This window comes from Ferrimonas pelagia, assembly GCF_039543565.1.
GTDB lineage: Bacteria > Pseudomonadota > Gammaproteobacteria > Enterobacterales > Shewanellaceae > Ferrimonas > Ferrimonas pelagia.
The window spans coordinates 1-56,991 of the sequence record NZ_BAABJZ010000092.1 but is presented as its reverse complement, the minus strand read 5'-3'; the positions used below and the strand labels follow the sequence as shown (position 1 = coordinate 56,991).

51 protein-coding genes (1 of these 51 only partly in view) are annotated in these 56,991 nt (G+C 59.6%); 23 read left to right on the top strand and 28 right to left on the bottom strand.

The window, feature by feature from the left end; all coding sequences use genetic code 11:
* From prlC to ABEA08_RS15015, 11 genes are all read left to right on the top strand, one after another.
* On the top strand, positions 1–747 hold the end of the coding sequence (gene prlC, locus ABEA08_RS15065; RefSeq protein WP_345336180.1) for an oligopeptidase A. The gene continues 1,290 nt to the left of window position 1, outside the view; only the last 747 of its 2,037 coding nucleotides appear in the window; its start codon lies beyond the left edge, outside the window; the stop codon is at positions 745–747.
* Between the two features lie 142 nt (positions 748–889).
* Positions 890–1,093 (top strand): hypothetical protein, encoded by a 204-nt coding sequence (locus ABEA08_RS15060; protein WP_345336179.1) that lies wholly within the window; start codon positions 890–892, stop codon positions 1,091–1,093.
* A gap of 626 nt (positions 1,094–1,719) precedes the next feature.
* Entirely contained in the window at positions 1,720–2,436 is a 717-nt protein-coding gene (locus ABEA08_RS15055; protein ID WP_345336178.1) for a TetR/AcrR family transcriptional regulator, read from the top strand.
* A 111-nt stretch (positions 2,437–2,547) separates the two neighbouring features.
* Positions 2,548–3,303 carry a class I SAM-dependent methyltransferase gene (locus ABEA08_RS15050; protein WP_345336177.1) on the top strand — a complete coding sequence of 252 codons (756 nt, stop codon included), beginning with the start codon at positions 2,548–2,550 and terminating at the stop codon, positions 3,301–3,303.
* A gap of 3 nt (positions 3,304–3,306) precedes the next feature.
* On the top strand, positions 3,307–3,735 hold the full coding sequence (locus ABEA08_RS15045) for a GNAT family N-acetyltransferase (RefSeq protein ID WP_345336176.1): 429 nt from the start codon (positions 3,307–3,309) through the stop codon (positions 3,733–3,735).
* A 73-nt stretch (positions 3,736–3,808) separates the two neighbouring features.
* Complete coding sequence (gene ftnA / locus ABEA08_RS15040) at positions 3,809–4,333, top strand: non-heme ferritin (RefSeq protein ID WP_345336175.1); 525 nt, start codon at positions 3,809–3,811, stop codon at positions 4,331–4,333.
* A gap of 91 nt (positions 4,334–4,424) precedes the next feature.
* Positions 4,425–5,858, top strand: a complete 1,434-nt coding sequence (locus ABEA08_RS15035) for a DUF4145 domain-containing protein (RefSeq protein ID WP_345336174.1) — start codon at positions 4,425–4,427, stop codon at positions 5,856–5,858.
* Positions 5,859–5,952: 94 nt separating this feature from the next.
* On the top strand, positions 5,953–7,275 hold the full coding sequence (locus ABEA08_RS15030; protein ID WP_345336173.1) for a M16 family metallopeptidase: 1,323 nt from the start codon (positions 5,953–5,955) through the stop codon (positions 7,273–7,275).
* Positions 7,275–8,729 carry a M16 family metallopeptidase gene (locus ABEA08_RS15025; protein ID WP_345336172.1) on the top strand — a complete coding sequence of 485 codons (1,455 nt, stop codon included), beginning with the start codon at positions 7,275–7,277 and terminating at the stop codon, positions 8,727–8,729. The genes ABEA08_RS15030 and ABEA08_RS15025 overlap by 1 nt, the downstream gene beginning before the upstream one ends.
* A 20-nt stretch (positions 8,730–8,749) precedes the next feature.
* Positions 8,750–9,310: an NnrU family protein gene (locus ABEA08_RS15020; RefSeq protein WP_345336171.1), complete on the top strand. Its 561-nt coding sequence runs from the start codon at positions 8,750–8,752 to the stop codon at positions 9,308–9,310.
* 77 nt (positions 9,311–9,387) lie between these two features.
* A complete protein-coding gene (locus tag ABEA08_RS15015; protein WP_345336170.1) occupies positions 9,388–9,729 on the top strand; it encodes a YajD family HNH nuclease in 342 nt (113 codons plus the stop codon).
* A 66-nt stretch (positions 9,730–9,795) separates the two neighbouring features.
* Here ABEA08_RS15015 and ABEA08_RS15010 read toward each other — a convergent pair whose 3' ends face one another.
* The 3 genes from ABEA08_RS15010 to fusA form a co-directional block, all read right to left on the bottom strand.
* The gene (locus tag ABEA08_RS15010) at positions 9,796–10,791 is read right to left on the bottom strand and encodes a D-alanine--D-alanine ligase (protein ID WP_345336169.1); all 996 of its coding nucleotides are present in this window, start codon (positions 10,789–10,791) and stop codon (positions 9,796–9,798) included.
* A gap of 74 nt (positions 10,792–10,865) precedes the next feature.
* Positions 10,866–11,897, bottom strand: coding sequence for a P1 family peptidase (locus tag ABEA08_RS15005; protein WP_345336168.1), 1,032 nt, complete (start codon positions 11,895–11,897; stop codon positions 10,866–10,868).
* Positions 11,898–11,992: 95 nt separating this feature from the next.
* Complete coding sequence (gene fusA, locus ABEA08_RS15000; RefSeq protein WP_345336167.1) at positions 11,993–14,023, bottom strand: elongation factor G; 2,031 nt, start codon at positions 14,021–14,023, stop codon at positions 11,993–11,995.
* 163 nt (positions 14,024–14,186) lie between these two features.
* On the opposite strand from fusA, the gene ABEA08_RS14995 reads away from it, so the two are divergent.
* Positions 14,187–14,879, top strand: a complete 693-nt coding sequence (locus ABEA08_RS14995) for a DUF2461 domain-containing protein (protein WP_345336166.1) — start codon at positions 14,187–14,189, stop codon at positions 14,877–14,879.
* A gap of 58 nt (positions 14,880–14,937) precedes the next feature.
* On the opposite strand, the gene ABEA08_RS14990 is transcribed toward ABEA08_RS14995, so the two are convergent.
* A complete protein-coding gene (locus tag ABEA08_RS14990) occupies positions 14,938–17,883 on the bottom strand; it encodes a hypothetical protein (RefSeq protein ID WP_345336164.1) in 2,946 nt (981 codons plus the stop codon).
* 244 nt (positions 17,884–18,127) lie between these two features.
* Between ABEA08_RS14990 and ABEA08_RS14985 the strand changes: the two genes are divergently transcribed.
* Positions 18,128–18,523 carry a YbaY family lipoprotein gene (locus tag ABEA08_RS14985; protein ID WP_345336163.1) on the top strand — a complete coding sequence of 132 codons (396 nt, stop codon included), beginning with the start codon at positions 18,128–18,130 and terminating at the stop codon, positions 18,521–18,523.
* A 94-nt stretch (positions 18,524–18,617) separates the two neighbouring features.
* On the opposite strand, the gene ABEA08_RS14980 is transcribed toward ABEA08_RS14985, so the two are convergent.
* Both ABEA08_RS14980 and ABEA08_RS14975 read right to left on the bottom strand, forming a co-directional pair.
* Positions 18,618–19,145 carry a DUF2058 domain-containing protein gene (locus ABEA08_RS14980; RefSeq protein WP_345336162.1) on the bottom strand — a complete coding sequence of 176 codons (528 nt, stop codon included), beginning with the start codon at positions 19,143–19,145 and terminating at the stop codon, positions 18,618–18,620.
* A 69-nt stretch (positions 19,146–19,214) separates the two neighbouring features.
* Positions 19,215–19,679: a tRNA (cytidine(34)-2'-O)-methyltransferase gene (locus tag ABEA08_RS14975; protein ID WP_345336160.1), complete on the bottom strand. Its 465-nt coding sequence runs from the start codon at positions 19,677–19,679 to the stop codon at positions 19,215–19,217.
* A gap of 284 nt (positions 19,680–19,963) precedes the next feature.
* On the opposite strand from ABEA08_RS14975, the gene ABEA08_RS14970 reads away from it, so the two are divergent.
* Entirely contained in the window at positions 19,964–20,662 is a 699-nt protein-coding gene (locus tag ABEA08_RS14970) for a sulfurtransferase (protein WP_345336159.1), read from the top strand.
* Between the two features lie 17 nt (positions 20,663–20,679).
* Here the strand turns inward: ABEA08_RS14970 and ABEA08_RS14965 are convergent, their stop codons facing one another.
* Positions 20,680–22,062, bottom strand: a complete 1,383-nt coding sequence (locus tag ABEA08_RS14965; protein WP_345336158.1) for an ATP-binding protein — start codon at positions 22,060–22,062, stop codon at positions 20,680–20,682.
* Positions 22,062–22,763 carry a response regulator gene (locus ABEA08_RS14960; RefSeq protein ID WP_345336157.1) on the bottom strand — a complete coding sequence of 234 codons (702 nt, stop codon included), beginning with the start codon at positions 22,761–22,763 and terminating at the stop codon, positions 22,062–22,064. The genes ABEA08_RS14965 and ABEA08_RS14960 overlap by 1 nt, the downstream gene beginning before the upstream one ends.
* Positions 22,764–22,954: 191 nt before the next feature.
* Between ABEA08_RS14960 and fieF the strand changes: the two genes are divergently transcribed.
* Positions 22,955–23,845, top strand: coding sequence for a cation efflux pump FieF (gene fieF / locus ABEA08_RS14955; RefSeq protein WP_345336156.1), 891 nt, complete (start codon positions 22,955–22,957; stop codon positions 23,843–23,845).
* Between the two features lie 72 nt (positions 23,846–23,917).
* On the opposite strand, the gene glnG is transcribed toward fieF, so the two are convergent.
* From glnG to glnA, 4 genes are all read right to left on the bottom strand, one after another.
* Positions 23,918–25,318 (bottom strand): nitrogen regulation protein NR(I), encoded by a 1,401-nt coding sequence (glnG, locus tag ABEA08_RS14950; protein WP_345336155.1) that lies wholly within the window; start codon positions 25,316–25,318, stop codon positions 23,918–23,920.
* Complete coding sequence (gene glnL, locus ABEA08_RS14945) at positions 25,315–26,370, bottom strand: nitrogen regulation protein NR(II) (RefSeq protein WP_345336154.1); 1,056 nt, start codon at positions 26,368–26,370, stop codon at positions 25,315–25,317. The genes glnG and glnL overlap by 4 nt, the downstream gene beginning before the upstream one ends.
* 77 nt (positions 26,371–26,447) lie before the next feature.
* On the bottom strand, positions 26,448–26,999 hold the full coding sequence (locus tag ABEA08_RS14940; RefSeq protein WP_345336152.1) for a DUF4124 domain-containing protein: 552 nt from the start codon (positions 26,997–26,999) through the stop codon (positions 26,448–26,450).
* 159 nt (positions 27,000–27,158) lie between these two features.
* A complete protein-coding gene (glnA, locus tag ABEA08_RS14935) occupies positions 27,159–28,568 on the bottom strand; it encodes a glutamate--ammonia ligase (RefSeq protein WP_345336151.1) in 1,410 nt (469 codons plus the stop codon).
* A 451-nt stretch (positions 28,569–29,019) separates the two neighbouring features.
* Here glnA and typA point away from each other — a divergent pair, with 451 nt between their 5' ends.
* Both typA and ABEA08_RS14925 read left to right on the top strand, forming a co-directional pair.
* Positions 29,020–30,840 (top strand): translational GTPase TypA, encoded by a 1,821-nt coding sequence (gene typA / locus ABEA08_RS14930; protein ID WP_345336149.1) that lies wholly within the window; start codon positions 29,020–29,022, stop codon positions 30,838–30,840.
* A gap of 158 nt (positions 30,841–30,998) precedes the next feature.
* Positions 30,999–31,631: a YidC/Oxa1 family membrane protein insertase gene (locus tag ABEA08_RS14925; protein ID WP_345336148.1), complete on the top strand. Its 633-nt coding sequence runs from the start codon at positions 30,999–31,001 to the stop codon at positions 31,629–31,631.
* A 63-nt stretch (positions 31,632–31,694) separates the two neighbouring features.
* Here ABEA08_RS14925 and rluF read toward each other — a convergent pair whose 3' ends face one another.
* The 3 genes from rluF to ABEA08_RS14910 form a co-directional block, all read right to left on the bottom strand.
* Positions 31,695–32,723: a 23S rRNA pseudouridine(2604) synthase RluF gene (gene rluF / locus ABEA08_RS14920; RefSeq protein ID WP_345336147.1), complete on the bottom strand. Its 1,029-nt coding sequence runs from the start codon at positions 32,721–32,723 to the stop codon at positions 31,695–31,697.
* Between the two features lie 159 nt (positions 32,724–32,882).
* Positions 32,883–33,518 (bottom strand): DUF2959 family protein, encoded by a 636-nt coding sequence (locus ABEA08_RS14915; RefSeq protein ID WP_345336146.1) that lies wholly within the window; start codon positions 33,516–33,518, stop codon positions 32,883–32,885.
* Positions 33,519–33,570: 52 nt separating this feature from the next.
* A complete protein-coding gene (locus ABEA08_RS14910; protein ID WP_345336145.1) occupies positions 33,571–33,789 on the bottom strand; it encodes a hypothetical protein in 219 nt (72 codons plus the stop codon).
* Positions 33,790–33,883: 94 nt separating this feature from the next.
* Between ABEA08_RS14910 and ABEA08_RS14905 the strand changes: the two genes are divergently transcribed.
* Genes ABEA08_RS14905 through ABEA08_RS14895 form a run of 3 tightly spaced genes read left to right on the top strand, consistent with a single transcriptional unit; the run spans position 33,884 to position 35,692 of the window.
* Positions 33,884–34,771, top strand: coding sequence for a virulence factor BrkB family protein (locus tag ABEA08_RS14905; protein WP_345336144.1), 888 nt, complete (start codon positions 33,884–33,886; stop codon positions 34,769–34,771).
* Between the two features lie 28 nt (positions 34,772–34,799).
* On the top strand, positions 34,800–35,237 hold the full coding sequence (dtd, locus tag ABEA08_RS14900) for a D-aminoacyl-tRNA deacylase (RefSeq protein ID WP_345336143.1): 438 nt from the start codon (positions 34,800–34,802) through the stop codon (positions 35,235–35,237).
* A 26-nt stretch (positions 35,238–35,263) separates the two neighbouring features.
* Positions 35,264–35,692 carry a YiiD C-terminal domain-containing protein gene (locus tag ABEA08_RS14895; protein ID WP_345336142.1) on the top strand — a complete coding sequence of 143 codons (429 nt, stop codon included), beginning with the start codon at positions 35,264–35,266 and terminating at the stop codon, positions 35,690–35,692.
* 72 nt (positions 35,693–35,764) lie between these two features.
* Here ABEA08_RS14895 and ABEA08_RS14890 read toward each other — a convergent pair whose 3' ends face one another.
* The 8 genes from ABEA08_RS14890 to gmk form a co-directional block, all read right to left on the bottom strand.
* Positions 35,765–36,640, bottom strand: a complete 876-nt coding sequence (locus ABEA08_RS14890; protein WP_345336141.1) for a DUF3014 domain-containing protein — start codon at positions 36,638–36,640, stop codon at positions 35,765–35,767.
* Positions 36,641–36,741: 101 nt separating this feature from the next.
* Positions 36,742–38,832, bottom strand: coding sequence for an ATP-dependent DNA helicase RecG (recG, locus tag ABEA08_RS14885; RefSeq protein ID WP_345336140.1), 2,091 nt, complete (start codon positions 38,830–38,832; stop codon positions 36,742–36,744).
* A gap of 81 nt (positions 38,833–38,913) precedes the next feature.
* Positions 38,914–40,566, bottom strand: coding sequence for an AMP-binding protein (locus ABEA08_RS14880; protein WP_345336139.1), 1,653 nt, complete (start codon positions 40,564–40,566; stop codon positions 38,914–38,916).
* 220 nt (positions 40,567–40,786) lie between these two features.
* Positions 40,787–41,500 (bottom strand): tRNA (guanosine(18)-2'-O)-methyltransferase TrmH, encoded by a 714-nt coding sequence (trmH, locus tag ABEA08_RS14875; protein WP_345336138.1) that lies wholly within the window; start codon positions 41,498–41,500, stop codon positions 40,787–40,789.
* A gap of 69 nt (positions 41,501–41,569) precedes the next feature.
* Complete coding sequence (locus ABEA08_RS14870) at positions 41,570–41,953, bottom strand: RidA family protein (protein ID WP_345336137.1); 384 nt, start codon at positions 41,951–41,953, stop codon at positions 41,570–41,572.
* Positions 41,954–41,962: 9 nt separating this feature from the next.
* Positions 41,963–44,065 (bottom strand): bifunctional GTP diphosphokinase/guanosine-3',5'-bis pyrophosphate 3'-pyrophosphohydrolase, encoded by a 2,103-nt coding sequence (gene spoT / locus ABEA08_RS14865; RefSeq protein WP_345336136.1) that lies wholly within the window; start codon positions 44,063–44,065, stop codon positions 41,963–41,965.
* Between the two features lie 15 nt (positions 44,066–44,080).
* Complete coding sequence (rpoZ, locus tag ABEA08_RS14860) at positions 44,081–44,359, bottom strand: DNA-directed RNA polymerase subunit omega (protein ID WP_345336135.1); 279 nt, start codon at positions 44,357–44,359, stop codon at positions 44,081–44,083.
* Between the two features lie 61 nt (positions 44,360–44,420).
* Positions 44,421–45,044, bottom strand: coding sequence for a guanylate kinase (gene gmk, locus ABEA08_RS14855; RefSeq protein WP_345336133.1), 624 nt, complete (start codon positions 45,042–45,044; stop codon positions 44,421–44,423).
* Between the two features lie 145 nt (positions 45,045–45,189).
* Here gmk and ABEA08_RS14850 point away from each other — a divergent pair, with 145 nt between their 5' ends.
* Positions 45,190–46,047, top strand: a complete 858-nt coding sequence (locus tag ABEA08_RS14850) for a hypothetical protein (protein ID WP_345336132.1) — start codon at positions 45,190–45,192, stop codon at positions 46,045–46,047.
* Between the two features lie 21 nt (positions 46,048–46,068).
* Here ABEA08_RS14850 and ABEA08_RS14845 read toward each other — a convergent pair whose 3' ends face one another.
* From ABEA08_RS14845 to cobA, 5 genes are all read right to left on the bottom strand, one after another.
* Positions 46,069–47,802: a bifunctional protein-serine/threonine kinase/phosphatase gene (locus ABEA08_RS14845; RefSeq protein ID WP_345336131.1), complete on the bottom strand. Its 1,734-nt coding sequence runs from the start codon at positions 47,800–47,802 to the stop codon at positions 46,069–46,071.
* Positions 47,792–49,255 (bottom strand): NarK family nitrate/nitrite MFS transporter, encoded by a 1,464-nt coding sequence (locus tag ABEA08_RS14840; protein WP_345336130.1) that lies wholly within the window; start codon positions 49,253–49,255, stop codon positions 47,792–47,794. The genes ABEA08_RS14845 and ABEA08_RS14840 overlap by 11 nt, the downstream gene beginning before the upstream one ends.
* A 125-nt stretch (positions 49,256–49,380) precedes the next feature.
* Complete coding sequence (gene nirD / locus ABEA08_RS14835) at positions 49,381–49,704, bottom strand: nitrite reductase small subunit NirD (protein WP_345336129.1); 324 nt, start codon at positions 49,702–49,704, stop codon at positions 49,381–49,383.
* Complete coding sequence (gene nirB / locus ABEA08_RS14830) at positions 49,701–52,274, bottom strand: nitrite reductase large subunit NirB (protein ID WP_345336128.1); 2,574 nt, start codon at positions 52,272–52,274, stop codon at positions 49,701–49,703. The genes nirD and nirB overlap by 4 nt, the downstream gene beginning before the upstream one ends.
* A 35-nt stretch (positions 52,275–52,309) precedes the next feature.
* Positions 52,310–53,143, bottom strand: coding sequence for a uroporphyrinogen-III C-methyltransferase (gene cobA / locus ABEA08_RS14825; protein WP_345336127.1), 834 nt, complete (start codon positions 53,141–53,143; stop codon positions 52,310–52,312).
* Positions 53,144–53,562: 419 nt separating this feature from the next.
* Here cobA and ABEA08_RS14820 point away from each other — a divergent pair, with 419 nt between their 5' ends.
* Positions 53,563–56,229: a nitrate reductase gene (locus tag ABEA08_RS14820; protein WP_345336126.1), complete on the top strand. Its 2,667-nt coding sequence runs from the start codon at positions 53,563–53,565 to the stop codon at positions 56,227–56,229.
* A 139-nt stretch (positions 56,230–56,368) separates the two neighbouring features.
* Complete coding sequence (locus ABEA08_RS14815) at positions 56,369–56,851, top strand: Dps family protein (protein ID WP_345336186.1); 483 nt, start codon at positions 56,369–56,371, stop codon at positions 56,849–56,851.
* Positions 56,852–56,991 lie beyond the last annotated feature (140 nt).

Below are 56,991 nucleotides of genomic sequence, written 5' to 3'. Positions count from 1 at the left end.
TTGCGCCTAGATGGCAGCCTGCAGAAGCCGGTGGCCTACTTGACCTGTAACTTCACCTCGCCGGTGGGCGATCAGCCTGCGCTGTTTACCCACGACGAAGTGGTGACTCTGTTCCACGAGTTTGGTCATGGCATTCACCATATGCTGACCCGCATTGACGCGTCCGGCGTGGCCGGGATCAACGGCGTGCCGTGGGACGCGGTGGAGTTGCCGAGCCAGTTCCTGGAAAACTGGTGTTGGGAGGAGGAGGCGCTGGCCAAGATCTCCGGCCACTTTGAAACCGGCGAGCCGCTGCCGAAGGCGATGCTGGATAAGATGTTGGCGGCGAAGAACTACCAGAGCGCCATGGTGATGCTGCGCCAACTGGAGTTCGGCCTGTTCGATTTCCGCATGCATCTGGAATACGCCGGTGACGATAACATTCAGTCGATGCTGGATGAGGTTCGTGGCCAGGTGGCGGTAGTGAAGGCGCCGGAGTTCAACCGCTTCCAGCATGGCTTTAGCCATATCTTTGCTGGCGGCTATGCTGCGGGCTACTACAGCTATAAGTGGGCCGAGGTGCTGTCGGCCGACGCGTTCTCCCGGTTCGAGGAGGAGGGCATTTTTAACCCGGAGACGGGCCAATCCTTCCTGGAGAGTGTGTTGGAGCGGGGCGGCAGCGATGAGCCGATGGCGCTGTTCACCCAGTTCCGCGGTCGGGAGCCGAGCACCGAGGCGCTGTTGCGTCATAGCGGCATTCGAGGCTAATTCCCAATACGGGTAAGAGATCGACCTAGGTAAGGGCCAGAGATTTGATCTCTGGCCCTTTTCTGTGTGGTACCGCGTTGCAGTCCGGACCTTTTCGACCCACCCTGTCTCTAAGACGATACGGACGTTGTCGGAGGGAGATATGGAGTTGGTATGGCGGCGCTGTCTGGGGCTGATCCTTGGACTGTTTGTATTGGGCGCACTGATATTGTTGCTGGGGTTCTTGAGCATCATGGGATGGGCGCCAAGCCTGATGATCGGTGTGCTCTCGATCGAGCCTGGTGTCATCATGTTGCTCGGCTCGATGATGATGTTGCCCTATCCCTGGATCAAACTGCTCAGTTGACCTCCCCCGCCAAGTAGCGTTGGCGACGGCAAGCCATCTTTGTGAAACCGTGGGGGTCAAGCCCCTCTGCCCCCTCCCTCTGCGTTTCGCTGCTCCCTCGCTTAAGGCGCGCTTCAACGGACACGCTGGAAGTCGCCTTTTTTCAACAGCGCAAGCGGCCAGCCGCTTTCGAGAATGACTCCGTCCAGCTCCCGGTCTGCCTTCACGCACCAACGTTCAGCGCTGCACTAGGCGGCCTAAAAACGACGTAGGGCTCCACAGTTACTTAAGACACAGCCTTTATTTTTGCTTGGATTGTCATTAAATGGGTTGCCTGTTTTGTGTACAGATCACAAAGGTTGATTGCCATTCGACTGATTGTTGGGCCAGTGTTTTGTCATGGCGTTGTTACCTAGCAGAGCATGAGCTATGCCCAGAAATTAACTTGGCGGACAATTCCACTAACCGGCGATCCAAAATGCGTCCGTGATCAATCGCAACTAATTGTACACAAAGGTTTTATTACTCTGTTTGTGTGATCTGTAACGCAGTTGCCTGAAGATGATTTTGGTTTGATGTCGTTGAGGATCTCTGGCCCAGTCGGCAGTGGCAGTCCGGAGTCGATAAAATCACTAAGGGATAAAAACATGAACAAGTCGGAACTGTTCAAATCACGCGAGCAGCGGATCTTGGCGGCAGCCTTGACCACTGCTCGCAGTAAAGGCGCATTGGATTTTCGCATGGCGGATGTCGCTCGGGTTGCTGAGTGCTCGGTCGGTACCTTGTATGGCCATTTTTTAAGTAAGGAAGATATGATGGCGGCCCTGGTTCAGGTCGCCCTTGAGCGCCGCCAGTTGTGGTTCCAGCAGGTTAAGGAGATGCCTTTGTCTGCGGTGGAGCGCGTGGTGGTGTTATTGCTGTCTGAGCGGACTCGATTGGTTCAGGATGAGGTCTTGGCCCAGTTAGAGATGCTGGTGAACTTCTCTGAGCTGTGGCGTCGGGCGGCGGATCAACGTCAGATCGCGCTGCGCAACGCGGTCAATGAGCTGAGCGGCGTGCTGCACGAAGTGCTGACGGCGGCGGTTGACGCGGGTGAAGTGGTTCTGGACGCTGAGCAGATCGACAGCTTGGCTGAGCGCTGTCGTGCTCTGATGCTGGGCTTCCAGATGCAGGCATCGCGTCAAACCCTGGCGCCGGCTAAAGTCCTGCGTGATGACGCGGTGATGATGGACGCCTTGGTGGAGACTCTGATGAGTGCGGGCCTGGCGCAGCCGGGTGAGCAGTGGCAGCACCGTTGTGTTGAGGCGCTGGCTCACAGCGATCTGCAGTTGGATAGCCCGCTGCTCGCCGACGACGCGGCTTAACCGTCACGCCGGGTTGATAAGGGCTGGCGCACGCCAGCCCTTGCTGATCCTGGCTCGATCCACTACTCTCCCGCTGCTCCCCCCCTGGAGTGAAACCATCCCCGGAGAGTCATGTATTCCATCTTCCTTGATACCACCGGCGAACGCCCGGAAGCCCTGCTATCCCTGACCCAGCGTTGGCCACTCCAGCACGATGAACAGGCCCAGTTTCGTCTGGTGTTTGAGCAGGATCGACTGCGTTTGTACGATCGGCATCAACCCAAGCTCGGCGCCATTGAGGTGGATCTGATCGGCGGTGCGGTGGCGCATCGGCGCAAGTTCGGTGGTGGGCGTGGCCAGTCCATCGCTAAGGCGGTGGGGCTGAAAAGCGGTGCGATGCCCACGGTGGTGGATGGCACCGCCGGTTTAGGCCGGGATGCGTTTGTGTTGGCCAGTCTGGGCTGTCAGGTGATCTTATTGGAGCGTCACCCAGTGGTGGCGGCGCTGCTGGAGGATGGTCTGCGCCGTGCCGGTGAGGATGCGGAGATCGGCCCTTGGGTGCGTGAGCGGATGCGCCTGTTTCCGGGCAACAGTATTGAGGCGTTGGCGCAGCTGGAGCAGCAGCCGGACGTGGTGTATCTCGATCCTATGTATCCGCACCGGGCCAAATCGGCTCAGGTGAAGAAGGAGATGCGGGTGTTTCAGGATCTGGTCGGCGCGGATCTGGATGCCGATGGCCTGCTGGCACCGGCCCTGCAGCTGGCACGCAAGCGGGTGGTGGTGAAGCGGCCCGATTACGCCGAGGATCTGGCCGGGCAGAAGCCAACCATGGTGATCGCCACCAAGAAGAACCGCTTCGATGTCTATGTTCAGGCGGCCAGATCGTAATCAATGACGCCGGTGTACCAGTGGCTGAGTCCACAGCAAGCCCCCTTGGCGGGGCGCTTTTATGCCAGCGAGGGCGATAAAAGCTCGGTGCGCCGGGATGAGCGCATCGCTGTGGCGCGTCTCGAAGGGCGCATTGTGGCGGCGTTGCGGTTGAGTCCCAGAGAGGGTCACACCTTGCTGCGGGCGCTGCGGGTGGCCCAGTCACATCGAGGCCAAGGCCTGGCCCGTGGCCTGCTCCGCTTTGCGCTGACAGACAGCAATGCGCCGATCTGGTGCTTTGCGTTGGCGGATCTTACCCCCTTTTACCTCACTTTGGGCTTTATTGAGCGCTCGACGGCCCCGGCGGCGATCCTCGGCCCGTTTCAGGCTTACGCTCAGCGCCAGCCGCTGCGATTGATGTGTTTTGCCGCGACCGAAGGATCCGCCAACTGATTTTGGATCTGACCGGAAAGCTGCGAGAATGTGGCGAGTTCGATAACAATATTGGTGTAACAAGGAGTTCACTATGTTAGCGCAAGCCATGGTCAATAAGCTGAACGAGCAGATCAATCTCGAGTTCTACTCTTCCAACCTGTATCTGCAGATGAGCGCCTGGTGCGAAGATAAGGGGTTCGAGGGGGCGGCTCGGTTTATGCTAGCCCATGCCGATGAGGAGATGGGTCATATGCGGCGGCTGTTTACCTATGTCGGAGAAGCGGGCGGCTTGCCGATGATCGGCGCGATCGAGGCACCGACCCACGAGTTTGACGGGCTAAAAGATCTGTTCGCCAAAACCTATGAACATGAGCAGTTGGTGACGCGTAAGATCAACGAACTGGCCCACGCAGCCTTCACCAATCAGGATTATTCGACCTTTAACTTCCTGCAGTGGTATGTGGCTGAGCAGCACGAAGAGGAGAAGCTGTTTAAGGGGATCTTGGACAAGATCGAGCTGGTCGGCGCTGAGGGGCAGGGCCTGTACCTGATCGATAAGGAGCTGGCGCAGATGGCCACCCAAGAGGGTCAGAGCGTGATGTCACCCCAGGGCTGATCACGGGCTCATGGCGGGCGCCAGTGGCAATGCTGGCGCCTCAGCAACAAGCTGATACTATCGCTGCATCACCTCCTATTTTTCTATGCTTATGAACGATCTGGAACTGGTTCGTCAGCTCGACCGTCGCTTGCTGGATGATTATCAGCTAGCCCGCAACTACTGTCTCGATGTGCCGACCTATGCCTTGGTGCATCTGCGCTCGGTGGCCCACCATCTGACCAGTTGGTTGGGCGAGCAGTTCCAGATCGAGTTTCGCAGTAAAAATCTGTACGACCGGATCGAGCAGTTGGCCAAGAGTCGGCATATCGATATGCGTCTGGCGCGCAAGCTGCACAAGCTGCGCAATGATGGCAATAAGGGCGCGCATCCGGAAAAGTATCGATTGGCACCGGAGCAGCTGGTGCAGTTGGCGGCCAAATGCGTCAAAGACGCCGCTCGGCTGTGCGCCGAGGTGTTTCCGCTGTTGCGGGGGCAGCCGGCGCCGGACTGGCAGTTTGAGCCGGTGGATGCCGAGGCGGGACGAGAGCTGTGCTATCAAGCGGTGATGCAGGATGACGCCGAGGCGCAATACCTGGTGGGACTCTCATTGAAATCCCGCGGCCTGCTGCAGCGCCAGCGCGAGCATTCGTTCGCGCTGGCTAACGACAGCGAAGCGCCGGATCTGCAGGCGTCGACGGCGGATCTGGCTCAGGCGGCCTATTGGTTTGCCAAAGCCGCGGAGCGCCACGATGGTGCCCGCTTCGAGCACGGCGTGTCCTTGCTGCATGGCTATTCCGGCACACCGGATCCGGATCAAGCCCTGCTGTTGATCGAAGCCGCAGCGGCAGCCAAAAATGCCGATGCCTTGGCGCTGTTGGGCTACTTCTATCTGACCGGCAGCCATGGCTATCCGCCGACGCCGATCCAAGCCGAGCTCTATCTGAGCGCGGCGGCCGAGCAGGAGCAGCCAGAGGCGATGGCCAATCTGGCGGTACTCTATTATCAACGCGAGTTGGGCCACTGTGATTGGGCGCAGGCGCGTCATTGGGCTGAGCAGGGCGCGCGCGCAGGTTACCCCCATGCACAATATCAGCTGGCGGTGATGCTGTTTGCGGGCGAAGGTGGTGAAGCCGATCCCACCGCGGCGTTGGACTGGCTGCAAAGTGCCGCCGAGCAGCATTATCCGGAGGCCTTGGCCGATCTGGCTCAGCGGGTGCTGGACGGCGATGGGATCGACGCCAACCCCGCCAACGCGGATGCGCTCTATCGCGAGGCGATCCGCCATGGTCGGTTACCGCGCGCCCTGTTTGAGCTGGCGCTGGCCCACTTTGATGGGGAGATCCCGCAGCGGGATCTCGTCGCTGCCGGCCACTGGCTGCATGAGGCCTATCTGCGCGCCCCCAGCGGCAGCGAGCTGGCACTGGCGATCTGGCAGCTGGCGCCGGAGCTGGTGAGCCAGCTGGATGGCGATCCGCAGTTTGCGCCGGTGCGAGCGCTGTTTGATCCGCAGGGGTATCCGCGGCTTGGACCAGCCCCAGAATAAGACTTGTATGAATTTGTTTCTGGTCGCTATTTTTATCGAGCCTGTCTGTTAGGCTTTTGAATTACTGACACAATTGAACCAAGTGGAGATCGATATGGGGATCCGAACGGCGCTGCTGACGGGGCTGCTGATGCTGTCCTGTGGCGCGCAGGCGACCACCGCCGAGCAGGTACAGAGTTTTACCCTGGATAACGGCATGAAGGTGATGGTGGTGGAAGACGACACCATACCCAATGCCAATATGTATCTGTTTTGGCAGGTGGGCTCACGCAACGAAGTGCCTGGGATCACCGGCCTGTCGCACTTCTTCGAGCACATGATGTTCAATGGCTCGAAGCACTATGGCCCTAAGATGTTTGACCGCACCATGGAGGCAGCGGGGGGACGCAACAACGCCTATACCACGGAGAACCTGACGGTCTACACCAACTGGTTTCCGGCCACGGCACTGGAGGTGATCTTCAGCTTGGAGGCGGATCGGATCGCCCATCTGAACATTGATGCGGAGATGGTCGAAAGTGAGCGCGGCGTGGTGGATTCCGAGCGCCGCACCGGTTTGGAAAACTCCAATTGGCGTGTGCTGCAGGAGGAGGTGAAAGGCAGTGCCTTCCGTGCGCACCCGTATGGCTGGTCGGTGATCGGCCATGAGTCGGATATCCACGCCTGGACTCTGGATGATCTGACCGAATACCACCGCACCTATTACGCCCCCAATAACGCCGTGGTGGTGATCGCCGGGGCGGTCAAGTTTGATCAGGTCAAAGCCTATGCTGAGCAGTATTTCGGTCCGATCCCCGCCCAGCCTGCGCCCGCAGAGGTGCGCACGGTAGAGCCGGTGCAAACCGGAGAGCGTCGGGTGTATGTGCAAAAGGCGTCGGTCTCCAGCCCCAATCTGATGCTGGCCTATAAGGTGCCTGCGGCGAAAGCGGGGGACTACTACGCGTTGGATCTGACCCTATCCTTGCTGACCGACGGCAACAGCGCCCGGCTCACCCGCGCCCTGGTGGATGAGCAGCGTTTGGCCACCGACGTCTTTGGTTATCTGCCGTTGAGTTTTGATCCCAATCTGTTTTATCTGTACGGGATCGCTGCGCCTGGGGTGGACGTGGGCAACCTGGAGGCGGCGATGATCTATGAGATCAACCGTCTGGCCGCAGAGCCGGTGAGCGATGCGGAGCTGGAGAAGGTGAAGAATCGCAAGTTGATGTCGCTGTATGAAGAGCTGGAAACCCAGAATGGCCTGGCCGATAGCCTGGGCACCTACGAGCTGTTCTTTGGCGATCACGCCCAGCTATTTGCTGCGCCACAGGCCTATCAGGCGGTGACGGCGGCGGATATCCAGCGGGTGGCGCAGACCTATTTGATTAAATCCCAGCGCACCGTCGGCGTGTTGGCTGCAGAAGAGGATCAGGACTGATGAAGCATTGGATGATGGCCCTGACGGTGGCAACGCTGGCAGGGTGTGCCAGCACTCAGGCGCCCAAGGGCGCGTCGGACGTGAATGTCGACGCCGAGTTTGTGGTGCCACAGCTCGCCGCTGCCGGCCCGGCGTTTCGCCTGCCGGAGTACGAAACCCTAGTCTTGGATAACGGCCTGACCGTCTATCTGATGGCCAACAGCAAGGTGCCCTTGCTGACCGCCACCGCCGTGGTGCGTGCCGGCGCCGTCAATGACTCCGAGCCGGGTACCGCCGCCCTGACGGCCGAGGGGTTGCTGCTGGGCACCAGCGAAACCGATAAGCGTGCGCTTGAGCAGACCATTGAGGGGCTGGGCGCCAGTATCCAAGCCCACAGCGGCAAAGAGGGCACGCAGATCTCGGCCAAGTTTATGAGTAAGGATCTGGAGACCATGCTGCCGTTGCTGGCGGAGGTGCTGATCCAGCCTGACTTCCCACGGGATGAGGTCGAGAAGGCGCGGCAGCGTTACTTGGCGATGCTCGATCAGCAAAAAGAGAGCCCACGTCAGGTGGTGAATTACTACTTCGATAGCCTGCTCTATGGCCAGCACCCTTACGCCAATGCCAGCGTGGGCGACGCCGATGCGATCGCCGCGCTGGATGCGTTCGATCTTAAGCTGTTTCACGGCAGTTGGTACCAGCCGCGTAACACCGCCTTGATCCTCAGTGGCGATTTTGAGCGTGACGAGGTGCTGGCTCTGGTGCAGCGCAGCTTTGGCCGCTGGCGCGATGGCGATACGCCGACACCGCCGGATCTGACGCGGGCTGTGACCCACGCCGACGGAGCGCGGGTGCTGTTGGTGGATAAGCCGGATGCGCGTGAGACCACCTTCCTGATCGGCGGCGCTGGCATTGCCCGCACCGATCCGGACTATGTCAGCCTGCAGGTGATCAACACCATCTTGGGCGGCCGCTTTACCTCTTGGCTCAATGATGCGCTGCGGGTCAATGCCGGCCTGACCTACGGCGCGCGCTCCGGCTTCCGTCCACTGGGTCAGCATGGCAGCTTTGCGATCAGCACCTTTACCGCGACGGAAACTACGCAGGCGGCGCTGGATCTGGCGTTAGAGACCTATCAGAAACTGTGGTCGCAGGGGCTGGATCAGGCCACGTTGGACTCGGCCAAGGCCTACGTCAAAGGTCAGTATCCGCCGAAGTTCGAAACCGCCGATCAACTCGGGGCCCAGTTGGCTAGCATGCACCTGTATGGCATGGGGCCGGAGCAGATCAATCGCTTTCAGGCCGAGGTGGATGCACTAACCTTGGACAAGGCACAGGCGCTGATCGAGCGACACTTCCCGAAAGACAACCTGCAGTTTGTTCTGATCGGGCAGGCAGAGGCGATCCGCAAGTTGGCTCAAGGTTATGGTGAGGTCACGGAGGTGGCGATCACCGAGCCCGGCTTTCGCTTTTAACCCTCACTGAGGAGGCGGTAATGACGGTGTTGGTGCTCGGGCTCTTGCTGTTTTTATTGCCTCACCTGGCGGTGGGGACGCGGCTGGCGCAGCGCGCCAAGGTGCGCTTGGGCGCGTCGGCTTATCGTCTCGGCTTTAGCCTGATCGCGCTGCTGGCGCTGGGGCTAATGATCTACGGCATGTCCAGTGCGCCCTTCGTTGCCCTTTGGCAGCCGATGGTGTGGGCGCAACATCTGGCGCCGCTGCTGATGCTGCTGGCGTGCTATCTGTTGTTGCTGTCGCAGCTGGGGGGCGCGCTGTGTCGCTACAGCGCCCACCCCATGTCACTGGCAGTCGCGCTGTGGGCCGTGGCTCATCTGCTGGCCAATGGCGATCTGGCCTCTGTCTTGCTGTTTGCCAGCTTCGCTGGCTTTGCCTTGCTGGCGATCGCCAAGCAGTATCGGCGAGGCGTGCGGCCGCAGCCGAGAGTGGGTCGATTGGGGCGGCGGCATGAGGTGTGGCTGGCCCTGCTGACCCTGGTGCTGTTTGGCTCCCTGGTGTGGCTCCATCCCTGGCTGATGGGCGGCCCGGTCGGGCTGTAGTCGCGCAGTGGCCTGGGTGTGATAGCGCAAAACAGCTCTGGTATAGTGATGGGCAGGATCGTTATTGGAGAGCCGAGATGGCCGTTATCCCTAAGAATTACGCCTCACTGGAGCAGGGCTATCGCGACAAAGCGCTGAAGCTGTTCCCTTGGGTCTGTGGCCGCTGTGCCCGCGAGTTTCAGTATTCCAACCTGCGTGAGCTGACCGTCCACCACGTCGACCATGATCATACCAACAACCCCAGCGATGGCTCCAACTGGGAGCTGCTGTGTTTGTTCTGCCATGACAATGAGCATGAGAAATACACCCAGGCGGCCCAATACGGCAGCACGTTGCAAGCGGGGGAGGATCTCAAGCGTGAGAGCGCGACCCACAACCCGTTTGCCGATCTGGCGGCGATGATGAACAAAAAGAAGTGATCGCGCTTCAGACAACCAAGGCGTCGCAACTGCGACGCCTTTTTTCTTGCTGAATGCTTGGCGCTGTTACAGCAGGCTCTTCACCGTGCGGTAGAAGAAGGCGGCATTGTCGTGGCCGTGGGCGGCCTGCATTTTGGGGAACATGGAGATCGGCGTCATGCCAGGGAAGGTGTTGATCTCGTTTAGGTAGATCTCGCCATCCCGGGTCAGGAAGAAGTCGATGCGGGACAGGTGGCGCAGGTTCAGACCGGTGAAAGCGCGACGGGCGTAGTCCTGCATCTGGGCGATCTGCTCATCGCTCAGATCGCCAGCCTTCACCGCCGTTTCGGTGTGGCTGCTGCTGTCGTACTTCTCCTCGTAGCTGTAGAAGGCGTCGTCCGGGGTGAGGATCTCGCCCGGCGCGGTGATCACCAGTTCGCCGTCGATCTCATAAGCTGCCAGCTCCAACTCTCTGGCCACCAGCGTCTGTTCGACCAGCACGTAGGGGCCGAACGCCAGCGCGTCCTTTAACGCCTGATCCAGCGCTTCTGGGGTTGCCACCTGGTAGCAGCCGACGGAGGAGCCTTGGCTGGCGGCCTTCACAAACAGGTTGCCGTGCTGTGCCAGCATGGCGTGGGCCCGTGTGGTATCGGCCAGATCGGTGACAAAGCAGTATGGGGTGTTGGGGATCCCCAGTGCGGAGAACCACAGCTTGCTGCTGATCTTGTTGATGCACAGCTTGCTGGCTTCGCTGCCGCAGCCCAGGTAAGGCAGGCCGATCAGATCGAAGCTGGCTTGCAGATCTCCGGTTTCGCCGGGAAAGCCATGGATGCAGGGGATCACCGCATCGAGCGGCCACACGTCGGCACTGTCGTCCATCGACTGCAGGCTGCGCTCGGCGGTCAGGCGGTAACGTTTGCCGTCCCGGTCGTGGTAGATCCCGTCGGCATCCAGCTCGAACCGGCGCAGTGCCAGATCGTCGAAGCGGGTCAATAGATCTTCAATAAAGTCGGCGGAGCGCAACGACACTTCATGCTCGGTGTCGCCGCCACCGCACAGCAGGGCGATATGGGAAGGGATCACGGTAAACTCGGTTCCTGGCGGTTAAAACAAGACCCTGCGCCGGTCGATGGCGCAGGGACAAGATCTCGATGGGCCTATTTTATGTCGCGAGCGGCCGGTAAACCACCGGAAGCTTCGGCTTGGTGGACGGCATTGTGGATGGCGGTTTCCATTACCTCCGCGGCGAGAACACCCAAGGTATTGACGTTAACGGCGCCGATCTCGCCGGTTCCTGCGGCGAAGATCACGTCACCATCATTGAGGGTATGCACCGGGCGGATGGCGCGGCCAAAGCCATCGTGGGCCACCTGGGCCACCTTGAGCGCTTCGGATTTGGTCAGGGTGGCGTTAGTGACGATGGCACCGATAGTGGTATTGCGGCCGACAAACCCCGTTGCCGCCGCGCCTTGTTTGATCAGCTCAGTGCCGGAGACAAAGCCGTCGCCTTCGTCGTTGCGGGTGCCGGCGATCTGATCGCCTTGGCGGTTATAGACGTCGCCCCAGGCATTGACGGCGACGATGGCGGCGATCACCAGGCCGTTGTCCAGTGACAGGGTTTCGATCCCCAGGCCGGTCTTGGTGGCGTGGGCCATGCCGCGGATCTTACCGGCGCTAGCGCCGGTTCCTGCGCCGACATTGCCCTGTTTGGCATCAGTCCGGTTAGCGGCGCGGGTGGCGGCGGCGCCCATGGCAAAGTCGGGGCGGGATCTGGGGTTGCCCAGGGCAAGATCAAACAGCACGGCACCGGTGACGATCGGCACCTGGGCCACGCCGGTATCAAAGCCGATCCCATCCCGCTCCAACTGGTGGGCAACGCCGCTCATGGCATCGAGACCAAATGCGCTGCCGCCGGACAGGACGATGGCATGGACCTTATCCACCAGATTTTCCGGCTTGAGCAGATCGGTCTCGCGGGTGCCCGGGGCCGCGCCACGCACATCCACCGAGGCGGTGGCGCCTTGATCGAAGCGCAAGACGGTGATCCCGGTGAGGCCTTCTGGATCGCTGATCTGGCCCAGCTTAAGGCCTTGGATCTGAAACAGCTCGGGGGTGGTTTGGTCGGTAGCGTAGGCGTGACTCAGGCTTAAAAGAAGCGCCATCGCGGCGCCGAGGTAGGCTTTTATCATCTTAATTTGCTGTGTGTTTTGCGGTGATGAAAGCCTAGTGGGGCTCAGCAAAGATGACAAGAGGCGGCGCCGTGAAATACGGCGCCGCGTTAGGCTCAGTGTTGCAGTAGCTGGTTTTGAACGGTTTCCGGCATGATGTCGTAGCGATTGAAGGCCATGCTCATCTGGCCTTCACCGCCGGTTATCGCCTTGAGTCGGGTGGCGTAATCGTCCAGTGCGGCCAGGGGCGCCTCGGCATTGATGGTGACCTGATGGTTGTCACCCGCCTCGGTGCCACACACCATGGCGCGGTGGGCACTGAGATCGCCGGTGATGTCACCCACCTTGTCCTGATTGACCTGAACGTTCATGTCGACGATGGGCTCGAGGATCACAGGTTGCGCCTGCTGCACCGCCTCGAGGAAGGCCTTCTTGCCCGCCATATGGAAGGCGATCTCCTTGGAGTCGACCGGATGGTGCTTGCCATCCAATACCACTACCCGGATATCCTGCATCGGGAAACCGGCGAGGACGCCTTCGTTCATCGCTTCACGCACCCCCTTCTCCACCGCAGGGATAAACTGGCCTGGGATCGCCCCGCCGACCACCTTGCTGGTGAACTCGAAGCCTTGGCCACGGGGCAGAGATTCGACCCGCAGGGCGACTTCGCCAAACTGGCCTGCGCCACCACTTTGCTTTTTGTGGCGGTAGCGGGCTTCGCCATTGCCACTGATGGTTTCCCGGTAGGCAACGGCCGGGCGCTCGGTTTCCATATCGAGCTTAAAGACCTGTTGGGCTTTTTCCAGGGCGATCTGTACGTGCAGATCCCCCAAGCCCTGCAGCACGGTCTGGTTCTCTTCGCTGGCATGATGGATGTGCAGGCTGGGATCTTCGGCGACGAGTTTGTGCAGCACTTCCGCCAGTTTCTGCTCGTCACCACGCTTTTTCGGCCGAACCGCCAAGCCGAACAGCGGCTGGGGCAGGGTGGGCTCGAGCATGTGGAAGTGATCTTCTTCGTGATTGTCGTGCAGGATCGCGCCGACCTCCAGGCCGTCGATCTTGGCCAGTGCGCAGATATCGCCGGGTAATGCCGCCGGGATCTCCAACTGACGTTTGCCCTGCAGTTTGAGCAGATGGCTGATCTTGACCGGCTTGCGCTCGGCGCCGATAAACAGCTTTTGACCGGTGCGCATGCTGCCTTGGTGGATCCGGAACACACCGAGGCGGCCGATAAAGGGATCGATGGCGATACGGAAGACGTGGGCCAGCAGGTGCGCTTCTGGCTCGGCGCTGATGGTGACGGTTTTGGCGTCGTCGCCAAAACCGTTGACGAATTGGGGTGGGTTGGCTTCCATCGGGTTGGGCATCACCTGAGCTAACACATCCAGCAGGTGACCCAGGCCGATATCTTGCTCGGCGCTGGTAAAGCAGACCGGCACCAGTTGCCCCTGACGCAGGGCCTTCTCCAGTGGCGCGTGCAGCTGCTGCGGTGAGATCGACTCATCCTGCTCCAGATAGAGCTCCATCAGGGCTTCGTCTTGCTCCACCACGGTGTCGATCAACTCATCGTGGCAGCTCTTGATGTCGCCAAACAGGGTCGGTGTCGCTTCGTCGGGGTCAAAATAGCAATCGACCACCGACTTGCCGTCGGCGGCGGGCAGATTCAGCGGCAGGCAGCCGTGGCCAAACTGGACCTGGATCTGATCCAGCACCGCGGCCAACTGGGCTTCGTTGCCGTCGATGTGGTTGATCACGATCAGCACTGAGCGGCCCTGGCGGCGGGCGTCCTCGAAGGCGCGCTGGGCGATCTGCTCGATGCCGCGTCCGGCGTTGATCACCAGTAAGACGCTCTCGACGGCGGGCAGTGCCATCTGGGCACGGCCATAGAAATCGGGCAGTCCCGGGGTGTCGATGAGATTGATGTGGTGGTCGTGATGGTCGAGCGAGAGGAATGAGGTTTCGAGGCTGTGATGGTGTTGGATCTCTTGCGGAGTGAAGTCGGCATGGTTAGTGCCGCTGTCGACCCTGCCACGGTGATGGATCGCGTCGGCCCGATAGAGTAGGGCTTCGATTAGACTGGATTTGCCACTGCCGGTATGACCGAGCAGGGCGATATTCCGGATCTGTTCTGTGTGTCGCGCGGGCATACATGCCTCCTTAGGTCCTTGAGTCCCGTCCTTCTTGACTATAGGGGGGCCAATCACGCCGAGACTTGACCGGGATCACTATTGGGCGCGATCCTGATCGAAACGAATAAGCCTTTGGTGAGGATCCAGAATAGTCCTCAAATCGGATGTTAGGAGCGAACAAATGGGACAAGCGAGCGGCTATTTTTCTCAGCAAACATTGGCGTTTTTGACCGAGTTGTACGCCAACAATCAACGCCAGTGGTTTAACGACCGAAAGCCCCGCTACGAAGCCGAGGTGCGCGGCCCGGCGCTGGATCTGATCGCCAGTTTCGCGCCGAGACTGGCCGAGTTTGCGCCCCGCTTTCAGGCGCTGCCGAAAAAGGTTGGGGGCTCCTTGATGCGGCCTTATCGAGATACGCGCTTTGCCAAGGACAAGTCGCCGATCAAAACCAATGTGGGGATCCAGTTTCGTCACGATCTGGGCAAAGACGTGCATGCGCCTGGCTACTACCTTCACGTCGAGCCGGGGCAGTGCTTCCTCGGCGTGGGTTTATGGCGGCCCGATCCCAAGGCGCTGGCGGCCATTCGAGACGCCATTGACCGGTCTCATATCCGCTGGTTAGCGGCGCGGGATGACGGCGAGTTTTGCACCCGCTTTACGTTGCAGGGGAACAGCTTGGTTCGTCCACCCAAAGGGTATGACAAGGACAACCCTATGCTGGCGGATCTTAAGCGCAAGGACTATATCGGGGTGATGCCTTTGCGTGATGAGCAGGTGTTGGGCGAAGGGTTGCTGGACTTGATGGAGGAGGCCTTTGAGGGCGCCGATCCCTTTATGCGCTTCCTGTGTCGAGCGGTGGGGGTGCCGTTTTGAGGCTGTGAAGGGATCATAAAAACGCCGGCGACAGCGCCGGCGTTGGTTGTTTTATCGCTTACTGGCTCGGATCGGACAGACCAAATTCGCCGTCGACCGATCCCTCTGAACGACAAATATCCAGTGCTTGTCGGGCGGAGATCACCTCGCTATCGTCGATCCAGCAGTATTGCTGACCCCCATCGTTATCAGTGAGCTCGCCTGCCACGATGTATTGATCATTGTCTGCCCCAGACACCTCTGGGTTAAACACCATAACCTGGCGACCGATGACCATCTGCCAATCAAAGCTGAAGCTCTCATTGCCACACAGCACCGTGATGGTACCGATTCCCTCTTCGGTGAATTCAAACTTCAGCTGCTCTTCACCGCAGTCGGTTTGACCTTGGGCATCAACGGCATAGACAGTTTGGCCGACGGCAAAGGTGCTTTCGTCAAAGCGGTTGTAGGGTAACTCGGGCTGCTCAAAATAGAAGTCAGTGGGAAAACCGGACTGCTCTGGATCGCAGCCCGCTTCGGCCACTGCAATTGCGGCTTCGGCGGTGCTGATGTCTTCGCTGTCGACCCAGCAAGCTGTTCGGGCATCGACGTCGGTCATCATCTCACCGGCGACCACGAATTGCAGATGAGTGCCGCTAAAGTCGAGCATCAGTACTCGGTTGTCCTGCTCCAGTGCCCAATCAAAGTCATACAACTTGCCATCACATGCCTCTATGGAGGAGCCGGTGCCGTCGGCATTGAACTGCATGGCGTTAGCTAATGTCATGTTCTCACATTGCTCAACGTGGCCTTGGTCGATGGAGGGCTCTTCGAAGTAGACGTCATAGACCGTTTTGTTGTTGAAGCGGTCCGGATCGAACTTGTTTACCGGGGCGGGGCCAACAAGCGTCCCCATGTCCAGTGAGCGTTGGTAGGCTTCGGTAAATTGAGATAAATCCACCGGAGACAAAACATTAATGCGGGGGAAAACGAAGTAGCCGCTTTGGTCTGATATGGCATCGTTAATAAAGTCGTAAGTCAAAATGCTGCGCTCTAGCACCAGATGCCGACCGTCTTCCATGGTGGCAATGACTGTCCAGTTACGCTTGCGAGAAAGGACCATATCCCCATAGTCGAGGCTGCCTTGATAGGAGAATTCATCCTCGGCTTCTTGTTGCCACGTCCACCCATAATCGTTTTCAGCGCCGAAATGCGAGTCATAGTAGGCGTCTGTGCTTTCATCATACTCCTCATATGCACTGACTCGAGCCATGCTGCCATCAGCGCTCAGGGAGTAGCCCCAAATAGAGTTAAATGTTGGCTTATCCGGATTACCAGAGCTCGCCATCCAGCCGTTAATCCACGTGCCCAATATGTAGGGGATCTCTTGGATAAGATCCTGCTCTAAGGTGTTTCTCTCAGGATCAAATTGAGCGATCCAATTAATGCTGCTTTGCTTCAGGGTGCCTTTTTGGGTGGTAAGCACCGCACTGTACAGCCCTTCGCTTTGCGCTATTGCCTGATAGTTCACTGTCCAACCATCATTGGTCGAGAGCACCAGAGATCCATCGGTAAAGTCCCATGCCCCAAGAGGAACACCCTCTGGGTCGGTGATGTTGCCATTTTCTTCGAGGGTGATTTGTACGTGAGCGAAGTATTGCTGCGCTTCAGTGTCGTCCAACCCTTCGAGCATCACGGGCATCGGAAGCGCCCACTGGCCTACGGGGGCTTCCTGCCATAGGGAGTTGATATTGACTGCTGGGTGCCAAAGCTGAGCATAGGTATCTGTTTGCTCATAAGTGGGTAGATCACCGACCCACTCGATGCCAGAAACCTCGCTGAGATCCAGCGTGTAGGAGGAAACGGTTTTGAGTGATACCTTCGCGCTGTCGCTGCCGCTGCCGACAATTTTGGCCACTCTGGTGGAGAGCAATTGACGAATGACCGGGATCGGTTGGAACTGATAATCCTGATCAAGCAGTTGCTGAGCGACGTCTTCACCCCATTGGTCGGCTATGACGCCAATACTCATAAGCTGATAATACACAGCACCGTTTGCTTCATAGAGTAATTGCAGTGTGCCGGCCTCATCGAGTTGCCACTGGGCGCCAATGTCATTGGTGATGCTGTTGTATGAGCCGTGCGCGCCAACGGAGGCGGTGCCGTCTTCATTAAGGTGAAGAACGTCGCCATTAAGCGCAACCCAGCCGGTGGTGATATTGACGGTGTTGACGTTGGTTCCGATCAGCTCTTCGGCGCTAAAGCCTTGGGTTACTGCGGGATCGGTTACCGTGTCTTCGATGGCCTGCGCTAACGCTTCTTCAAAGGCTTCGGTGGGGGCGCCATTCTCGTCGACCAGATCATTCTCTTCCAAATAGCTTTGAATGTTGTCGCTGACGCTGCCGCTGTCCTTGTTCAGGGTCGATAGGATGGTCTCACCCACGGGGACGCTAAAGTCGGGGTCGTCGGCAATGAGTTTGATCAAGCCACTGAGTTCGAGCAATTGGTCGCCATCAAGGGCAGCTTCTGCTTCTGCCAGCGCTTCATCAGTGGCGACCTCGGATCCGGCGGTCAGCAGATAGCTGGCCGTTGATACTTGGGTGATCTTGGTGCGGTGGCTGGCTTCGGCATCAAGGGTAGCGTTGTCGCCAGCCAACTCATTAACCAGGCCAAAGGTTCCGATATTGCTTGCCAACTCAATGTGGGCCTGTGAACCTTCGCCCTTGGCGTTGAGCATCACCCAATCATTCGGGTTCAAATCGCCATCTTGGTACTCGATATCCAGACTGTAGGTACCGTCGGCGGCTGCGGTGGTGGTATAGCTTTGCTCTCCCACGATTGCCGTGATCGCGGCATTGGCAATGGGAGCATCGGTGGCGATCCCGGCGATAGTCAGCGTGTAGGTTGTCGGTGGGGGCGGCTCGACCACAGGTGGCTCTGTGGGATTGCTGTCGCTGCCACCGCCACAGGCGGTGAGCAAAGCGGATAGAGACAGTGCAACTATCCCCGTTTTTAAAAAGTGCATTCCTTGCTCCTTTACGATGGGTACTTGTACGGTCAGAGGGGAACCTCGAGCGTATCACTTAGCGATGATATCTATGTCATGCTGCCTTCTTCTTGGTTGTGGATCAAATTGCCTGGTAAGTTTTAGGGGGGGGAATGGTTGAGTGGCGGCGTTTTTTTCACTAGTGCAAACCCGGTGTATGCATCGCCCAGACCGATCATTTATGCTCCTAGCTGTTTGAGTGAGAGTGATAGGAGATAAACCAATGAAGCTATGGGGCGGTATGGCGCTGGTGGCGCTGTTGGGGCTGGGCGGATGCGGGCCGGCGCCGGAGCCGAAGGCGATGGTTCAGATCTCGGGCGAGGCGTTTTACCGCGAGCGGGTGATCGCGGCGCTAGGCAGCGTGATGACCATCAGCCTGCAAGATGTGTCCCGACAGGATGTGGCGGCGACGGTGATCGCCAAGCAAACTCAGCAGGTTCAGGGGCCGCCGCCGTTTGCCTTTGTGATCGATTACGATCCGGACTTGATCGATCCTCGCATGACCTACTCTTTGTCGGTTCGGATCGAGGAGCGGGGCGAGTTGCGCTTTATCAGTCCGTCCCACGAAAACCCGTTTGAGGGGGACAATCGCATCCTGCTGCAGGCGGTCGGGCAGTAGCCCCGTGCTCAACGGACAAGATCAATCGACAAAAAAGGCCCGCGCTGTCGACAGCGCGGGCCTTTTTGCGGTGGCGCACACGGCGCGGACCGGCTTACCACATCAGATCGTCGGGGATCTGGTAATCAGCGTACGGGTCGTCCTCGTCCACCTCAGCCTCGGCATTGCGGTCGTTGAGCAGCACGATAAAGCTGTCATCCCGTTGCGCGACCTTGTCGGCGACGCCGGTGGGGATCAGGTGGTAGCTGTCATCGAGCTTGGCGATGGCCAATTGACCGTTGATCAGCCCTTGCTGCAATTTCTCGGTGACGAAGATCTTGGTGATCTTGCCGCTGTCGGAGAAGTTGTAGGCGATCTCGCCGCGGTCGCGGTTCTGCGCATTAACGGTGATAAGCTGGCGGATCTGGGCCTGCAGCGCTTTCTTGTCCGCTTCGGCTTTGCGCTCAGCGTTCAACTGGCGATCGCGCTCGGCTTGGTCAACCCGTTTCTGTGCCGCATCTTGTTTGGCTTCGTTGACAAATTTCTTACCGGATTTCAGGGCCCGGTGTTTGGCTTTGTTGGCTTTCTTGGCGTCATGCTTGGAGACGAGGCCAGCCTTCATCAGTTGGTCTTGCAGTGACATGGTACGTTTCTCGTAACTCGATTCAGAGGCCGCAATGGCGGTCGGCGTTCTTGCTCAGTGTATCAGAGCTTATAGCGCGCCGGCGAAGTCGTGCTGACGCCAGGCTTCGTAGCTGACGATGGACACCGCATTGGCCAGGTTCAGGCTGCGGGCATCGGCCACCATGGGAATGCGGATCCGTTGCTCGCCCGGGATGGCGTCGCGCACGTCGGCGGGCAGTCCGCGGCTTTCCGGGCCAAACATCAGCACATCGCCCGGCTGGTAGCTGGGCTCGGTGTGGGGCCGGCTGCCTTTGGTGGTCAGGGCGAAGATCCGCCGGCCCGCCATGGCCGCTTGAAAGGCGGCGTAGTCGGGGTAACGGATCACCGAGGTGAGCTCGGCATAGTCCAGTCCGGCGCGGCGCAGTTTCTTCTCTTCCATATCAAACCCCATGGGTTCGATCAGATGCAGGCGGCAACCGTTGTTGGCGCACAGGCGGATGATGGCGCCGGTATTGGGGGCGATCTCCGGCTCGTAAAGGGCGATCTCAAACATGCCGAGGCTCCTGTATGGGTTTGCTGCTTCTTGTACTTGGCTTCGGCGCGCGACGCAAGGGGACAGGCAGAAATTGATGTGGGCCGCAAGTGGAAAGCGATCTCTCTTTGCCGGCGAAGGCAGCAAGGGGGCAGATCTTCGTGGCCATTGTTTGTAGGCTGAGGGCAGGCACTCTGGATAAGGCGAGGCGATGACACAAATTTCTGATCTGATCGAGGTGGACACTCTGGCACAAAGCATGGCGCAGGGGGCGATCCAGTTGCTCGATGCCAGCGGCGGGGTTTATGGATCTGGATCAGGCCTGTGCCGATCCGAGCCACCCGGCGCCGCACATGGTGCCCTCGGCGTCGCGGTTTGCGGCGGCGATGTCGGCACAGGGTGTGGTGCGGGAGCGACCCGTGGTGGTGTACGACAGCCTCGGGTTGTTTTCGGCGGCTCGGGCCTGGTGGTTGCTGCAGGCGATGGGCCACGAGCAGGTGGCGGTTTTGAATGGCGGTTTGCCCGCTTGGCAGCGAGCCGGATTACCAGTGAATACCTCGGCACCGAGGGACATTGAGCCGTCGCGTTATTCGGCGCGATGGCGTGCGCAGCGCTGCTGTGATGCGGAGACGGTGCTGGCCAGCCTGGCGCAGCCGCGGGTGCGGGTGATCGACGCGCGCGGCGCTGCGCGTTTTGCCGGTCGTGTGGCGGAGCCGCGGCCCGGGGTACGGGCTGGCCATATCCCCGGCTCGGTGAATCTGCCTTTCGACCGTTTGTTGGTGCAAGGGCGGTTGCGGCCACAAGCGGAGTTGCGGGCGGCGTTTGAGGCCGTGGGTGCCACGGCCCAGCATCGGCTGATCTTCAGCTGCGGCAGTGGGGTCACGGCTTGCGTGTTGGCGTTGGCGGCGCAGCAGGCGGGCTACACCGATTGGTCGGTCTACGACGGTTCGTGGAGTGAGTGGGGCGCCGAGCCGTCACTGCCGCTCGCTGTTGGCGAGGAGTAGCGGGCTCGGGCGTCGGCTCAGTGGCTGCGGGGATCCAGCGGCAGGGTGATGGTGACCATCAAGCCCTGTGGCACGCGATTGCTGGCTTCGATCTGGCCTAGGTGGGCCTCGATCGCGCCGAGGGTGATCGCCAGCCCAAGACCCCAGCCGCCGCTGTCTCTGTCGCGCGCTTCATCCACCCGATAGAAGGGCTTAAAGATGGTTTCCAGCTCGGGCTCAGGCACACCGGGGCCGTCATCACGGATCTGGATCTGCAGGGTGCGTGATTGGGCGGTGACACGCACGTCGACCTGATGCTGGGCATAACGCAGGGCGTTGCGGAGTGGGTTTTCAACCGCGCGCAGCAGCAGGGTTTCGATCCCATGGAAGGGCAGCGAGTCGGGCAGCTCGAAGCGCAGGCTTTTACCCAGTTGCTCGGCCTCAAAGCGGGCGTCTTCCAGCATGGGGCGCAGCGCGTCGCTGAGATCCATCGGGTGTTTGCGCTCGGTGATCTGCATGTTCATCCGCGACAGGGCCAGCAGCTCGCTGATCATCTGCTCGAGGTGATCGGCTTCTCGGCCGATCCGCTGTAGCTCCGGATTGTCACCGTGCTTTTTGCGCGCCAAGGCCAGGCCCAGCTTCTGCCGGGTCAGCGGCGTGCGCAGCTCATGGGAGATGTCCGACAGCAGGCGTTGTTGGCCCTTCAGCATGGTGGTGACTGAATCGGCCATCTGGTTAAAGCTGCGGCCCAGTTGGCCGATCTCATCCCGTCGGTTGAGCGTACTGCCGTTGATCCGAGCGTCCAGATCGCCGCTGGCCAGGGCGCCGGCGGCTTCGCGCAGATGGCGCAGAGGTTTGCCCAAGTGCCAGGCCAGCATGCCAAACACCAGCCCGGAGAAGGTGATGGACAGCAACAGCAATGCCCAGGGCTCGTCGGTCAGAGAGAACAGGAAGTGGCGCTGGCGACCCGTCTTGAGTCGGCCGATCAGATAATACTGATCGTCCTGCAGGTAGACCGGCAGGGGGCCGGAGACCAAGCTGCTGCTGAAGCGAAAGGTTTTCGGCTGTTGATAGTTTTTCTGTTCCAGCAGGAAATCTCGAACGTCCTGTGGCAGGAAGCGGGGCGCGGTGCTGATCGGCTGACCAATGTTATTCACCACATAGAACTGCATCCGTTTGTTGCGGCTCTGGCGCGACTGCTCCTGACGCAGGAGTTCGCCAATGCTGACCAGGGCGCGCCCATCGGCCCGCTCCAGTCGCTCCGCCACGCTCTCGAGGGTCTTCTCGTGGCGTGGATCAATGTCGTCCCGATCCAGCTGTTTCTGCAGGTAGGGCAGGCCGATCACCAACACCAGGATCAGTGAGGTGGTGATCCAAAATGCCAGCAGCAGTTTGAAAAACAGATGGTTGGGTTGGCGCATTAGTCGAGCCAAATGTAGCCTTTGCCGCGGACGGTTTTGACCCGTGGGCGACCGTCGAGTCGCTCCGGCAGCTTGCGACGCAGGTTCGACAGGTGCATATCCAGGCTGCGGTCAAACGGCATCAGTTTCTTGCCGAGCACATCCTGCGACAGGGTCTCTTTGCTGATCACCTCGCCGCTGTGGCGCACCAGTTCGAGTAGCAGGGTGAATTCGGTGGCGGTCAGTATCAGCTGTTCGTCGCGGGCCCAGGCTTCCTGGCGGCGCGGGTAGAGCAGCAGATCGCTGTGGGCCACTTGCTCGCTGTCGTTACTGGTTTCCTTGTCACGCTCGTGGGTGTTGTCTTTGGTGCGACGCAGGATGGCGCGGATCCGCGCGATCAGCTCACGATCGTTGAAGGGTTTGGGCAGATAGTCATCGGCGCCGATCTCAAGCCCGACGACCCGATCGATGTCGTCGCCTTTGGCGGTCAGCATCAGTACCGGTACATCGCTGCTCTGGCGCAGTTGACGTAGGATATCGAAGCCATTCATGCCCGGCAGCATGACATCGAGCAGGACGATGTCGTGGTTGCCGCTTTGCGCCGCCGCTAAACCGGAGGGGCCATCCTGACAGATCGTGGGATCGAAGCCTTCTAATTCCAGCAGTTGGCCCAGCAGTTCGGACAGGCCCTTGTCGTCTTCCACCAGCAGGATGCGGTTCATGATTTGCCCTCATAAGTCGTATTCGTTAAAGCCTAACCTATGGGTCTGGTCGGCCCAAGCGGCATTTACACTGTTTTACCCCTCAATCACCCGCTTTTCGAACAGAGTGTGATATCGGCAGCGAAGCGAACTCGGCCAGCGTGATCCTTCTGGTAAACTTAGGGCAGTCTTTCTCTTTGGTGAGTGGAGTTATGCCAGCTGTTCGCGGTTCCGTTGCGTCACCAGCTCAGTACGCATTTTGGATCAAATGGGCCACTCGTGCCTCGGTGGCGACGGCGTTGATCCTGATCGTGGCGAAGCTGGCGGCCTGGTTCTATTCCGGCTCGGCCAGCCTGTTGGCTTCGTTGACGGACTCGATGATGGATGCGATGGCGTCGATGGTGAACTTCTACGCGCTGCGCGTGGCTCTGGTTCCGGCGGACAGTGATCATCGTTTTGGCCATGGCAAGGCGGAGCCGCTGGCGACCCTGGTGCAGTCCGGCTTTATCCTTGGCTCGGCACTGCTGCTGTTGTTTCATGGGGTTGAGCGGGTGCTATCGCCCCAGTTGCTGGAGCGTTCCGCGCTGGGGATCGGGGTGACGTTGTTTGCCATTGTGATGACGCTGGCGTTGCTGGCGCTGCAGCGCCGGGCGGTGGCGATCACCGGCTCGAGCGCCATCGCCGCCGATGCGTTGCACTATCGCTCGGATCTGCTGCTCAATGCGGCGGTGCTGTTGGCTTTGGTGTTGGCGGGGATGGGCGTGTTGTGGGCCGATGGGGTGTTTGCTGTGCTGATCGCGCTGTACATCGGTTATGGGGCCTGGGGGCTGGGTCATGAGGCGGTGCAGTTACTGCTCGATCGTGAGGCCGATCCCGAGGTGCGTCAGCGCGTGGTGGCGCTGGTGCAGCATGATCCTCAGGTGCGGGGCTATCACGATCTGCGGACCCGGCTGTCGGGCAATCGGCTTTGTGTCCAGTTGCACCTGGAGTTGGATGGGGCGCTGACCTTGTTGCAAGCCCATGGCGTCGCCGATGCGGTTGAGCAGCGGATCCGCACGGAATTTCCCGGTGCGGACGTGATCGTGCATGAAGATCCGGTTTGAGCATGCCGCGCGTCGGGTGGCGTACTCACGGCGGGGATGATGTGACCTGGCCCTTTCCCTCGCCGCTCGAATTTACCCTTCCATCTTCAGTTCTTTCAGTTTGCGGGTCAGGGTATTGCGGCCCCAGCCCAGCAGCCGGGCGGCGTCTTGCTTGTGGCCATGGCTGTGGCGCAGGGCGACCTTGAGCAGGGTGCGCTCAAACGCAGGCTGGGCCTGGCTGAGCAGATCGGCTTCGCCATTGGCCAAGGCCTGATCGACCCAGTGGGCCAGCAGCTCGGTCCAGTCGTCGCCCTGAGTGGGGGCGGTGCCGGAGGGCGTGCGACTCAGCTCGGGGGGGAGATCGGCCTCCAGGATCTCCTGACCGGAGGCCATCACGGTCATCCAGCGGCAGGCATTTTCCAGTTGACGCACGTTGCCGGGCCAGCTGAATTGGCACAGGCGTTTCTCTGCCGCTTCGCTTAGGCGTTTGGGATCGCCGCCTAACTCTTTGGCCGCACTGGTGAGGAAGTGTCGGGTCAGCGCCGGGATATCCTCGCAGCGATCCTTCAGGGCGGGCAGCTGAATGCGGATCACATTGAGGCGATGGAACAGATCCTCGCGGAATTGCCCATCGCCGACGCGCTGCTCCAGATCTTGGTGGGTGGCGGCGACGATCCGCACGTCCACTTTGACCGGGTGGTGGCCACCGACCCGGTAGAACTGGCCGTCGGACAGGACCCGCAGCAGGCGGGTTTGCACGTCCAGTGGCATATCGCCGATCTCATCGAGAAACAGGGTGCCGCCATTGGCTTGCTCGAATCGGCCCTGGCGCTGGCCGCCGGCACCGGTGAAGGCGCCTTTTTCATGGCCGAACAGCTCAGACTCGATCAGATCCTTGGGGATAGCGGCCATATTCAGCGCGACAAAGGGGTGCTCGGCGCGTGGGCTGTGTTTGTGCAATGCGCTGGCCACCAGCTCTTTACCTGTGCCCGATTGGCCGTTGATTAGCACGCTGATGGAGGAGCGGGCGAGTCGGCCAATGGCGCGGAACACTTCCTGCATCGCCGGGGCTTCGCCGATGATCTCCGGCATCGCTTCGATCTTGGCTTTGCTCTTCTTCACCTTGCTGGCGCTGTGCTCCAGTGCCCGGCGTACTAAGGCGATGGCCTCGTCGATGTCGAACGGCTTGGGTAGGTATTCGAACGCGCCGGACTGATAGGCGCCGACGGCGCTGTCCAGATCGGAATGGGCGGTCATGATCAGCACCGGCAGATCGGGGAATTCGCCCTTGATCCGAGTCAGTAGGGTGAGGCCGTCGGTGCCAGGCATGCGGATATCCGACAGGATCACGCTCGGCTGGCTGACGCCCAGTGCCTGCCAAAGCGATTCGGCATTGGCGAAGCTGGCGCAGCTGATCTGGGCGCGTTTGAGGGCACGCTCCAGTACCCAGCGGATGGAACTGTCGTCATCGAGGATCCAAACTTGTTCGCTCACAACGCCTCCTTGGTAAAGATCAGTGGCAATAGCAGGGTGAATTCGGTGTGGCCAGGCCAGCTTTCCAGATCGATCCGACCTTGGTGTTGGCTGACGATGTTCTGGGCAATGGACAGACCGAGGCCGCTGCCATCGGCTTTGCTGGTAACCATGGGGTAAAACAGGGTGTCACGTACCTCTGAGGGGATCCCCGGGCCGTTATCGATGATGCTGATCGCCACTACTTGCCGATGGCGTACCCCTGCTATGGTGATCCCGCCTTTGCTGCGGGTTTTCAGGGTGAGTTGGCCGCGTCCGCCCATGGCCTGCACCGCATTGCGGATGATGTTGAGCAGGGCTTGCTGCAACTGCTCACTGTCCATCATGAAATCAGGAATGGAGGGATCGTAGTCGCGCTCGATAAGCAGCAGTTCGGCGGTTTCTATCTGGCACAGGCGGCTGGTTTGCTCCAGCAAACGGTGGATGTTGCTGCGCGCCCAGTTGCCCGGATGCTGAGGCCCCAGTAGGCGGTCGACCAGATTACGCAAGCGGTCGGCCTGCTCAATGATGATCCCGGTGAACTCCTTGAGCTCATCGCTTTCCAGCTCCATGTTGAGTAGCTGCGCCGCACCGCGCAGCCCGCCGAGCGGATTCTTGATCTCATGCGCCAGGCCGCGAACCAAGAGTTGGGCGGCGTGATGCTGGGCGTACTGTTGCAGCTCTTGGCTGATCCTGTGTTGCTGATCCACGGTGCGGGCTTCGATCAGCATCCGCTGATCCTCCAGCGGAGTAAAAGCGAGATCGACCGTGTGATGTTGGTTGTCCAGGGTCAGCAGCGATAGGGCGTACAGGGCTTGGCCTTGCTCGCCACTGAGCGCTTGTGCCAGTGCGGCTTGCTCGGCCGAGATCTGGCTGTAGAGCTCGGCAAACAGGCAGCCTCGCATACGCCGGCAGCTGAGGCCAAGCAGTTGCTCGGCGGCCATGTTGGCGTATTGCACCCGCTGCTCTTGATCCAGCACCAGAATAGCGGTCGATAGGTGGTTCAATAGTTGTGGATCTGGGGGGCTACCCATAGTGGTGCATCCTTTTCGCCTGCGCTGCGATGATGCACCACCTTAACATTGCACCAGTTTGGTGCAATGTCTGCCGGTCAGTTTTGGCCGGTTGCGGGCAAAACCTTGGGCTGAGCGCCTGCTGCGGGGAACAAGCGTGAGTGGCGGTGCATAAATACGGTCCGTGTAGGACTTAATGCAAGGACTTTGCCGCTTTTATCAATCACCTTGGCTTGCAGTTGATGTTCCCCGCGATCAAGGTCATCCAAGGCAAAGGAACCGCCACTGCCCAAGGTACGGCTTAAGCGGCCATCAAGCCAAAGCTGGACGCGGTGATCAGCGGCGAGTGCGGGCTCCAGCGCGATCTGCAGATCCAGCTGTCCCTGATTGTTGCGGACCGTGGCCTCGTCTTCGGGGGCGATCAGATCAATGCGATAGGCGATCTGCTCGTCGGCCTGTGACTCGGTGGAGAGGGAGCGCGTCGACGTGGGTAGGTGGACGGTGCTGCCCGGCTTGAGGCTGACCGCCGTTGCACCCGATCGGGGCTTGTCGGAGTAATGTACCTTGCCGTCGTCGTCGACCCATTTGTAGATCTGGGCGTTGCTACCAAAGGCGATCAGCAAGCACAGCAGTAACGGTTTGGCGGACATGGAGGACTCCGTTCAGGATGAAGTTACCTCCGAGTGTAGTGGCTTGGCGGGCGAAAAAAAACCCACCCTGGGTGACAGGGTGGGTTTGGAGCTTGCCTCTTCGATCTTATTGTTTTTTAGGGTGCAGAGGCGGTTCTACTTCCCGTAGCTGGCTCGCGCTTACACGCTGTAGTACATCTCGAATTCGACCGGGTGCGTGGTCATGTTCAGACGCTCTACTTCCGCTTCTTTCAAGGCGATGTAAGAGTCGATGAAATCGTTGGAGAAGACGCCACCGGCAGTCAGGAACTCACGGTCTGCGTCGAGGGCTTCCAGAGCCTGAGTCAGGCTGGAGGCAACGGTTGGGATCTCGGCCGCTTCTTCCGCTGGCAGATCGTACAGATCCTTGTCCATCGCTTCGCCTGGGTGGATCTTGTTGATGATCCCGTCCAGGCCCGCCATCAGCATGGCAGAGAAGGCCAGGTATGGGTTGGCGGTTGGATCTGGGAAGCGCACTTCGATACGACGGCCTTTCGGGCTTGGTACCACTGGAATACGGATGGAAGCGGAGCGGTTACGGGCGGAGTAGGCCAGCATCACCGGGGCTTCGAAGCCAGGAACCAGACGCTTGTACGAGTTGGTGGACGCGTTAGCAAAGGCGTTGATGGCACGGGCGTGCTTGATGATACCGCCGATGTAGTGCAGCGCCATCTCGGACAGACCGCCGTACTTGTCGCCGGCAAACAGGTTTTCACCGTTCTTGCTCAGGGACTGGTGGCAGTGCATGCCAGAGCCGTTATCGCCAACCACGGGCTTAGGCATAAAGGTGGCAGACTTGTTGTAGGCGTGGGCCACGTTGTGGATCACGTACTTCATCACCTGGATCTCATCGGCCTTCTCAACAATGCTGTTGAACTTACAGGCAATTTCGTTCTGGCCCGCGGTGGCTACTTCGTGGTGGTGTGCTTCAACGGTTTGACCCATCTCTTCCAGTACCAGACACATGGCGGAGCGGATATCTTGCGCCGAATCCACTGGCGATACGGGGAAATAGCCACCTTTCACGCCAGGACGGTGACCTTTGTTGCCGCCTTCGTAGTGTTTGTCAGAGTTCCAGGAGGCCTCTTCTGCGTCGATCTTGTACATGGAGCCGGACATGTCGGTCTTGTACTTGACGTCATCAAACAGGAAGAACTCAGGCTCTGGGCCGAAGAACACATCATCGGCGATGCCGGTGGATTGCATGAAGGACTTGGCACGCTTGGCGATGGAACGCGGATCGCGATCGTAGCCTTCCATGGTGGCAGGCTCGATGATGTCACAGCGCACGTTCAGGGTTTCTACGTCGGTAAACGGGCACAGAACGGCGGTGGCCGGATCCGGCATCAGGATCATGTCGGATTCGTTGATCCCTTTCCAACCCTGAATGGAGGAGCCATCGAACATCTTGCCTTCTTCGAAGAAGTCAGCGTCGATCTGGTTTACAGGAATAGAAACGTGCTGTTCCTTCCCCTTGGTGTCGGTAAAGCGCAGGTCGACGAATTTTACGTCGTGTTCTTCAATCAGGTTCAATACGTTTTCGATGGACATCCTAAGAGCCTCCAATGGCAGAATATAGAGCGGCAAACTAAGCTGGCACGGTTAAAGCTAAGGTTGTGCCAACTTTTTAAGTGACTGATATAAAAGGAGTGTTGTTGTTTGTTCTTGTGGTGTACGGCCGCGTTGCACCAATATGGTTCGCAAAATTTGACCAGATGCACCATTTTGGTGCTTTGCACTCAAATGAGGAATGCAGCCGCGCTCCGAGCCGTTTTTTGGCCGCGATCCAGCCCGCTGGGCGCGGACCATTTCTTGTTTTCATCTTGTTGTAGCATGGTTCGTGGAGAATTTATCTGATTTAGACCATGCTTTGTTGTCGCGGTTTTGACCGGTTTCCAGTACAATCGCCGCCCAGAATTTACCCCGCGAAGGGGTCGTCATGAACCTGGACCTAATTAAAGGCCGGGTTTTTCCTAGTACCCCTTTGCCCGGAGAGACCACTTTGAGCATCAAGAACCTACGTAACGTGGCGATCATCGCGCACGTTGACCACGGTAAAACGACCCTGGTTGATAAACTGTTGGGCCAGTCCGGCACCTTAGACGCGCGCGTTGATCTCGACGAGCGCGTGATGGATTCCAACGATATTGAAAAAGAGCGTGGCATTACCATTTTGGCGAAGAACACCGCCATTAAGTGGAACGACTACCGCATCAACATCGTGGACACCCCAGGACACGCCGACTTCGGTGGTGAAGTAGAGCGTGTCATGTCCATGGTGGATTCCGTGCTGCTGCTGGTTGACGCTCAAGAAGGCCCGATGCCACAGACCCGCTTCGTGACCCAGAAAGCCTTTGCTTTGGGCCTGAAGCCAATCGTGGTGATCAACAAGATCGACAAGCCAGGCGCTCGTCCTGACTGGGTGATGGATCAGGTATTTGACCTGTTCGACAACCTGGGTGCGACCGACGAACAGTTGGATTTCAAGGTGGTTTACGCTTCCGCACTGAACGGCTGGGCTTCTAGCGAAGAAGGCGTTCAAAAAGAAGACATGACCGATCTGTTCCAAACCATCGTGGACGAAGTTTCCGAGCCTGCGGGTGACGCGGAAGGTTCTTTCCAGATGCAGATCTCTCAGCTGGACTACAACTCTTACCTGGGCGTTATCGGCGTTGGTCGTGTTTCCCGTGGTAAAGTGAAGGTTAACCAGCAGGTGACCATCGAATGTGCCGGCGGTAAGGTTCGCAACGGTAAAGTGGGTAAAGTGATGGGCTACATGGGCCTGGAACGCCACGAAATTGAAGAAGCGGAAGCGGGTGACATCATCGCCATCACCGGTCTGGGTGAGCTGAAGATCTCCGATACCGTTTGCTGTCCTCACGAAGTGGAAGCACTGCCACCACTGTCTGTTGATGAGCCAACCGTAACCATGACCTTCCAGGTCAACACTTCTCCTTTCTGTGGTCAGGAAGGTAAGTACGTGACTTCACGTAACATCCTGGAGCGTCTGCAAAAAGAACTGGTACACAACGTTGCACTGCGCGTTGAAGAAACCGCTAACCCGGATCAGTTCAAGGTATCCGGTCGTGGTGAGCTGCACCTGGGTATCCTGATCGAAAACATGCGTCGTGAAGGTTACGAGCTGGCGGTATCCCGTCCAGAAGTGATCATGCGCGAAGTTGACGGTCAGACTGAAGAACCGTATGAAACCGTCACCATCGATGTGGAAGAAGCGCATCAGGGCACCATCATGGAGAAAATGGGTCTGCGTAAAGCAGAGCTGACCGACATGGCGCCTGACGGTAAAGGTCGTATCCGTATGGACTTCATCATGCCATCCCGTGGCCTGATCGGTTTCCAGACCGAGTTCATGACCATCACCTCGGGTTCCGGTCTGCTGTACCACACGTTCATGCAGTACGGTCCTTTCAAAGGTGGCATGGCCAGCGCCCGTTCTAACGGCGTTATGATCGCCAACGCGACCGGCAAGGCTCTGACCAACGCCCTGTTTAACCTGCAGGCCCGTGGTCGCATGATGGTTGGCCACGGTACCGAAGTGTACGAAGGCATGGTTATCGGCATTCACAGCCGTGACAACGACCTGACCGTGAACGCGCTGAAAGGCAAGCAGCTGACCAACGTACGTGCCTCCGGTACGGACGAAGCGCAGACCCTGACCCCGGCGTTGAACATGTCTTTGGAACAAGCCCTGGAATTCATCGACGTTGATGAGTTGGTGGAAGTGACTCCAGAAAACATCCGTATCCGTAAGAAGCTGCTGACTGAAAACGAGCGTAAGCGCGACAGCCGTCAAGCCAAGTAATTGGCATTCGCTTGATACGATAAAAGCCCCGCTCGCAAGAGCGGGGCTTTTTTGATCCGGACAAACGGTTGGCGACGAGGCAGAGTTGTTGATGGATTGTGCCGCGAATGGCCGGATGCTATCTTGGATATTCAATCACCTGCGTAAGGAAATGCAGTATGTGGCACATCCTGTTGGATGGCTTGATCCAGACAATGTACACCCTCTCAATGGCCTTAGATCTGAACGCCGTCGGTGGCATGCTGATGCTGACGGCGCTGGTGCGCCTCGTGTTATTGCCGCTATCGCTGCGTGCAGCCTTGGATCAACAAGCCAATCAACAACGGCTCAAGGCGCTGAGGCCTCATTTGGCGCAGCTGAAGCGCGAATATGCCGATGATCCTGCCGGCCTGAGCAAGGCAACGATGGGGTTGTATCGCCAGCATGGGGTGCAGCTGTTGAGCCGGGCAGGCATGACGAATATGGCGGGTCAGTCGCTGTTTGGCCTAGGGATGATCCAGGCCCTCGGTCGTTGGCAACTGAGCGGCGGGTGGGGCTGGATCGCCGATCTCGCTCGCCCAGATGCCGTGCTGGCCGTGTTGGTCACGTTGTTGACCGGGCTCAGCCTGTGGTTGATGCCGGGCAGTGATATGCCACTCCTGCTGCAATGCGCGGTGCCGCTGTTGGTCGGGGCGTTGGCTTGGTTTAGCTTTCCAGCCTGCGTGGCGCTGTACTGGAGTGTATCCAGCGCCTTTGGCCTGCTGCAAACCCTGTATCTGCGTCAGCAGCGTGAGTCAGCCCAAGCCAGATGATGGTTACCGTCTGACATAACAAAAACCGGCGCCATTGGGCGCCGGTTTGCTTTGTCTACTGGGTTAGCCTTTACGCTTGAGCGTCAGGGTACTACCACCGCTTTTCTTTGGCTTGGCGGGCTTATTGTCCATTGGCTTGTTCGGATTGTTGTAGTGCTGTTTCGGTTTGGATGGCGCATCGCCGCCCCGATCGTCGTTCATCTCATAGCGGCGCTGACCGCTTGCTCGGGTTGGCAGCGGCTTACCCAAGACGCCACGGCCTTCGCCCTGGCCGGAGGGGCGACGTGGCTCGCCGCTGCGCGGGCGCGGCTCTGCTTGACGCTGGCCGGGCTTGATCCGCTTGGCCGGGCTGATGTGGCCCTCGACCGCGGTTTTGCTTGAGCCAGCGACGGCGGCGTTGAGCTCGGCCATCTCAACCGCGGTGAGATCGCGCCACTGGCCCGGACGCAAGCCCTCGACCGAGACGTTCATGATGCGGGTGCGCTTCAACGCCAGCACTTCGTAGTCGAGGAACTCACACATGCGGCGGATCTGGCGGTTGAGGCCCTGGGTCAGCACGATCTTAAACACGAACTTGCTCACCACGCTGACCTTGCACGGCTTGGTCACGGTGCCAAGAATGGGCACGCCACGGGCCATGCGCTCGAGGAAACGTTCGCTGATCGGCTTATCGACGGTCACCACGTACTCTTTGTCGTGGGCGTTCTCGGCGCGCAGGATCTTATTGACGATGTCGCCGTCGCTGGTCAGGAAGATCAGCCCTTCGGAGGGTTTATCTAGGCGACCAATGGGGAAGATCCGCTTTTTATGGCCGATGGCGTCGATGATGTTGCCTTCGACGTCGCCCTCGGTGGTGCAGGTGATCCCGATCGGCTTGTTGTAGGCGATGTAGACCCGATCCGCCTTGTCGCTGGCGCTGGCTTTGATCCGCTTGCCGTCGACCTCGACGCTGTCACCGGGCTGCACCTTGGTGCCAAGCTCAGGATGACGACCATTGATGGTGACACGATTCTGCTCGATCAGTCTGTCCGCCTCGCGGCGGGAGCAGAAGCCGGATTCGCTGATGAATTTATTGAGGCGTTTTTCGGTCATGGTGATCACATCGTCCAGTTTGGGTTTGCCCTAGCGCGGGCGGCACTTTAAAGCATAACCGGCTGGATGGGAAACGGGGCGTGATGCAATTTTGAACTGACGGCAGGCCTGAGTGGTGAATGGCCACCCTCAGGCGTTGGGGGCGGCCAGCCTTGAGGCTCACTGCAGGGTCGCGATGAACTTATCGGACTCGGCGATCGCCTTGTTCATCTCGGCAATGACCCGTTCGACTTCGCCTTCCAGCGCACCAAACTCTTTGCCGATCGCCCCGACGGCGCGGGCATTGAGGTTGTGTTTCAGGTACAGCTCATTGTCCTTGAGGCGCTTAAGCACCGGATCCATCTTGGCTTCGGCCTGACGCATTGCTTTGAGCATGCTGTCGTAGCGGCGGCGGGTGTCACGCAGCTGGGTTTCGCTTTCCCGGCGCAGGTTGGCGGACTGGTATTGCTCCAGCTCAGTTTGCCATTCGTCGAACATGGCGTCGGCGACGTCGTTGACGCCATTGATGCGGCTGGTGACTGCATCGGCCGCATCCTGGGCGTCGTCGTATTCGGCTTTGACCTTGTCGTAGACGTCTTCAAGCTCGCCACCGTCAAAATCCACCAGGGTTTTGAGTTGCTCCAGCGCCGAGCTGAACTGCTCCTGCGCCTCTTGCTGGCTCTCCTGGGCGTCTTCCACCCGGTCGACCAGGATCTCACGCTTGTGATAACCCACCTGCTCGGCGGCGGCATAATAAGCGCTCTGGCAGCCGGTGAGGGTGAGGCTGAGGGAGAGGATCAGTAACAGGGCTTTCATGGTCGCTCCTTATTGTAGGGCTTGGGCTTGGGCTTGGGCTTGGGCCAGCGGCTTAGGCTTTGTAGCGGGCGGCGTCGATGATGGCCCAGAGGTGGGCGATCCCGGCGATGATGGCGGGGATGATCAGCACCCAGGCGGCATAGCCGACCAAGGTGACGATAAAGAAGATCAGCGCGGCGAGGATCCGGCCCTGGACCAGTTGACCCAGCCCGGGAATAAAGAAACTGCAGACGGCGGCGATCACGTTGCCAGCGGAGCCTTGCGAGGACATAAACACTCCTTGTGAAAGTCTTTGTATTTTAGTCTCGTTTCTGGAAATGTTGCCTTATTGTTTACAATGACGCCAGCGGTAAAGAGGATGGAGTATGGATCTGAAGATAGGGCAGCGTACGCTGAGCCAGCTGGAGTGGCGTAAGGCATGGGGCTTTTTCCCGTTTTGCTGGCAGCGCAGTCAGCAGATCGGGCTGCAGATCACCGCCGGTCATTTGGCCTATGTGACCCTGCTGTCGCTGGTGCCGATGATGGCGGTGGTGTTGTCGGTGTTCTCGGCGTTTCCCGGTTTTGCTGGGGCGCGGGAGCAGTTGGAAAGCTTTGTGTATACCAATTTTGTCCCCGCGGCCGGGGATACGGTGCAGCAATATCTGGGCGAATTTGTCGATAACGCTTCCAAGATGACGGCGGTGGGGGTGTTGGCGCTGGCGGTGGTGGCACTGTTGCTGATCTCCAATATCGATAAGGCGCTCAACCGCATTTTTGCCATTCGCAGCCATCGCCGCTGGGTGTTCTCTTTCTCCTTGTATTGGATGATCCTGACGCTGGGGCCGATCCTGATGGGCGCCAGTATTGCGGTGACCTCCTACATCGTCTCGCTCAAGGTGTTTTCTGACGCGGGTTTCTCCGGTGTCTTTGCGTTCTTTATCGGTCGTTTGCCACTGCTGTTATCGGTGATCACCTTTACCTTGCTCTACACCTTGGTGCCCAACACTCGGGTGCGACTCTGGCATGCACTGATCGGCGCCTTCAGCGCGGCGTTTCTGTTTGAAGCCAGTAAGAAGGCGTTTGCCTGGTACGTCACTACGTTTCCTTCGTATGAGGCGATCTACGGCGCGCTGGCGGTGATCCCCATCCTGTTTGTCTGGGTCTATCTGTCTTGGTTGATCGTCTTACTGGGGGCGGCGATCACGGCGGCCATTCCAGAGTATTTTCAGCCGGCGCAGCCACCTTGCATCGATGACGAGGGCGCGGGATCATAACCGCCATTTTGTCGTATGAGGTAGGAAGATGATTGCGTTGATCCAGCGGGTGTCCCACGCCAGTGTCGTGGTGGAAGGGGAGACCGTCGGTGCCATTGATAAGGGGTTATTGGTGTTGCTGGGCGTCGAGAAAGACGACGATGGCGACAAGCTGAAGCGTTTGGCGGACAAGGTGATGAAGTATCGTGTCTTTGCCGATGCCGACGATAAGATGAACCTGAATGTGGCCCAGGCCGGTGGCAGCCTGCTGGTGGTGAGTCAGTTTACCTTGGCGGCGGACACCAAAAAGGGGCTGCGGCCGAGTTTCTCCAGCGCGGCGCACCCGACCGATGCGGAAAAGCAATATGAGGCGTTTGTTGCCTATTGCCGCAGTCAGGGGATGACGGTGGCGACCGGTCAGTTTGGCGCCGATATGAAGGTCTCGCTGCTCAACGACGGGCCGGTCACCTTTTCGTTGCAGGTTTAATGAGATGTGCGCTTATGGATGAGCCGATGAACAGCCGGTTACAGCGTTTGACCCGGCTCTGGCACGACACCATTCCTTTGTCGAAGTTTATGGCGATCGAGGCGGTGTCGTTTGAGCAAGGCGTGTTGATCACGCGAGCCGATCGGGCCGCCAACCAGAATCTGCACGGCACCATGTTTGCTGGCAGTATCTACAGCCACGCCACCTTGACCGGTTGGGGCCGGGTTTGGCTGGCGCTGGAAGCGGCGGGGCTTAAAGGGGACATCGTGCTGGCTGACGGCCACATCCGCTATCATAAGCCGGTCAACGGCGTGCCGGAGTGTCGTAGCGAGCCGGTTGAGATCGATCTCTCGCCACTGACGCGCGGGCGTAACGCCAGGGTGAGCATCAAGGTATCACTGGATGGCAACGCGGAGTTTGAAGGGCAGTTTGTGGTGCTCGCCCCGCGGGCGTAGCGCCTGTCCGCTGCCCGCATGGCAAAAAGGCCAGCACTGAGGTGCTGGCCTTTTGTGTCCGCGCTTGGCGCTTTACTCGTTCAGTGCGGCCTTGAAGCGGCGCAGCAGTGATTTGATCTTGCGAGTGTTGTCCGGGCCCATGCGGATCATCACCTTCTGCGCATCGGAGCGATCCTCTATCGCTTCGTCGGCGAATTGATAGTTGACCGTATGGCTTTCCAGCAGCAGCGGCTGTTCATATTCCGGGGCTCGCAGCAATTCGTCCATGGCTTGATTTAGCGTGCCGCGGAAGCGTCCGGGTGGGTACCCCAGCTCTTGGTAGGCTTGCTCGAGCAGGGGCTCGATCCGCAGGAAGGTGTCGCGCAGCGCGCCTTCATCCAAGCGATAGAGGAAATCCGCGTACTTGTCGTAGCGGCGATACCCTTCGGGATCCAGATAAAGGCTGTTATTGACCTCCAGCGCGGCAAAGTCTTGCTGCAGGGGCTGGAATGGCCCTTGTTGGCGCATCACCTCGCCGCCGGCCAGATTGTCGACGAACACCACCAGGCGGCGCAGCAGATTGTCAGCGCGGATCGCACTGTCGATCTTCATGCCGTCGGCGATCGCTTGCAGTTGCTCATTGGCATAGGCGTCGCTGTCGTCCAGGCCGGGTAGCGGATCGGCCGCAGGCTCGGGGGCAGGCTCAGGCTCAGGTTCGGGCTCAGGCTCTGGCTCTGGCTCAGGTTCGGGCTCCGGTACTGGTTCAACCGGCAGCGGCTCAGCCGGCAGGGTAGGCTCGTTCACCGCGATCTGAGGAATGGGCTCAGGCTCAGGCTGGGGGGCCTGGCGCAGAAAGTAGTACCAGCCGGCACCACAGGCAATCATCACCAGCAACACCAAGATCAGGGCGATCTGGTTGAGGCTGGAACGGCTTTGATCGTCATCGTCTTGATACATCGGGGGTCTCATCTTCCTGATCCGGAGATCTATTGTGACCAGTTTGGGGCCGGAGTCCAGCTCCCAGATCACGCTTGTCGTGTAACGTATTGTGTTGCTGTCGATCCGGCGTGTCAGGCCTGACCGTAGATCTCCCGTCCCGCGAGCCAGCGATCAATAATGGCTGGCACGCAGTGGGGATGGTGTTGCATGAGATGGTGTGCCAAGCGCTGAACCTGAGGGATCAGGTGGGCATCCCGTACCAGATCGGCGATCTTGAGCTCGGCCAGTCCGGTTTGGCGGGTGCCGAGCACTTCGCCCGGACCGCGGATCTCCAGATCCCGCTGGGCGATGAGGAAGCCGTCGTTGCTCTCCCTGAGTACGCCGAGGCGGGCCAGAGCCGTTTTGCTCAGGGGCGGGTGATAGAGCAGGACACAGTGGCTGGCCACTTCTCCTCGTCCGACACGGCCTCTTAACTGATGCAACTGGGCCAGGCCCAGCCGTTCGGGATTCTCAATGATCATCAGACTGGCGTTGGGCACGTCGACGCCCACTTCGATCACCGTGGTGGCGACCAGCAGGTGCAGCTCGCCAGACTTAAAGGCCTCCATGATCTGCTGTTTTTCGTCCGCCTTCATGCGGCCGTGCACCAGGCCGACGTTCAGCTCCGGCAAGGCTTGGGTTAACTCCGCCGCCGTATCTTCCGCCGCCTGGCATTGCAGGACTTCAGACTCGTCGATCAGGGTACAGACCCAATAGGCTTGCCGGCCACCGGTGCAGGCCTGGCGTACCCGCTCCAGCACGTCGGGACGCCGGTTATCGGCGAGTGCCACCGTGGTGATCGGGGTGCGGCCCGGCGGTAACTCGTCGATCACCGACACATCCAGATCCGCATAGGCGGTCATGGCCAAGGTGCGGGGGATGGGCGTGGCGGTCATGATCAACTGATGCGGGTAGCGGCCATCTTTGAGGCCTTTCTCCCGCAGCTCCAGCCGTTGATGGACGCCAAAGCGGTGTTGTTCATCGACGATGGCCAAGGCGAGGTGATCGAAGGCCACCGCGGCCTGGAAGATGGCGTGGGTGCCCACCACCATCTTGGCCGAGCCGTCGGCGATGGCGGTCAGGGTGGCGTCTCGCGCCTTGCCTTTGAGCTTGCCTGCTAACCAAGCGACTTCAATGCCTAAGGGTTTGAACCAATGGCTGAAGGCCATGGCGTGTTGCTCCGCAAGCAGCTCGGTTGGGGCCATTAGCGCAACTTGGTGGCCCTGGCCGATGGCGGTTAAGGCGGCGAGGGCAGCCACCAGGGTTTTGCCTGAACCGACGTCCCCCTGCACCAGCCGCATCATTGGCTCGCTGTTGGCCAGATCGGTGCGGATCTCATCCACCACCCGCTGCTGCGCGCCGGTGGGCGTGAAGGGCAGGCTGGCAAGAAAGGCGCCATCGAGGGCGGGATCGGCGGGCAGCGGCAGGGCTTGATGGCCACCGTGATCATGGCGGATCTGCAGCATCGACAGGTTCTGCGCCAACAGCTCTTCCAGTACCAGCCGTTGCTGTGCCGAGTGCTGACCCGCCTCCAGTTGCGCCGGGCTGACATCCGGGGTGGGCCGATGGATGAATTGGATGGCTTGGGAGAGGGCCAATTGCTCGGGGTAGAGCCCTTCCGGCAGCAGCTCGGGCAGCGGCCGCCGTCGCAGAAACGTCAATGCCTCATCGGACAGCTTGCGCAGACTGGCCTGCTTTAGGCCCTCGGTGGCGGGGTAGATCGGGGTCAGGCTCTCTTCCAGCAGCGGGTGGCTGTGATCGCCCAGCACGTGGTATTCGGGGTGTACGATCTCCAGACTGCTACGGCCGGCGCGGATCTCGCCAAAGGCGCGAACCGTGGCGCCGGTGCGAAAGCTCTCTTTTTGCCCCAGGGCAAAATTGAAAAAACGCAGGGTGACGCTGCCGCTGTCATCCACCATCTGCACCGTCATCATGCGTTTGCGACCGTAGCTGACGTGAGCGCTGATCACTTCGCCTTCGACGGTGGCATGCTGCCCGGGTGTGACGCTGCCGATAGGCCAGATCTGGGTGCGATCCTCATAGCGCAGCGGCAGGTGGAACAGCATATCTTGCACAGTGTGGATCCCCAGCCGCGCCAGCTTTTCAGCCAGCTTGTCGCCCACGCCTTTGAGGGTGGTGATCGGCAGCTCGGCCAGCGCATCGATGGGGGCAAGATCAGTCACGGGTGCGGTTCCAATACCTGTACATTTGTCCAGATGATAGCAGCCCGTGACTTAAGGATCAGCCCCTTATGTTAACCGGGGCTAGCCCTGCGCCTCCCATAGGATCGCTTCTTTGCGCATGGTGCTGATGGTTTCACTGTAGCGCTGCTCCAGGACGTGACGCTTGATCTTCATAGTCGGCGTCAACACTTCGTTCTCGATGGTCCAGGGCTCATCCACCACCAGGGCACCGCCCAGTACCGAGTGGGACTCCAGTTGGGTGTTGATGGTGCGCACGGTGTCCAGCAGCGAGGCTTTGACCTCTTCGACCGGCAGTAAAGCGGCGCCTTCTGATAGTTGCACCAAGGCTACCGGATAGGGGGCGCCAGAGCCGATCACGCACACCAACTCGACGTGGCTGTCTTGAGCGAATTTACGCTCGATCGGCACCGGGCTAACGTATTTTCCTTTGGCGGTCTTAAAGTTATCTTTGACCCGGCCAATGATGGTGACGAAGCCTTCGTTGTCGATCTCGGCCTGATCGCCGGTGCGGAAGAAGCCGTCTTCGGTGAAGGCGGCCGCGGTGGCCTCGTCTTGCAGGTAGTAGCCCGAGAACAGCCCTGGGCTCTTAAACAGCAGTTCATGATCGTCGCCCAGTTTCACCTCGCAATCGATGCCGGGTGCCCCGACGGTGCCGATCTTGTCCGCGCGGAATGGGAAGTTGAGGGTGGCGTAGGCGCCGTTTTCGGTCATGCCCCACGCTTCGGTGATCTTCATGCCGATGTTGGCATACCACTCCAGCAGAATAGGAGACACCGGGGCTGAGCCACAGCCGAGGATCCGGGCATGATTGAGGCCGAGTTGGGTGCGGATCTTCTTGGCGACGATCTGCTTGAGGATCGGCAGTTTGAGCAGCAGATCCAGCTTACTTTGACCCACCTTTTCGATGATGTTCTTCTGGAACAGGGTCCAAAGTCGCGGCACCGACAGGAATAGGGTGGGTTTGGCCACATTCACGTCTTCGACAAAGGTGTCGAGGGCTTCGGCGAAGTAAACCGTGGCGCCACCATAAAAACTGGAGGCTTGGATGTAGACGCGCTCGGTGATGTGGGCCAGTGGCAGGTAGCTGATCACCCGATCCTGCGGGGTGGCGCCCAGGTGCTTGACGATGTTGGTGCCTGCCCAGCTGTAGGCGCGGAACGTTTCGATCGCGCCTTTAGGGCGCCCGGTGCTGCCAGAGGTGTAGATGATGCTCATGATGTCATCGAGATCGGCTCTGGGCTCGTCCAGCGGCTCCGCCATCTCAAGCAGTTGATGCCAGGCGTATTGGGCTGGCAGGCCGGGATAGGACATGTCGAAGCGTAGGATCTCATTGCCGATGGCGCCTTTTTGCGATCCAGGATCATCCAATTTACCCAGGAAGACCGCCTTGGCACCGGAGTGAGTGAGCACGTAGCGGATGGTGTCTTCATTGGCGGTGGGGTAGATAGGAATGGAGATATAACCGCCGGCCTGCAGCGCCAGATCGGTGATGAACCACTCGGCGCAGTTTTTAGACAGGATGGCCACCTTATCGCCCCGTTCAAGCCCTAGCTGGCGCAGGGCACCGGCCAGGCGGTAGACCAGCTCTAGGGTCTGGCGCCAAGTGTAGTCATGCAGTTGGCGTTGCTTGGGTTGGCGCAGATAGACGGTGTCTGGTTGCTGCTGACACCAGTGATCCAGCATATCGAGCGGGGTATAGAGCTCGTTGGTCATCGTTATTTTCTCCAGTCTTGTCGTCGCTTCAGGCATACCGCCATATGGAGGCTCTCTTGGGGGCCTCTCTGATCCCGATCAGTATGGCGTTTGACTGTCCATGTCAGATAGTAAAAACCGGTCTTACCAGACGATAAAGTAACGGATAAATAACAAAAGATGTAGGTTGTTGTGGCGAACGTGTAAAAAAACGGAGCCCTAAAGGCTCCGCAGTTTGTTGTCAATCTTCGTCATCTAGGTGGGTCCAGGCGTCCTGGCTCATCTGGATCTTTTGCCACCAGGCGTCCGGTGCCTGGATCTGACCCAGCTCGTCGACTCTGGGGTAGGGCAGCCCTTTGCGGCGGCAGATCTTGGCAAAGATGGGGTGACCACCTTCGAACAGGTGGCGCTGGCAGATCGCGTCATCCAAGCGACGTTGCCCGTACATCTGCGCGCCCTGACGTTGGCGCTGGGCCTCATAAAGAATGAGCGCCGCGGCCACAGAGACATTCAGGCTTTGCACCATGCCGACCATGGGGACGATGATGTCCTGATCCGCCAAGCCCAGCGCTTCCTGGCTGATCCCGTCACGCTCGTTGCCCATCATCAAGACGGTGGGCTGGGTGTAGTCGATCTCGCGGTAATCCACTGCGCTGTCGGACAGATTGGTGGCCAGCACCTGCATGCCCTGGCTGCGGAAGTGGCTGACCGCCTCCGTGGTGGTTTTGTGAGTGCGGATATCAACCCACTGGCCGGAGCCAGAGGCTTTGTGGTTGGAGATATGGCTCTGCTCGGCCAGCCAGGTGGCGTGCACCTCTGGGATCCCCACGGCATCGGCGGTGCGGATCACCGCGGACAGATTGTGGGGCTTGTGCATGTACTCCAGATAAACGCTGAGATCCGGCTGGCGGTTGTCCAGCATGGCGTTGATCCGGGCAAGACGTTCTGGGCTCATTTTTCGTAGTTCTCTAGATACAACAACGGGGACCTCAAGGCCCCCGAACAGATAAAACGCATCGGCTGCTTACAGCACCATTACGCCGTCCATCTCCACCAGCACGCCTTTGGGCAGCTCCTTGACGCCGATGGCGGCACGGGCCGGGTAAGGTTGCTCGATGTACTGGCCCATCACCTCATTGACCTTGGCGAAGTTGGCCAGATCCAGCATGAAGATGTTCAGCTTAACGATGTCCTGCAGGCTGCCACCGGCTGCCTCACACACCGCTTTGAGGTTTTCAAATACCTGCACCACCTGGCTGTCGAAGTCTTCACCGGCCTTCTCCATGGTGACGGGATCCAGTGGGATCTGACCAGACAGGTAGACGGTGTCGCCAACTTTAACGGCTTGGGAATAAGTGCCAATAGCCGCGGGGGCCTTGTCGGTCGCAATGATGATTTTCTCTGCCATGAGGGTTCCTTAGTTTCGACCTCGGGAAGCGCGCATCACCTCTGGCAGCACTCGGATCTTGCGCAGTACATTGGCAAAATGTTTCCGGTCTTTCACTGTCATGGTCATATTGATGGCGTAGATCCGTCCGTCTTTGTCATCGGTATTCAAATTTTGGATATTGGCGTCGGCGCTGGCGACCACGGAGGTCAGTTTGGCCAGGGCGCCTTGGTGGTTGACGATCTCCACCCGCAGCTCGGTAATGTACTCGGCGTCGACATCGTCGGTCCATTCCACCGGCATAAATTTCTCCGGATCGGATTCCATCGATTTGACGATGTTGCGACAGGTATCCCGATGCACCACCAACCCTTTACCTGGGCTGATGTGGGCCACCACGTCATCACCTTCGATCGGGCGACAGCACTTGGCAAAAGTCACCAGCATGCCTTCGGCGCCCTTGATCGGCAGCTTGGAGTCCTCACGCGGCTTGAGGGAATCGGCATCACCGCGCAGACGTTGCGCGATCACCAGACTCATCACATCCCCCAGGCCGATGGCGGAGAGCAGGCTGTCCAAGTTGTCGTAGTTGGACTCTGCCACCACGTTCTGAACCTGAGCCGGTGCAATGTCATCGAGGCGCAGCTCACCTAAGGCGTGATTGAGCAGACGACGGCCCAGATTGACCGACTCGGTCTGCTCGACGTTTTTCAGCAGCTGGCGGATCTTGGCGCGGGCTTTACCGGATACGACAAAGTTGAGCCAGGCCGCATTGGGACGGGCCCCCGGTGCGGTGATGATCTCCACCGTCTGGCCGGACTTGAGCGGCTGGCTCAGCGGGTACGCCTTGCGATTGACCCGGGCGCCGACGCATTGGTTGCCGACGTCGGTATGGACCGCATAGGCAAAGTCGACGGCCGTGGCGCCCACGGGCAACTCGAGAATGCGGCCCTTGGGCGAGAACACGTAGATCTCGTCCGGGAACATGTCATTTTTGACCGATTCGATGAATTCGAACGAGTTGCCGGCACTCTGCTGCAGCTCCAGCAGGGTCTGCATCCATTTGCGGGCGCGGATCTGGGTGGTGGTGGCCTTGTCGTCGTCGCTTTTATAAAGCCAGTGCGCGGCGACGCCTTTATCGGCCATCTGATCCATGTCGTCGGTGCGGATCTGGATCTCCACCGGGACACCGTGGGGGCCGAACAGCGAGGTGTGCAGGCTCTGGTAGCCGTTGGCCTTGGGAATGGCGATGTAGTCCTTAAAGCGACCGATCATCGGCTTGTACAGGGTGTGCATCGCCCCTAAGGCGCGATAGCAGGTGTCGATGCTGGTGACGGTAATACGACAGGCGTAGATATCCATCACCTGCTCGAATTGGATCTCCTTGTTGACCATCTTGTTGTAGATGGAGAACAGGTTTTTCTCCCGGCTGTGCAGCCGATAGTCGACACCCAGTTCGTCAAGGCGGCCGATGATGGCCGACTCGATGTTGTTCATGATCTCTTTGCGATTGCCGCGGGCGTTGGAAACCACTTCCTGCAGTACCCGGTAGCGCATCGGATACATGGCGCGAAAGCCCAGATCTTCCAGTTCGTTTTTGACGTTATGGATCCCCAAGCGGTTGGCCAGTGGGGCATAGATCTCGAGGGTTTCACGGGCAATACGGCGACGCTTGTCCGGGCGGAGGGCGCCCAGGGTGCGCATATTGTGGGTGCGATCGGCCAGTTTGATCAGGATCACGCGGATATCCTGCACCATGGCCATCACCATCTTGCGGAAGTTTTCCGCCTGGGCTTCTTCCCGATCGCGGAACTTGAGCTTATCCAGTTTGGATACGCCCTCGACCAACTCCGCCACGTCATCACCGAACAATGCCGCCAGATCTTCTTTGGTGGTATCGGTGTCTTCGATGACATCGTGGAGCAGGGCCGCCATCAGCGTCTCGTGGTCAAGACGCATTTCACCCAGTATACGGCTAACCGCAACTGGGTGAGTGATGTAGGGATCGCCGCTGGAGCGTAACTGCCCTTCATGGGCATCCCGGGCAACAATGTATGCCTGGGTGAGTTGCTCCACCTGCTCGGGTTCGAGATAACTGGAGGCCAGTTCCTTCAGGCTTTCAAACAGGTACAACGGCAACCTCCGGTGTTACAGGGTACGACCCTCGGCGATAGCCGCAACCGCAGCCAGTTCAGCCGCTTCTTTTTCGCGCTCAGCCTGACGCTCTTGCTCGTCCAGGGTGGTGGAGTTGATCAGGCCTTGCTCGATCTCGCGCAGGGCGATCACGGTGGACTTATCGTTCTCCTCATCGACCAAGGCCTCTTTGCCTTGAACGGACAGCTGGCGCGCGCGGCGTGCAGCGACCAGGATCAGGTCGAAACGGTTGCCGATCTTATCTACGGCGTCTTCTACAGTAACCCGTGCCATGTACGGAGAACTCCTGTCTTGAACGATTGAAAAAATGACGCAAAAGTGTACATGAAGTCCACTATTGTGCCAAGAGATCTTCTAGCATAACACTGTGTGCTTCCACCTGCCTAGCCAGACGATGGCGTTGGCAGCAAACAATGGCCTGTAGATCGGCCAGTGCGGTGTCGAAATCCTGATTGACGATGACATAGTCAAACTCGTCAAAGTGACTCATCTCAGAGATGGCTTCGGCCATACGACTGGCAATGACTTCGTCACTGTCCTGGCCGCGGCCGCGCAGGCGGCGTTCCAGCTCAACCTTGGACGGTGGCAGGATATAGACGCCGATAGCGTCTGGGATCAGTGCTTTAACCTGTCGTGCCCCCTGCCAGTCGATGTCGAGGAACACATCGATCCCCTTTTCCAGCGTCTGTTCAATGGTGATCTTGGAGGTGCCGTAGAAGTTGCCGAACACCTCGGCGTATTCGAAGAAGGCGCCTTGCTGGATCAGGTTTTTAAACTGGTCGACATCGACAAAGTGATAGTGCACGCCGTTTTCTTCACCGGGACGCATCGCCCGAGTGGTGGTTGAGACGGAGACCTGCATATCGGCGGGCTTGTCCTTCAGCAGCGCGCTGATCAGTGAGGATTTGCCGGCGCCACTGGGGGCGGCGAGGATAAACAGATTGCCACGACGAGCCATGGTATGAGTTCCTGAGACTTAAATGCACAAACACAGTGTAGTGCTTGGGCGGATGCGAAGTGGTGCTGAGGCAGGGGCCCCAACCGCGAAAATTGAGGCGCGAAATGTTAACACGGACGGCCAAGAGGAGAAAGTAATCCGGTTTTTGCGCCGAGTAACCATTTTCAAACGGGCTAGCGGGCCGCTTAGTTTCTCCATTAATATGGGCATCCGTTTGTTATCTGGCTCTTTGATTTTGTTGTATTTATTTGTGTTTTTGGGACTGCTTCTGCCGGCCGCGGTGCTCGGTGCCGACATAGAGCGTTTGCCGTTACCGGCTCTGCAGGGGGAGTCGAGTGGGGACAATCGGGCGACTGATAAAGAGAACATCTCCGTATCGTGCGTGGAAGAGCTTCCCGTGGCGACGATCCGGCCCGTGGGGGACAACTCGCCAGTAGAGGAACAATCAGAATTGGCAACGTCGGTTTATTGTGAACCGGAGTGGCTTTCCACCCGCTCAGAGCGCTCAATGGAGGGAGCGGATTCGATGTATCACGCCATTGGTGGGGTGGGCCCTTATCGGGATAATCGAGTGCAGGATGGCATGGGAATGCTGTCTTTGGAGCTGGGTTGGCGGCCAAATAACTGGTTTACCATGGGCTTCAACTATGCGGATACTCGTGTCGAACATTTGCTGGAGTGGCTCTGGGATCATAATTGTCATTATGACGATGACATCTATTGTTCCGACCCGTTGCGCAGTGGCAACTACGGCCACAGTTGGACGATGAGGGGGGAGTTGGGGCCAAGAATCCGGCTGGGCAAGTTGTGGTTTCGGCCGACGCTGAGTGCTGGCTATCAACGTACTAAGTTGTATGCCTCTCATCCCCGTTACAGCAAAGAGATGGACTGGGTGCAGGGGCATGGCATTGAGTTTGGCTATGGCGACAATTGGAGCCTCATTTATCGTAACGAAGAGACAGGTCAGCATAGCCAAAAGAGTTGGCTGGTTCGGGTTTGGTAGCGGGTCCGTCGGTTTGAGGGCTTAGCTTAGCCACTGCACCAGATTGAGCAGGCCCAGTCCAAGCGCCAGCCATTGCCAAAAGCGCACCGGATCGCGCTGGAGCAGCGGCCGAGCTTGTCGGGCTTGCAGCAACGCCGGTGAGGGTTGGGTGAGATCGGTGAGCAGATCCGAAAACGCCGGATAGCGCTGCTCCGGGCTGACACCCACCGCCCGGCGCAGCACTTCATCGAGCCAGTAAGGCAGATCGCTGCGGTGCTGCTGCACATTCAGGTAGCGCCACTCTTCTCGCTTCTGCTTACTCGCCTTGCCGGGATAGGGCAGCTCACCAGTCAGCATCTCGTAGGCGATCACCCCCAGCGAGAACTGATCACTGCGGTGATCGGCACTGAGTGCCAGGATCGATTCTGGCGCGGTGTAATGGGCGCTGCCCTGGGCGCACTCCTCATCGAGACGGTCGGCCCGCTCGCTGAGGCTGGCCACCGCCGTGGCGCCGAAATCCACCAGTTTGAGCTGGCCCTGATGATCGATCATCAGGTTCTCCGGCTTGAGATCCCGATGCACCATATCCAACCGCTGCATCGCCCGCAGGGCGGAGACGGCTTGGGTGAGGATGGGGCGACATTGGGCCAGGCTGGGCTTGGGGTGATCCTGCATCCATTGGCGCAGGGACTGGCCTTCGATGGGCTCGCACAGCAGGTAGAGGAAGGGGCTGTCGGCCGGGGCCGGCTGAGTCTTCATTAGGTTGGGGTGGCGAAACTGACTGCCGATCCAGGCCTCATGGATAAAAGCCTGCAGATAGAGGGGATCGTCCTCAAAATTGGCCGAGGGTGCTTTGAGCGCCCACTCCTGGCCGGTTGCGCTGTCCCGGGCCCGATACAGGTGGGAGCGGGGACTGGCGTGCAGTACCTCGAGGATCTCAAACCCATCCAGTTTCTGGCCCGGTTTGAGCACCGGCGGAATGCGCCTTTGATACAGGGCTTGGTCCAGACTCGCCCTATCGCTATCGGGCAAGGCGTCCACCCGCACCAGCAGGCAGCTGAGGTTGTCGTCGGAGCCGTTGGCCAGCGCTTGTTTAACCAGGGTGCGGCTGAGTCGTTCGAGATCCGTCTGCAGCGGCGCGTCGGCCAGTAGTTTTTCGAACGCTTGAGAGGAAATAAAGTCATGCACGCCGTCGCTGGTGAGCAGGAAGAGATCGTTCACTTCCAGCTCGGTCTGGCTTAGGTCTACCTCGAGATGGGGATCGGCCCCCAGGGCACGGGTCAAGACTTGGCGTTGGCCCAGTTGACGTTGATGGCTCTGAGTTAGGATCTCCAGCTTGCCGTCGCGCAGGCGGGCGATGCGGCTATCTCCTACTTGCAGCAGGAAGGCGGTGTGGGATTTGAGGATCACCGCGCTGAAGGTGGTGAGCCATTGCTGCTCGGCGCTGCGGCTGAGCATGAAACGGTTGATCCCATCCAGCACCTTGGCGGCGCTGCGGCCGGTACTCCAGCTGGGCGGCGTATCCTGAAAGTCACAGATGAAGTCGCACACCGCCAACTGAGCCGCCGCGGCGGCATGGCTGGCGGAGGAGACGCCATCGGCCAGGGCGGCGATCTGGCCCTTGTAGTAGCTTTGCACCGGATCGCCGGCCCGGGCCGCGAAGGCATCCTGATTTTCCGGCTTAAGCCCGGCGATCGAGTGACCGCCGAGGCTTAGCTTGGGATCGCGCAGCGGGACTGCGCGCTCCGTCAGGGGGTGATCGGGGTTAGCCGACATTGATCAGCTCCACGCTGCCATCCTCTTTCACTTCCGCCATATGGCCCTTGGGCTCCTCCAGCAGGAACAGGGCAGCCAGGCCCACCAGGGCAGTGGCGGCGATAATGAGGAAGAATGCCTGATAACTGACCATGGATAAAGCGGTCAGGTAGACCACGGCACCGACGTTGCCATAGGCCCCGGTCATGCCGGCGATCTGCCCGGTCAGGCGGCGCTTGATCAGGGGCACGGTGGCGAACACCGCGCCTTCCCCGGCCTGGACGAAGAAGGAGCAAGCCATGGCAGCGGCAACGGCGAGGAACAGCGGCCAGCTGCTGTCGATCATCGCCATCAAGCCGTAGCCCAGGGCCAGACCCGCGGTGAGGATGATCAGGGTTTTCTTACGGCCGAACTTATCGGACAGCCAGCCGCCACCGGGACGGGAGGCCAGGTTCATAAAGGCGTAGGCCGAGGCCAACAGGCCGGCATAAACCATGTCCAGGTTAAAGGTTTCGGCGAAGAACAGCGGCAGCATGGAGACCACGGCCAGCTCGGAGCCAAAAGTGGCAAAGTAGAGCACGTTCAGTACGGCAACCTGCTTGAATGGGTAGCGGTGCATCTCAGGCACGTCGGCGCTGAACAGGCCTTTGTTGATCTCGATTGTCTTGGCGGCTTCCAGCAGATAAAGCAGCACCAGGCCGGCGTAGGCCACCCAGGTTACGGTTTCGCTGAGCAGGGCCACGCCATTGGGCGACAGCTTCCAGGTCAGCAGCGCCAGGGCACCGTACATGGGCAGCTTCATCACCAGCAAGAACAGCAGATCGCCCTTGCTGGTCACTTCCATGGCGCCGGACTTCTTCGGCTTGAAGTAGGTCGAGCCTTTCGGCGTGTCGGTGACATTGAGGTACCAGATCACGCTGAATACCAAGCTCAGGGCACCGGTCAGGGCGACGGCGTAGCGCCAGGCCTCGGGGCCGCCGATCAACAGGGTGATGGCGGGCAGGCTCATGGCCGCCGCCGCGCTGCCGAAGTTACCCCAGCCGCCGTAAATGCCCTCGGCGGTGCCCAGCTCGTTGGCAGGGAACCACTCGGACACCATGCGAATGCCGATCACGAAGCCGGCACCAATGCCGCCGAGCAGGAAGCGCGCCAGGGCGGCGGTCTCAAAGTTCTGGGCGAAGGCGAAGGCGAAGCAGGGCAGACTGAACACCGCCAGCAGCACCGCATAGGTAAGGCGCGGGCCGAAACGGTCGGTCAGCATGCCGATGATCACCCGGGCCGGGATGGTCAAGGCGACGTTGAGGATCAGCAGGGTCTTGATCTCGGCAGCCGTCAGGCCGAGGGTTTCCTGAACCACACCGAGCAGGGGCGCGAAGTTAAACCAGACCACGAAGGTGATGAAAAACGCCATCCAGCTGAGGTGGAGGACTTTCATTTTCCCGTTGAAGGAAAAGATCTTAATACCTGTGTCCATCGAGAAACACTCCTTGTATTGCATGGTGGCGGCACTGTGATTGAGTACAGCCGCCCAACCCGCGGCCGATATGGCCCCAGATGAGTTGGAAGGACGCCGGGGCGCCCAAAACGAAATGGCAGGGGTTAGCAGGCTAACTGCACTAAGCCGTCCTGTACCCGGACCGGGTAGACCGGCAACTGCACCTGCTCATCCTGCAGGCACTGGCCGGTGCGCAGGCAGTAGTGGTGTTTGTACAGGGGCGAGGCGACGGTCAGCGTCCCCTTCACCTCGGCGATCAGGCCGCGGGACAGCACGTTGGCGCCGCCGAGGGGATCGTGGTTGCCCACGGCGTAGAACTGGTCCTGACCGGTGCGGAACACAGCAACCTGGGCGTCGCCGAGTTGAGCGCACACGCCACTGCCGGGCACCACGTCATCCTGGGGGCAGATATCTATCCATTGGCTCATGAGGAAACCTCCAATACGTCAATACGTTGTTCTTGCGAAAATTCGGTTTTCGGCGCGGGGCGGATCTGGCCCCGCTCGGGAATAAACTGCACCGCGGCATCGGGTTGATCGCTGTTGATGAAGTGGCTGAAGCGCTTGAGTTTCTGTGGATCTTCCAGGGTCTTCTTCCACTCACACTCGTAGGTGTCGACCAGGTGGGCCATCTGGGCTTCCAGCTCGGCACACAGGCCCAGGCTGTCCTCGATCACCACCTGTTGCAGGTGCGCCAGGCCGCCTTCGAGGTTCTCCATCCAGACCGAGGTGCGCTGCAGGCGGTCGGCGGTGTGGACGTAGAACATCAGGATCCGGTCGATGTATTGGATCAGGGTTGCGTCGTCGAGATCCGTGGCGAACAGATCGGCATGGCGGGGACGCATGCCGCCGTTGCCGCAGACATAGAGGTTCCAGCCGTTCTCGGTGGCGATCACGCCGAAGTCTTTGCTCTGGGCTTCGGCACATTCCCGGGTACAGCCGGAGACGGCCATCTTCACCTTGTGCGGTGAGCGCACGCCGCGGTAGCGCTCTTCAATCGCGATGGCCATGCCGGTGCTGTCCTGCACGCCGTAGCGACACCAGGTGCTGCCGACACAGGATTTCACCGTGCGCAGGGCCTTACCGTAGGCGTGGCCGGTCTCGAAGCCTGCCTCCACCAGCTTCTGCCAGATGGGAGGTAACTGGTGTAACTGGGCGCCGAACAGATCGATCCGCTGGCCGCCGGTGATCTTGGTGTAGAGGTTGTATTCCTTGGCGATCTCGCCAAGGACGATCAGCTTGTCCGGGGTGATCTCACCGCCGGGCACGCGGGGCACGATGGAGTAGGTGCCATCCTTCTGCATGTTGGCGAGGAAGTTGTCATTGGTGTCCTGCAGCTGCAGGTGGGCGGGATCCAGGATGTGATCATTCCAGTGGGAGGCCAGCATAGAGCCGACCGCCGGCTTACAGATCTCACAGCCGTGCTCGCCCTTGCCGCATGCCCGCAGGACGGCGTCGAAGGTGCGCAGCTCCTTCACCCGGACCATTTCGTACAGCTCGGTGCGGCTGTGGCCGAAGTGCTCACAAAGGTCGGTGTTCACCTCCAACCCCATCTTGGCCAACTGGCTGTTGAGCACGTCGCCCACCAGCGCCGAACAGCCGCCACAGCCGGTCCCGGCCTTGGTGCAGGCTTTGAGTTCGGCCAGATCGTGGCAGCCCTCTTCGATGCTGGCGATCAGATCACCCTTGGTGACGTCATGACAGGAGCAGATCTGCGCGCTGTCCGGCAGCATGTCGACGCCCATGGCCGGAGCGGCCCCACCTTCCGCAGCAGCGGGGAACAACAGGGCTTCCGGTGGTTGTGGCAGGGGAATGTCGTTGAGGCACAATTGCAGCCAGTTGCCGTAGTCGCTGCTGTCGCCCACCAGGACGGCGCCGAGCAGCTTGGTGCCGTCTTCGTCCACCACCAGTTTCTTGTACACACCGGTGGCTTCGTCGGTGAAGCTGTAACTCAGGCTGCCCTCGCTGTTGCCGTGGGCATCACCGATGCTGGCCACTTCGACGCCCAACAACTTGAGCTTGGTGCTCATGTCGGCGCCGGTAAAGGCGCTGTCCTGTTGGCCTTGTAGGTGCTGTGCTGCCACCTTGGCCATGGTGTAACCCGGCGCGACCAGGCCGAAGATCCGGCCCTGCCACAGGGCACATTCGCCGATGGCGTATATCTCGGGATCCGAGGTGACGCAGTGATCGTCGATGACGATGCCGCCGCGCTCGCCGATGGCGAGATCCGCCTGGCGGGCCAGCGCGTCCTGGGGACGAATGCCGGCGGAGAACACCAGCATGTCGGTATCTAGGGTGGTGCCATCGGCAAACTGCAACTGATAACGGGTGGGGGCATCGCTGTCCGGGTGCGGGGCGATGTTCTGGGTGTTTTTCTCGGTGTGCACCCGCACGCCGAGGGCTTCGATCTTCTCCCGCAACAGGGCGCCACCGCCGCCATCCAGCTGCACCGCCATCAGGCGAGGGGCGAATTCCACCACATGGGTTTCCAGCCCCAGGGTCTTGAGCGCATTGGCCGCTTCCAGGCCGAGCAGGCCGCCGCCGATCACCACGCCTACCTTGCTCTGCTGAGCCGAGTCCTGGATCGCTTCGAGATCCTCAATGGTGCGATAGGGATGAATATGGGGCTGATCTTTGCCCGGTACCGGCGGAATAAACGGGAAGGAGCCGGTGGCCAGCACCAGCTTGTCGTAGCTCAGGCTGTCACCGCTCTCTAGCTGCACGGTTTTGCCCTGCCGATCGATGCCGGTAACGCGGGCGTTGAGCTGATATTGAACGCCCGCTTGCTGGTACTGAGTCTCGTCGGTCAGGGCCAGGGTATTGGCGTCGCCGGTCTCGAAGAACTTGGTCAGCTGGACCCGATCATAGGCCAGACGGGATTCTTCGCTGAAGGTGATGATCTCAAATTGGTCTTGGGCGCTCAGGGCATCGATCAACTTGTGTCCGACCATGCCGTTGCCGACAACGACGATGCGTTGCTTGGCGGTGAGTTCACTCATGGGGCTACTCCTAATAAAATTTGGTGTGTTCGGACTCAGGCGCTCAGCGCCTGTGGCATGCTGGACTGAGTCAGGGGGCCGAACCAGGCCAGCTGATCGGCCAGGCTGACGACTTCGCCGATGACGATCAGGGTCGGGCTTTGCAGTTGATGAATTTGGCTGTCCTGCACCAACTGACTGAGCTGGCTGGCGATCACCCGCTGCTCGGGACGGCAGCCCTGCTCGATGAGGGCGGCGGGGGTATCCAGCGGCATGCCCTGGGCCGCCAGCTCGGTGGTGATCTTGGGCAGCTGGCTCAGGCCCATGTAGAACACCAGGGTCTGGTTGCCCCGGGCCAGGCCTTGCCAATCAATGTCAGGGCCGGCGTCACCGCTTTGGGCGTGGCCGGTGACGAAGGTGCAGGCTTGGGCCAGGCCGCGATGGGTCAGGGGAATGCCGGCGTAACTGGTGCAGCCGCTGGCGGCGGTAATGCCGGGCACGACTTCGGTTTGGATCCCGGCTTGATGCAGGCGCAGCATCTCCTCGGAGCCGCGGCCGAAGATGAAGGGATCGCCGCCCTTGAGTCGGCAGACGTGGAGGCCTTTTTGCGCCAGCTCGACGATCACCTCATTGAGCCGGTCTTGACCGATGCTGTGGCAGTTTTTGGCTTTGCCAACGAACAAGGTCGTGGTGCTTTTGGGAAACAGGGCGCGGATCGCGTCGCTGACCAGGTTGTCGTAGAGGATCACATCGGCCTGCTCGATGCAGCGCAGGGCCTTCACGGTGAGCAGATCCGGATCGCCGGGTCCCGCACCCACCAGAGATACCCTGGGCGTTTGCCCGGAAGGGGCGCCGTCTTTTGCTGCTGTGGTTAAACCGTCCCTATCCATACTGCGTTCCTCGTTTATCTCGGCTGAGCCAGCGATACGCTCTTGGCGTTATGGCATGGCGCGCTTGGCGTGACGGCATGGCGCGCTTGGCGTGACGGCAAGGCCTATCGCAAAAGCAGTGCCAACATCACCAGGTGAGTAAAATTCGAAATTAAGTTGTTGTATGTGCTGGGGTTGATGGCGTTGCTTAGGATTCTTTGGGCAAGGGTGGGGCAAGGGCGTATGGGCAGAGCTGCACATTCATGTTGCAGCCGTGTGCGATTTTGGTGCGCAAGAGAGCTCAGGGATCAGCCCAGTGGCATTGAGATGCAACTTAATTCTTTTAAATCATGCGTTTGATCGAAATTCTCGTTGTGGCGTCATCCTTGCACTGCATTTGACTCATTGAGCCATTTGTATTGAGCCAAAGGAGTGCAGCGATGTCACAAGGGACGACTCGGACCACCTGTCCCTACTGCGGAGTAGGCTGTGGAGTGTTGGCGAAACATCAGGATGGGATCACCACGGTGAGCGGCGATCCGGATCACCGGGCCAGTTTCGGCAAGTTGTGCACCAAGGGCATGAACCTGGGGGCAACCACAGATCCCGAGGGCCGATTGCTCTATCCGCAGATCCGCGGCCAGCGAGAAAGCTGGTCCCGTGCGCTGGCCTATGTCGGCAGCCAGTTGCGTGACACCCTCGATCGCCACGGCCCCGACTCGGTGGCGTTTTATGTCTCGGGCCAGTTGCTCACCGAGGACTACTATGTCGCCAATAAGCTGATGAAGGGCTTTATCGGTAGCGGCAATATCGATACCAACTCCCGCTTGTGTATGTCCTCCGCCGTGGCGGCTCATAAGCGGGCATTGGGGGCGGATGCGGTGTCCGGCTGTTATGCGGATCTGGAGCTGGCTGACTTGATTGTCCTCACCGGCTCCAACCTGGCCTGGTGCCACCCGGTGCTGTACCAACGCATTTTGGCGGCCAAGGCGAAGCGGCCTGAGATGAAGCTGGTGGTGATCGATCCCCGCCGCACCGCCAGTTGTCATGGTGCCGATCTGCACATTCCGCTTAAGGCTGGCACCGATCTCACCCTGTTCAATGGTCTGCTGCATTCGCTGCGTAAGCAGGGGCAATTGATGCCAGACCGACTGGCCTCACTGGATGAGGTACTGCCGACGCTGGAGCTGGCGGCGCGGGGTGGTGAAGTGGCGCAGGTGGCGGCGGCCATCGATGTGGACGTTGCCTCAGTGTCTCAGTTGTTTGATTGGTTTGCCGCGACCGACAAGGTGGTGACGGTGTTTTCCCAAGGCATTAACCAGTCGGATCGAGGGGTGGATCAGGGCAACGCCATCCTCAACTGCCATCTGGCCAGTGGCCGCTTCGGCAGGCCTGGCGCTACGGCCTTTTCCATTACCGGTCAGCCCAATGCCATGGGCGGCCGTGAGGTGGGCGGCCTGGCCAATAGCCTGGCGGCGCACATGGAGTTTGGCGATGTTGAAGCGCATCAGCGGATCAGCCAGTTCTGGCAGGTCGACACCCTGGCCACCGAGCCGGGGCTGAAGGCGGTGGACCTGTTCGACGGCATCGAGTCCGGCCAGATCAAGGCGGTGTGGATCATGGGCACGAATCCGGCGGTGAGCCTGCCCGACTCGGCGCGGGTGCGCAGGGCTTTGGCGGATTGCCCCCTGGTGATCGTCTCGGATTGTGTGGCCCAGACCGACACCACGGCATTGGCCGATGTGTTGCTGCCGGCGCAAGGCTGGGGCGAGAAGGACGGCACGGTCACCAATTCGGAGCGGCGGATCAGCCGTCAGCGGGCGTTTCTGCCGCCCGCCGGAGAGGCCAAGCCGGATTGGTGGATCCTCTGTCAGGTGGCCAAGGCGATGGGCTTTGGTCATGGCTTCGAGTTTGCCAATGCGGCGGCGATCTTCCGTGAGCACGCCGAGTTGTCCGGCCTGGACAATGCGGGCGATCAGCGACGGGACTTTGATATCTCGGCATTGGCACAATTAAACGATCGGCAGTACGATACGCTGTCGCCACTGCAGTGGCCGCAACCTGCGGGAGGGCCGTTGCAGTTGCAGGATCAGCGTTTGTGTGCCGATGGCCGCTTCTTTACGACCGAGCAGCGAGCCCGCCTGGTGCCCGTTGCCGCTCCTGTCTCGGCGGTGCCGGCAACGACGGAGACGGGCATGCGGCTGAACTCCGGCCGATGGCGCGATCAGTGGCACACCATGACCCGCACCGCCAAGGCCGGCAAGCTCAACCAACATGCGCCGGAGCCCTTGGTGCAGTGCCACCCCAGGGACGCCGGGCAACAGCAACTGCGGGACGGCCAGCTGGTGCGGCTGAGCAATGGCCAGGGTGAGGCGGTGCTCAAGCTGCAGATCACCGATGCGGTGCGGCCGGGGGAGCTGTTTATGCCCCTGCACTGGAATGGTCAGTTTGCCTCCCAGGCCTGGATCAACGATCTGGTGGCTCCGCTGTGTGATCCCATTTCCGGTCAACCTGCTTTTAAGCAATCTCAGGTTCAGATAGAGGCGGTATCTGTATCTAGCGTCGCGACCCTGCTGAGCTCAAGGCCACTGGTGCTGGATGGCATGCGGTATTGGAGCAGGATCCCGGTCGATGGAGGCTTGCTTTACCATATTGGATCCGAACTGAGCCCGACGGCCCTGGCACAGACTTTGGCACTGCGCCTGCCCCGGCAGGGACAGTGGCGCCGGTTGCAGGGGCGCTCCGGTGCGCGAACCTGTGTCGCCATGAGCGATGGCGATCAGTTGCAGTGGCTATGGGAGATCAGCGCCGACAGCGACAGCCTGCTCGGCAGCGGCTTCAGTGAGCTGCTCAGCCAGCCATTCGAGGCCAGTCAGTTGCGTCATATCCTGGTGCCCAAAAGCCGGGCTGCCGGAGCCATGCTGTGCGCCTGTCGCCAGGTGAGTGAGCGGCAGGTGGGTGAGGCCATTAATGCGGGGGCCAACTCGGTGGCGGCACTGGGCGAGTGCACCGGCGCCGGCCTCGGCTGTGGCTCTTGTCAGGGCGATCTGGCGGAGCGGCTGCGCGATGCGATCCCGATCCCGATCTCGATCCGCCAGGTGAGCTGATCGCGTCTGCGACGTGTGGCAAGGGGATCCGATTTTCTCGATAACCGTGATTCGAACACTCCATTATCGCCCCGAGGCTGGTGTGGGTATTCTTTGCTCATCGGCACGACGCCAACCTTATTGACGAGACAGGAGTAGCATCATGAGCACCAATTTGATTGGACTGGAGAAAAGCGGCGCCCAGGCTTTGGCTGAGCAATTGAACGGTTTGCTGGCCAACTATCAGGTGCTCTACATGAACGTGCGGGGGTTCCACTGGAACGTCCAGGGCGCCAACTTCTTTGAGCTGCACGCCAAGTTTGAGGAGATCTACGATCAGCTATTGATCAAGGTGGATGAACTGGCGGAGCGGATCCTGACCCTGGGCAGCCAGCCCCTGCACGGTTTCTCCGATTACCTGGTGCGCAGTGCCATCGAAGAGGCCAAGGAGGTGCACGACGGCCATCTTGCCATCGAGAATATCCTCTCCTCCTATCAGCGCCTGCTGCGTCTGCAACGTCAGATCCTCACTGCCGCCTCTGAACTGGGCGACGAAGGCACCGTCTCCCTGCTGAGCGACTACATCAGCCAGCAGGAGAAGGAATCCTGGATGCTGGCGGCGTATCAGGGCCGCCGCGCCTAATAGCGCGAGAACCGTAACTGTTCACCCGAGTGGACTTGACCTTAGATCATGAGGCCTTCTGGTATCGGATACGGACGTTGCTCGATACAGGCTCGAGTGATCTGTTGAAGCCACTCCAGTGGATTGAGTTTCAGCCGCTT

Bases quoted from the DNA above. Each gene is read 5' to 3' on its own strand.
- ABEA08_RS15020 (WP_345336171.1), top strand. From the start codon at position 8,750: ATGACGGTGTTGGTGCTCGGGCTCTTGCTGTTTTTATTGCCTCACCTG.
- ABEA08_RS15055 (WP_345336178.1), top strand. From the start codon at position 1,720: ATGAACAAGTCGGAACTGTTCAAATCACGCGAGCAGCGGATCTTGGCG.
- ftnA (WP_345336175.1), top strand. From the start codon at position 3,809: ATGTTAGCGCAAGCCATGGTCAATAAGCTGAACGAGCAGATCAATCTC.
- ABEA08_RS15045 (WP_345336176.1), top strand. From the start codon at position 3,307: ATGACGCCGGTGTACCAGTGGCTGAGTCCACAGCAAGCCCCCTTGGCG.
- rluF (WP_345336147.1), bottom strand. From the start codon at position 32,723: ATGACCGAAAAACGCCTCAATAAATTCATCAGCGAATCCGGCTTCTGC.
- nirB (WP_345336128.1), bottom strand. From the start codon at position 52,274: ATGAGTGAACTCACCGCCAAGCAACGCATCGTCGTTGTCGGCAACGGC.
- ABEA08_RS14880 (WP_345336139.1), bottom strand. From the start codon at position 40,566: ATGACCAACGAGCTCTATACCCCGCTCGATATGCTGGATCACTGGTGT.
- ABEA08_RS14980 (WP_345336162.1), bottom strand. From the start codon at position 19,145: ATGTCACTGCAAGACCAACTGATGAAGGCTGGCCTCGTCTCCAAGCAT.
- cobA (WP_345336127.1), bottom strand. From the start codon at position 53,143: ATGGATAGGGACGGTTTAACCACAGCAGCAAAAGACGGCGCCCCTTCC.
- ABEA08_RS14840 (WP_345336130.1), bottom strand. From the start codon at position 49,255: ATGGACACAGGTATTAAGATCTTTTCCTTCAACGGGAAAATGAAAGTC.
- ABEA08_RS14915 (WP_345336146.1), bottom strand. From the start codon at position 33,518: ATGAAAGCCCTGTTACTGATCCTCTCCCTCAGCCTCACCCTCACCGGC.
- ABEA08_RS15050 (WP_345336177.1), top strand. From the start codon at position 2,548: ATGTATTCCATCTTCCTTGATACCACCGGCGAACGCCCGGAAGCCCTG.
- ABEA08_RS15005 (WP_345336168.1), bottom strand. From the start codon at position 11,897: ATGATAAAAGCCTACCTCGGCGCCGCGATGGCGCTTCTTTTAAGCCTG.
- nirD (WP_345336129.1), bottom strand. From the start codon at position 49,704: ATGAGCCAATGGATAGATATCTGCCCCCAGGATGACGTGGTGCCCGGC.
- ABEA08_RS14975 (WP_345336160.1), bottom strand. From the start codon at position 19,679: ATGTTTGAGATCGCCCTTTACGAGCCGGAGATCGCCCCCAATACCGGC.
- gmk (WP_345336133.1), bottom strand. From the start codon at position 45,044: ATGGCTCGTCGTGGCAATCTGTTTATCCTCGCCGCCCCCAGTGGCGCC.
- ABEA08_RS15035 (WP_345336174.1), top strand. From the start codon at position 4,425: ATGAACGATCTGGAACTGGTTCGTCAGCTCGACCGTCGCTTGCTGGAT.
- fusA (WP_345336167.1), bottom strand. From the start codon at position 14,023: ATGCCCGCGCGACACACAGAACAGATCCGGAATATCGCCCTGCTCGGT.
- ABEA08_RS14970 (WP_345336159.1), top strand. From the start codon at position 19,964: ATGGATCTGGATCAGGCCTGTGCCGATCCGAGCCACCCGGCGCCGCAC.
- ABEA08_RS14985 (WP_345336163.1), top strand. From the start codon at position 18,128: ATGAAGCTATGGGGCGGTATGGCGCTGGTGGCGCTGTTGGGGCTGGGC.
- glnA (WP_345336151.1), bottom strand. From the start codon at position 28,568: ATGTCCATCGAAAACGTATTGAACCTGATTGAAGAACACGACGTAAAA.
- ABEA08_RS14910 (WP_345336145.1), bottom strand. From the start codon at position 33,789: ATGTCCTCGCAAGGCTCCGCTGGCAACGTGATCGCCGCCGTCTGCAGT.
- ABEA08_RS14995 (WP_345336166.1), top strand. From the start codon at position 14,187: ATGGGACAAGCGAGCGGCTATTTTTCTCAGCAAACATTGGCGTTTTTG.
- ABEA08_RS14845 (WP_345336131.1), bottom strand. From the start codon at position 47,802: ATGTCGGCTAACCCCGATCACCCCCTGACGGAGCGCGCAGTCCCGCTG.
- dtd (WP_345336143.1), top strand. From the start codon at position 34,800: ATGATTGCGTTGATCCAGCGGGTGTCCCACGCCAGTGTCGTGGTGGAA.
- ABEA08_RS14960 (WP_345336157.1), bottom strand. From the start codon at position 22,763: ATGAACCGCATCCTGCTGGTGGAAGACGACAAGGGCCTGTCCGAACTG.
- ABEA08_RS15025 (WP_345336172.1), top strand. From the start codon at position 7,275: ATGAAGCATTGGATGATGGCCCTGACGGTGGCAACGCTGGCAGGGTGT.
- ABEA08_RS14820 (WP_345336126.1), top strand. From the start codon at position 53,563: ATGTCACAAGGGACGACTCGGACCACCTGTCCCTACTGCGGAGTAGGC.
- ABEA08_RS14990 (WP_345336164.1), bottom strand. From the start codon at position 17,883: ATGCACTTTTTAAAAACGGGGATAGTTGCACTGTCTCTATCCGCTTTG.
- ABEA08_RS14895 (WP_345336142.1), top strand. From the start codon at position 35,264: ATGAACAGCCGGTTACAGCGTTTGACCCGGCTCTGGCACGACACCATT.
- ABEA08_RS14905 (WP_345336144.1), top strand. From the start codon at position 33,884: ATGGATCTGAAGATAGGGCAGCGTACGCTGAGCCAGCTGGAGTGGCGT.
- fieF (WP_345336156.1), top strand. From the start codon at position 22,955: ATGCCAGCTGTTCGCGGTTCCGTTGCGTCACCAGCTCAGTACGCATTT.
- ABEA08_RS15030 (WP_345336173.1), top strand. From the start codon at position 5,953: ATGGGGATCCGAACGGCGCTGCTGACGGGGCTGCTGATGCTGTCCTGT.
- ABEA08_RS14870 (WP_345336137.1), bottom strand. From the start codon at position 41,953: ATGGCAGAGAAAATCATCATTGCGACCGACAAGGCCCCCGCGGCTATT.
- glnL (WP_345336154.1), bottom strand. From the start codon at position 26,370: ATGGGTAGCCCCCCAGATCCACAACTATTGAACCACCTATCGACCGCT.
- rpoZ (WP_345336135.1), bottom strand. From the start codon at position 44,359: ATGGCACGGGTTACTGTAGAAGACGCCGTAGATAAGATCGGCAACCGT.
- ABEA08_RS14925 (WP_345336148.1), top strand. From the start codon at position 30,999: ATGTGGCACATCCTGTTGGATGGCTTGATCCAGACAATGTACACCCTC.
- ABEA08_RS15015 (WP_345336170.1), top strand. From the start codon at position 9,388: ATGGCCGTTATCCCTAAGAATTACGCCTCACTGGAGCAGGGCTATCGC.
- ABEA08_RS14965 (WP_345336158.1), bottom strand. From the start codon at position 22,062: ATGCGCCAACCCAACCATCTGTTTTTCAAACTGCTGCTGGCATTTTGG.
- ABEA08_RS14890 (WP_345336141.1), bottom strand. From the start codon at position 36,640: ATGAGACCCCCGATGTATCAAGACGATGACGATCAAAGCCGTTCCAGC.
- ABEA08_RS14940 (WP_345336152.1), bottom strand. From the start codon at position 26,999: ATGTCCGCCAAACCGTTACTGCTGTGCTTGCTGATCGCCTTTGGTAGC.
- ABEA08_RS15060 (WP_345336179.1), top strand. From the start codon at position 890: ATGGAGTTGGTATGGCGGCGCTGTCTGGGGCTGATCCTTGGACTGTTT.
- trmH (WP_345336138.1), bottom strand. From the start codon at position 41,500: ATGAGCCCAGAACGTCTTGCCCGGATCAACGCCATGCTGGACAACCGC.